Raw genomic sequence first — 56,661 nt, forward strand, 5'->3', positions numbered from 1 at the left:
TCGGGAATGGTTTCCATAGTCTATAGTGATTTTCAAGATTTGTCAAGTGTTTACGAAATTTTACGAATATGGTGGGGAGCGAAAGAACGTCGTAACCGCTTCTCCATCACCGATACTGGGTGGGAAGCGGATCGGGAGCATCTCCCTCGTACATTCATGAGAGTCGCGTGCTGTTGGATGATCGCGGTATTCGGTTATATCAAATCCGGTGCATGAGCGTTTATAACCCGTGGTCCGACAATCCCTTTGCCACCACGCCTGAGCGCGGACGCACAGAACCGGCGTTGTCGCTCAGCCCGCAGTAGTCTCCCGTGTTGGCGAGGATACTGTTGCCAGCTCGGGTTGTCCGTGGCGCAGCATTTGGCGTGCGGTAGCCACGCTGTCGCATGGCCGTGCCCGTGCTCAGGTTCGGGGTTCAGTGGCTTCCTCGTGGTTCACGGAGCCGACGGGCGTATAGAGCACCTCCAGCGTTGCCGCTCAGCCCGCAGCGGTCTCCCGTTTCGGTGAGGATACCGTTGCCAGCCAAGGTTGTCCGTGGCGCAGCATTTGGCGTGCGGTAGCCACGCCGTCGCATGGCCGTGCTCGTGCTCAGGTTCGGGTCGCAGTGGTTTCCCTGCCGGTTACTAAGGATGACATACGGCCAGATCACGTCTGTCAGACTTGACCATCTTCCGCGCTCATCCCGCGAACGCGGTACAGGTAATGGACGATTGCAGGCGGGAAGCCCATCCCTCAGAACGCGACAATCGTCATCACCGCACTGATAAACAGCAACGAGTCCAGTAGTCGTGATGCACCGTATCAGATGTGATGTTACCCTACACAAACCACGTCGCACCGGTTCTGCGCTTTCCTCCCCGACCGGTCGCGAACAGCGAACACGTTCGCAAAGCCAGACGCTCTACCGCAACACCCTGCGCAGGGTTGTGATGTGAGGGAACAGGACAGGCTTGCCCAGGTGTCATCCGCTTGCAACAGCATCGACTCGTCAGGATCGTGGCATTAGCGTTCACCCTTGCCCTTGATGTAAAAACCGGCATCCAGAATCATCGGCATATCAGAGGTCATTTCATCTGCCAAAAGACCACTTCGACGTGTACAATATGACACATGCATAAACCGATGTCTTACAGCGGATTTTCATTCGGCTGATCACACCACATTCCTTCTCAGACAACTGTCTGTTGTCACGTAGGTAGGAAGGAATTAGCAGGAACATTCAGCACGACTGCTGATCCCTTGTGTGCTTCTAGCTGGTATTTCTGGTGGGGGGAATTGCCTTTGCTTACATGATTTGACCATCACTTTGGAAACGGGAACTTGAGCATGTTTGACCAGTATGGAGCCGAGACATGAGTAATGTGAATGTGCAACCTTGTCAGGTAGAACACTTGTTCATCCTCGTAGGCGCTAACCCATTGCCAAACTACGTAGCGGCCAAGCTACTACTCAAGTCTGGTGGGCATCTCTACCCGGTTCACACCCGTGAGACTAAGGAGATTGCTGATCGCTTGATCGCGACGCTGGTGTCGGCAGCAAACGCGACCATGATTCAAGTTGACGAAGCGAATACCGAAGATGTTTTCAAGCAAGTAAAAGGATATGTCGGAGGGAAGCAAGATGTAGGTTTAAACTACACTGGTGGCACCAAAACAATGGCCGTCCACGCTTATCGGGCAGTGAAGGAGGCTTGTCCAGGGGCGGTATTTAGTTATCTGGATGCAAAGACGCTCTCACTCTTCATCGAGAAGAATGGACAAAATATAAATATATCTGTAGCCCGTGCGCTTCGCCTCTCGCTATCAGATATGCTGTCTCTGCACGGTTACAGCCTTCACAAGGTACGCCGAACTCCGGTTCAATCTGAAATCTGTACGGCGCTGGCAAATGTACATAGCAGTGCGAATGCCCTCAACGAGTGGAGAAGTTGGTGTAGCCAAAAACCACTGAATAATCTTCCCGATCCTTCGCAATACACGCTGCTTGGAGGTGTAATTCAAGCCTTTCATCGTCTGGGAAATGGCAGCGCTACACCAGCGCTTGTTGCCCGGGCATTGAATCCGAAATGGACATGTTTGGAACAGTGTCGCAAATGGTTCTTAGGCGATTGGTTGGAAGAATATGCCCTGTGGGCTTGCATTCAAGCTAAGTCTAAAGACGAGAATCTATTTGACGATTTTGGCATTGATCTGCAACCACAGGGTCCAAAGAAGCGAGCCTTCCAGTTTGATGTGGCAATCGTGCGTGGATACCAGTTATTTGCTATCTCCTGTATCGCTTCTGAAAAGAAGGAAAAGTGCAAGGAACACTTGTTTGAAGCCTATGTCCGCGCCCGGCAGATGGGTGGGGAAGAGGCACGGGTAGGACTGGTTTGCTGTGCACCTGAAAACAATCCTGATAGCAGTCCCTCCGTGATTCAGACTGAAATCGAGGAATCCTGGGATGCACAGGGCAAAGTGCGTGTTTTTGGTGCTGAACACCTGCCAGATTTGCCAAGCCATTTGCAAGATTGGTTCAACTCTCAGCCGTGATAATAAGGGGAGAATCAATGCCTAGATTGATCGTTACTGCTGTAGACACTACCGGCATTCAGAACTACATTTTCGGCAGCAACGTGCTTAAGCACAACGTAGGTGCCTCCTATCTGATAAGCTGTGCCACACAGGACTGGGTTTATGAAGAATTAGTAGCTCTGGGTCCTACCAATATAGACCAGAAAGGCCATTTCAACTCACAGACTATTGAAGAAGATAAACATAGACTTACGTCCGAACTAGTTTACGCTGGCGGCGGCAACACCGTTATTCTCTTCCAATCGCAGGACACAGCCCTCGAATTCACCCGCCGTCTGACTCGCCGTGTATTAACCCAGGCTCCCGGTTTACAACTGGTGGTTTGCCATACCGAGTTCAATTGGGAGTCTGAAGCGCTATCTCAGGTGGTGCAAGTCGTTCTGGAAAAAGTAAGCCAGAAGAAGCGTAATCTTACGGTCTCTACACCGCTCCTGGGTCTGAGCGTAACAGCAGATTGCCAGTACACCGGTCTGCCGGCTGTGGGAAAAAATAAAGATGATAAGCGAATCTCCGCCGAGATCCAGGCTAAAGAGATCGCTTTTGAAACTGCCCACAGTACTCTGACCCAGTTATTACCTCTGAATGGTTATGAAATACCCAAAGATTTTGATGATTTTGGCCGTACCAGGGGAGAGTCTAGTTACATTGGCGTGATCCATACCGATGGCAACGGAATGGGCAAGCGAGTTGCGGCTATTGCCAATAGATACCCCCGTCCTGAAGATAACCGGTCGTATATCCAGGCCATCCGTGACTTTTCGCAATCGGTCAAACAGGCGGCTCAGGACGCCCTGGTTGCCACATACAACCAGCTTATCCAGAGTATAGATCCGAATAACAAGATCGGCGGTGTCGTTCCAATTCGTGATCGGAAACTTCCCCTACGCCCGATAGTGATGGGTGGCGACGATGTGACCTTCGTCTGTGATGGACGACTGGCCCTGACCCTGACCGAGTTTTATCTGCGACAGGTCACTGCCAAACCTCTGTCTGATGACAGGTCACTCTCGGTTCGGGCTGGGATTGCCGTCGTTAAGTCTCATTTTCCCTTCGCCCGGGCCTATACATTGGCTGAGGATCTGACCCGTTCTGCAAAGGAATATATCAAGGAACGAGCCGCCCCTCCATTCAATGAACAGGACCTTTCGGCAATGGACTGGCACTTTGCCGTTAGCGGAGTGACGCTGAATTTGCAGCAAATTCGTCAGCAGGAATACACCGTTCCCGGTGGCCAGTTAACGATGCGTCCATTACGTTTGGTTTCATCGAGCAACGATTGGCGTTCCTGGGAAACCTTTACAAACATCATCAACGATTTCCGCTCAGACAAATGGATCGAACGGCGCAACAAGATCATAGCCCTACGGGATGCCCTGCGCAAAGGAGAAGAGGCAGTTAGAGCATTCTTGCAAGTCCATGCACTTCCAGACCTCCCGGTCATTCCTGGAAACCCTGATTCGGCCAAGATCGGTTGGGTTGGAAAGCGTTGTGTCTGCTTTGATGCGATTGAAGCTCTGGAGTTCTTTGTACCGTTATAAGGTGGTCAATAATGAGGACGTATTGGCTAAAATTTACCCTGAAAAGTGATGCTACTTTTGGGCGCGGTGATGGCGTTGCTGGTGTGGTAGATAGCGAAGTTCAGCATGACAGGTACGGCTTGCCTTACCTGAGTGGACGCACACTCAAGGGCTTGCTTGGTGAAGAGTGTGCTGGTATTCTCTTCGCCCTCGAACAACAGGGTAAGGCAAAACCCTGGTATGAAGCGGCGCAAAGGCTGTTCGGTTCCCCAGGCAGTGGAGCGGCTGAACAATCGCTGATGCATGTAGGAGACGCTCGTATTCCAAAGGAACTGTATCAGGCCGTTGAGCGTGGGATTGCACGCGGTGAATTGACCCGCGAGCAGGTCTTGCACTCACTCACGGCCATCCGGCGCCAAACGGTGATGAATGTCGAGACGGGTGCACCACAGCAGGAAACCCTACGCTCAATGCGTGTTATTCTGCGCGAAACGCCCTTTGAGGCAGAACTTTCTTTTTGGGTTGAACCTCCGTCTGATGATCTCGCGTTACTGGCGGCATGTATCAAAGCATGGCGAAGAGCTGGAACGGGACGTAACCGGGGACGCGGAGAACTGGTCGCCCGACTGTACGATGCTCAGGGCAAAGATATCACAGACTGCTATTTTGCCCACTTTAAAGAAGTGGTCCAGCAGGAGATAAGCCAATGAAAGCCTTGACCTTTGAACTTCATCTGGTAGAGCCGTTGCTGGCGACCCGTCTGGGTGGTGGCGATCCCAACAGTGCGGTGGGATTTGAGTTTATTCCCGGCAGCATGATCCGGGGCATGCTCATTGCCCGGTACACGAAGCAGCATTCGGCAGATGCCGCCAACCCTGATTTTCGTCGTCTTTTCATAGATGGCAGCACGCTATTCCTGAATGCCTACCCCAGGATATGGGGAAAGCGCACTTTACCCACGCCATTCTCCTGGTGCAGGGATAAGGATACGGAAGCGCCACTGTATGATTTTGCTGTGTCCCCCCCGAATGATAACCGACAGTGGAAAAGAGTAAATGAACCCTTCTGTTACTTGTGGCAGAGCAAGGAGGATGGAGTCTCGACCAGTAAGGTCGAACTGTATAGTCCTGATCGTCAGCTCAACATCCATACAGCGCGAAAAGAACGACAGCGTCTTGTCAAAGGTGAAAGCACGGTGTTTCGCTATGACGCTCTTGCGCCAGGACAGGTCTTTTGTGGTGTCATCCTGTCCAATCAGGACAAAGACCTGGAAATCCTGAAGCAGTGGTTATTGGAGGGCGAGAGTGTCAGTTTGGGTGGTTCGCATCTGGCTGGCTATGGACGAGCACGGCTTGAGCATGTGCAGATCCAGGACGGTTGGCAGGAATATAACCCCATAGGCGAGGACTCGAATGATATTGTGGTTACTCTTTTGAGCGACGCCCTGATCCGCGATCCACAGACTGGAGCATATGTCTCCAGTCTGCAACCAATTTTGGGCGCGACGAAAGCGGCCTTTGTGGGAAGGCGCATAGTAGGTGGCTTCAACCGCAAATGGAATTTACCCCTGCCCCAAACGCTGGCGATTCAAGCCGGCAGCGTGTTTGTCTATCCGAATAATCCCGACTTGTTGCAAAGGTTGAAAGCACTGGAGATAACCGGTATCGGTGAGCGGCGTGCTGAAGGGTTTGGTCGGATCGCCGTCAATTGGCACGGGGCAGCAGAAATCCGAGTAGTTGAGGCACCTCTACCCTCAAAGCCATTGCCTGCCGCTCTGCAAGACGATACAAGTGTCTCCCTGGCACGGCGAATGGCTGAGCGGATGCTACGAGAGCGACTGGATCAGGATTTGATCAGCGCTATTAACCAACACACCCTATCGAATCCACCAAGCAATGCCCAGCTCTCGCGGATACGTATTGTCGCACGGCAGGCTCTTGCCCAGAGTAATCCGCAGATTATCATCGAGTATCTGAAAAAGATGAAGAAGACCGCCAGCGATCAATTTCAGCGCGCCCGCATTAACAATCAAAGCCTCGATAAGTGGCTGCAAGAGCTGGCGAGTGAGCCTAAAAAGATGTGGCAAAACGTGGGACGCATCAATATAGGCGGCATTCAACCCGAATTGACCAACGCGCTAGCGCTAGAGTATACCATCCGTTTGATAGATCAGGTTTTGCGTAAGGCCCAGAAGGAGGCTCACCATGACTGAGGCACACTGGCAGGAGAGCCGCCAAATCGTTGAACGGATCGTTGTAAGCGGAGATCTGGTACTGGAAACACCAGCCTGCTTCAGTAGTGGCGAAGGTGGCAGCCTTACTGACATTCCTCTGATGCTGGATCCACTGGAGGGCCGTGGTCTGTTAACCGGATCATCCATCGTCGGAGCTTTGCGCACATATCTGCGGCAAAGGGAATGCGGTTACTGGAACGGGGGTAAGCCTGAAGCTTTGCATAACCTGCTCTTCGGCTATCAGCGCGATGCTGAAGGGGAGCAGAGCTGGCTTATCACTTATGACGTTCTCAGTGAACGGCCTCAAGTGGAGTTGCGGAATGGTGTGACCCTTGATCCCAAAACACGTGCTGCGGAAGCCAGGAAACTGTACGATATTGAATTGCTGGAAGCCGGAACCCGCTTTCCCGTGAGGATTGAGTTGCTAATCCCAGAAGGAAATCACAAGCCCCTGCTTCAGGGACTGGCCATTGCTCTGCAAGGACTAGAACAGGGTGAAATTGCTCTAGGTGTGCGCAAACGGCGCGGTTTTGGACAATGCCGCGTAACCGAGTGGCGAGTGGTACGCTACGATCTGACAACGACGGAAGGATTGCTGGCCTGGCTTGAGCAAAGCGGTGAACCACAGATTGGAACACACATTGCCGACTTGCTACAAGTACAGGCTGATTTAGACCAGCGAGAGGTTTTCATCATAGATGCTATTTTTGGCCTGGATAGCTCACTACTTATTCGCTCCGGTCAGGGTGAAGCTGACGAACCAGATATGGTACATCTGCGCTCCAGGCGTAATGGCCAACTCAAACCGATTCTGAGCGGTACAAGCCTGGCAGGTGCCTTGCGCACACGTGCATTGCGCATTGCTCAGACGTTAGGAGAAAAGTCTCAAGCCGAGAAACTCGTCAATGAGCTGTTTGGTGTACGTATTCATTCCTCACGAGATAAGCCCACTGCCAGTCGTCTGGTTACAGCCGAAACTGAAATCGTTTCACCGCTAAACCTGGTTCAGACGAGAGTCAAGATTGATCGTTTCACAGGCGGTTCGTATCCCACTGCGCTATTTAACGAACAGCCGGTTTGGGGAAAAGGAGACACCGCAATTACTGTCAGGATAACTATTCAGCGACCTACCCCGGCACAGATCGGGCTGGTCTTGCTGTTGCTTAAGGATCTGTGGACTGGCGATTTGCCGTTGGGCGGCGAGATCGGCGTGGGACGTGGACGGCTCACCGGCAAGAGGGTAACCCTGACCTACAAACCGGTCGGGGAGAGTGAAATGCAGCACTGGACTATTACCCAAGATGGTAATGGTCTGCAAGTTGAGGGAGATCAGGACTGCCTGGAAGGGTTCGTCACCGCTTTTGTAAAGCAGGTGGAGCAATGAAATACGAAATCAAAACCGGACAGTATCAGTTTCAATACTTGCCTGTTTCAATGAACCTGGAAACAGAACTGCAATCCTGGTTGGACGCTCAGGCAAGAATTTATCAACTGAACTGGTTATTAGCCCACGCTGACGACGGCGTTATCTGGGGGGAGCTACGCAACGATGGTCTGCATCTATCCAGGGATATTTTTCCTAAAATCTCTCCTCCATTACGGGCGGTGACGTTGCAACAGGTGCGTTTGTTTGGTTAAGCCGCTGAACTTTTGCTGTGGCGGGATGGATCAATATGGCAGGCGCGAGTGATTCAGGATGGAGCTGGGGAACCGTGCGAGTATTACGACGAAAGTCATTTGCTGTGGGGAGATCGGGCAGAGGGACAAAAAGATGGCTTCTTGTTGTTGCGCCAGGGCAGTGAGGGACTATGCCATACGCCGCCATTGCCCCAGACTGCTCAACTTCCTGCGCAACTCCTGGTGCGTCACTATCTGGCCTATGATGCAGACGGGCAGGCGTATGTTGCCTTTAGCCGATTGATTGCTCTCCAATAGGGAGGTTTAGAATGAACCCCAAACATCACAATCCGACGATGAAGCGCCGTGATAAAGATGGAAACGAATTTTGGGCCCATGCGCCGTACAACTTTGTGCCTCTACCGGAGAAGGTCGTCACGGTGGATGCCGAGGCAATTCCCAGTCACGACGTTTACACCGAGTACACCGGCTACATTGACTGTATCCTGGAAACCCGTTCGCCGTTGTACACCCGCTGCGCGATGAGTCCGGACTTCTTCAAAGAATGGGCCGAGCGAATCCAAAAAATGATGCGTGACGATACAGCACGGAACAAATATGCCCAATTCTTTCACCTGGACGACGCTCAGACCCCAGTCATCCCAGGCAGTAGTCTACGCGGGATGGTGCGAACCCTGGTTGAGATTGTTGGGTATGGCAAGATGCAGTGGGTAACGGGTGAACCGCTAGTCTTTCGGGCTGTAGGAGACACTACCAGTCTGGGTAACTATTACCGTGGTCGTTTATTGAGCGACGATGGCAACAAACACTTCACTCCATTGATGCGAGCAGGGTATCTGGAAGGGCAGGGAGGTCGCTGGTTTATCAGGCCCGCTCAAGCTAGAGGTGGGACTACATTCGCACGCATTAGTATGAAGCAAATTCCAGAGGGGGAATTGGAAAGGTGGCATGACTGCGGGAATGCTTACCGCCTGTGGGTCAAGTTGGGAACGTATGCCTATCAGCCAGTGCGCGGCGGGTTTCTGTATTTGAAGTACACACCGGTATTGGAAGCACGTGCACAAAGCGATCCCGAATTCCAGGAAGTCGTTTTAGCCTGTAGCGGTCGAATGAATAGCAAGCAGAGAGAGGTGGTGGTTTTCCCGCCCGATCCTTCTGCAAAGTTGATAGAGATTAGTGATGATCTTGTTCGCGCATATAGAGACCAAATTACACAAGGACAACGGAATTTGCTGGGCACTGATGGAGCACTGAATCCTTATCAGCCTATCTTCTACTTGCTTGACGACGAAGACAAACTGGTTTTCTTCGGACACGTAATGTTGTTCCGATTACCGTACAACCGGTCTCCTCTTGACCTAGTACCCAAATGGTTGCGTTCGGCAGATTCGATAGATTTGCCGGAGGCAATCTTTGGATTTGTGCCACAAGGAAAAGAGGATCTCCGACAGGCTCGCGCAGGGCGAGTATTCTTCACGGAAGCCCGCTTGGAGCCACAACAAGCTAGTGTGTGGGAGGCGCAGGTCACGCCTAAAATCCTGAGTGGACCAAAGCCAACAACCTTTCAGCATTACCTCACCCAACAAGAGCCAGATGAAGTAGATTCTGGTAAACGCTATAAGAACGGCAATCCTAAAATGGAGTTACGGCTTGATCACTACGCCAGTCCACCACCTCACGAAACAGTTATTCGTGGTCATAAACTTTACTGGCATCGAGATGCGGCCACCCTTTGTCAAGTGCAGGAAACAAGTCCAGTAGATTGGCCAACCGATACCCAACATACCTCGATCAGACCAGTCAAAGCTGACGTGCGTTTCCGCTTTCGCATCTACTTTGAAAACTTGCGTGATTTTGAACTGGGTGCACTACTCTGGGCGCTCGTTTTGCCCGGAGAAGATGGTAAGGATTATTGCCACAGTCTGGGGATGGGCAAACCGCTGGGAATGGGCGCGGTTAAGATCACGCCAACGCTTTACCTGAGTGACCGAAAGAGTCGCTATCGCCGGCTATTTGGCGAGACCGATTGGCATAGCGACGAAAGAGAAGAAAAGAACATTGAGCAGTTTATCCGCGCCTTTGAAAACTTCATCCTCCAGAGAATGGATACTCAGGAGCGCGGCCAGGCGCAATCCCTCAAAGAGGTGGAACGCATCAAGATGCTGCTCAAGATGCTGGAATGGCCTGGGCCAGATCGTCAACTGACAGAGTATATGACCATCGAGCCGATTAATGAGTACAAAGAGCGGCCGGTCTTGCCTGATCCGCTACATATTGGGGAACCTCTTGGAAATACCTTTCCTTCGACTGTCAGGCAGGTGGTAAAGCCAAGAGCCAAAGGTAAACGAAAGAAACGGAATAGAAGATGATTTTCCTGAAACCAGATATAGAGTAGGACATACTGAAGGCAAGCTATGTAATTAGCTATAATCCAGGCCAGGGAGGATAGTGTCAGACCAACTATTCCCACCTCATAGCTTGTCCCGTACAACCAACAACCCCTCATTACACCCAGACAATACCTTAATGCTCTGGTCGTCAGTAACTATGGCTGAAGAAGACAGCAGTATCATTGTGAGTAGGTGAAAGCATTGCCATCGCCTACTCACCCCCCGGCACCTCCTCATTCATATCGTTCCCGGCAAGTCGCTGAAAGGGATGAAGGCGTCGTCTCGTTTGACGTGTAAAAGCCGTGCTTCCACTTCAAACATTTCCTACCATACCACACCCTGAACAGCCACATCATGCCGTATCAGGCCATACAATGTGCAACAGCATCGGGGGTGAGCCACACCTCACACACCTGTCGCTAAAGCAGTTGACCGTACCGACACGTGGATATTGCCTCACCCCCCCCACCTGCCCACTACCAGTTGTTGAGACAGTTTCTCTGTGTTTGTCAAAAAATCATTGACATCTGCCACAACCTGTAATACCATGGAGATTACCCTTCTGCCGGGAAGGGGTGTTTTATCTTTCTCTTAGAAAGCGCATGGTTTTGAGCGATGAGCCACCGTTACCGCTGGTTGCTCCTGGCAGGTGTGGTTGTCGCATTGTTAAGTGGTTGTCTTTCGACATTGCCAACGAATATTGATGTGAACGGACCATTACCAGCTACACTGCCACCACTGGCACAAACGCTGCGCGCTTCAGCGGTGCCGATGCTGTTGCCGTCGGCGTCGGTTACTGTTGCCCCGGTTGTGACGCAGACCGCAACTGCTGCGCTTATTGTGGCGACGCCGCAACCTCCTACTGTTGTACCGCCAACGCCAACTATTCCTCCAGCACCAACCCTCGTGCTGCCGACATTACCCTCGCTCTCGCCGGAAGAACGCTGGCGCGCCCAGCAGTTGGACCGGCAAATTTTTGATCCTCCTCGTTTATACAATACGAAACGAAGTGAACTTTACTGGTATGATCCAGTAAACCAACAAAAAGTTCTCCTTGGTATTTTAAGTGGTGATTTTATGGTCCAGGCAACGTTCACATTTCGTGAAGATGGCCAGCCTGCGCTTGAAGTGCCGTATGAAGTGAATCGTGGTTATGGTATTACCGCGCTTTCACCCGCTGTACTCGAACGGATTCGGGCTGCCGGATACTCCGACTGGATTGAGACGTTCGTTTTTTTGACTCCTGATGTGCAAACTAATAAGTAGCTAAATGGCAGGTTGCAAAACCGTTACTGTGTGGTAGTATAATGGGTTTCGCCTTTGTCGGCATTGTTGGCAATCGTTATTTTTAGTAGTAAGGAAACCGCCGTGAGCAGTCGCTATCTGGAAATGGTGCGCGGACAACGTCGCCGGGGTGGATGGCAGTTCACCTCAAAGTCGCTGCTGGCTATTCTTGCGTTCATTGCCATGATAGGCTCTGCCGTCTACTGGTGGGGGGTTCAGAGCCAGTTGACCGGTAATTGGATTATCGCTGCTGCCTATACCGCTATTCTGGTATTGGCACCACCAAGCCTGATGTCGTTCCTGATCCCGTGGTCACCTGGTGGCATGCTCCTCCAGAAGATTAATGCGCGGACCTGGGGATACGTTGCGGTGATGATTGCCGCCCTTTACCTTGTCTATTACTCGTTTGAGATTCAGTGGACCTGGTGGGCTTCGCAACCGGTTGTGCAAAGTACCGGTCTGGTTATTCAACAGGTGCTGATTGGTATTATTGGCTTCATTATCATCCCTGCCCTGCTCTGGACGCCGGTCACTTCGGAAGAGCTGGTTGAGCAGGTGCGTCAGGCACATCTTGTACGTCGGTATGAATTGCAAACCCAGGCCGATATTGCCATTCTCCGTGCCACCCTGCTCCGTGCTCAAGAGAAGGCACTCATCGGTTTTGCCAATCTGACAGTGCAGGAACGGGAAGAATTGGCGGCAGTGATGCGCGGTCTGGTCAAAGGCATTGATGCGACCCTCCGTGATATTGGTGAGAGTGTGAAAACGGTGAGTGGGGCAACCATTCCGTTTAACAGTCTCGAAGATAACGAGGATATTAGACAGTATCTCGATTTTGTCGCCGAGACGTTGACCGAGAATTCGCTCTTGCCACGTCGTGCATCTGCCACCGGGCAACACGAAGCGGTAACGCGCCAGATTTCACAACGCGACCAGGAAGAGTATTATGAGGATGATCGGCGAACCCGTGCGCTCAGGCAACGGTAAGGTGGTCTGGTATGCGCGGCTACCGTTTTACAACCGATGACCGGCTTCCTGAACGCGATCTTGCTGAGCTTGCCGATGAGCTGGCGATTCAGTTGCATTATGCGCTCGGAGAGCGGGTTTGTCTTTTGCCGCGAAGTGATGTGGCCGAGCTGATCTGGCCGTATATCGATGATCTCCATCCCGCTGATCAGAACGATTTGGTCTGGCTCGTCTGGCACCTTTTTCAGGAAGCACGCGAGCTAAGTGAAGAATAAGCTGCACAAGCCATGACCACCGTTCGCCGCCTGGGGATTTATGGAGGTACGTTCGACCCAATCCATTTCGGTCATCTCGCCATTGCCGAAGAAGTGCGCTGGGTCTGTGACCTTGATCAGGTTCTCCTGATTCCGGCTGCTGCCCAGCCTCTGAAGCCGGCCCACGGCGCTGCCCCCCATCACCGGTTGGCGATGGTGCGTCTGGCGTGTGCCGGAAATGCTGCGCTGGTTCCCTCGGCGCTTGAATTGGAGCGCCCACCACCCTCGTATACTATCGATACGCTCCGCATCTGTCGGGAGCGCTACGGTGTTGAAGTGCATCTCACCCTTATCGTTGGTGCCGATGCTGCCGGTGACTTACCCCACTGGCGCGATCCGGATCAGATTGCCCGTATCGCCCATCTGGCAGTTGTTGAACGGCCCGGACATCTCTTTGATCCGGCAACCCTGCTGGCTGCCGTGCCCGCTTTTACTGATCGGATAACGGTAATTAAGGGGCCTCAACTCGCTATCTCAAGCACCGATCTGCGCCACCGCCTTGCCACCGGTCGTCCGGTACGCTACCAGTTGCCAGACGCCGTTCTTGATTACATTACTCGCCATCGCCTGTATCAAGCCGAGGAAGCATGACCGATAGCACTGCCCATCTGCTTAGAAGAACCACCGCTGATTGGGGTCTATCGCTGAACGATCACCAACTGGCGCAGTTTGAACGCTATCTGGACGAGCTGATGACCTGGAACGAACGCTTTAACCTGACTGCCGTTCGTGACCGGGCTGCGATGGTTCGCCGGCATCTACTTGACTCGCTCTGGTTGGCCCGACTCTGGGAAACGCCACCGGATAGTTTGATCGATATTGGGAGTGGTGCCGGCTTTCCAGCGCTACCGCTCAAAATCCTCTATCCTGCACTGCCGGTTACTCTGGTAGAGGCTACCGGCAAAAAGGCCACGTTTTTGCGTCACGTCATTGATTGCCTTCAGTTGAGCAATATTCGGGTGTTAAACGAGCGCATTGAAACCGTCGGCCAAAACCCGACCGAACGCGAACATTATCAGGTGGTGACTGCTCGTGCCGTCGCCGAATTACGGGTGTTACTCGAATACGCCTTGCCACTCTTGCGCCTCGGTGGGCACCTGCTTGCCCCCAAGGGGCGGTATCCAGAAGCAGAAATTGCTGCTGCCCAAACGGCCCTTGCCCTGCTTGGTGGCGAAGTCAGCGCCTGCCTGCCGGTCGAGATTCCTGATGAAGAGCCGCGTAGTCTGGTGATTGTAACCAAAACTGCTCCTACTCCCAACCGCTTCCCCCGCGCCGTTGGCATCCCGGCGCGTCGGCCTTTGTAGAGAGTAATACCCGCCGGCATGAGCGTATGTCGTGCGTCACTCAAACCCCAACGTCACCCCGACGCTCCACCTGATCACCGTCGTGAACAAGACCAGCACTCCCTGGGAATGTGCGCCTCCGGCTCACTCCTCGCCCTGCACAGCATCCTCCCGCCCCCAGCGGGGGCGGGCTAGGGTGGGGGCGCGCCTCCGGCTCGCTCCTCGCCCTGCACAGCATCCTCCCGCCCCCAGCGGGGGCGGGCTGGGGTGGGGGCGTGCTGCATCGCTGAGCGCAGCGCCGGCGTGATCCGCTTGCTCCCCATCACCCTGGCGCTGCATTTGCGTGCGGATGGCTCGAACCGGTCTAGCAAATCTGTTTTAATCGAAGCCATCGCTCGTGATGGAGGCTGTCTGTTAGGCTGAACGCCACGACGTTACATGCAACACCGGATGGCGTAACCGCATGAACGATGTGGGGAGCAGCCAGTTCCTGTAGACGGGCTACGTTACGTCTCACAGGAGCAACCCGGGTTATATCCCTCCTCTGTGTCCTCCGTGTCTCTGTGGTGATAAAGGTGGCAACTTGGGTTATCGATCAAACTTTGCCCTCTGCCGCCGGCTTGGCGTGCGGAAGCTGTGTTGTATCTCTCTCTCACGACCTCTGGCCAACCGTGAGTACGTTGCAACTTATCTGCCTTTTGACTCGTACAGATCAAGGGTTGTAGAAGCGGGATCGGCGTGCTACAATGCAGGCAGCGTCTTATCTCCGGGCACGTATCTCTACAGCCAGCGTCTGTTTCATATCGCAACCAAAGGAGGAGCGTCCATGTCCATTCTCGGTCGAATTAAAGATTTGATCAGTGCCAACATTAACGCCATGCTCGACAAAGCGGAGGATCCGGAGAAGATGGCGAACGAGTACCTGCGCCAGTTGACGAACGAGCTATATGAGGCTCGAACGGGGGTTGCCCAGGCAATGGCTGATGAAACCCGCCTCGAACAGCGCCGTATTGCTGCCGAGGGTGAAGCCGAGCAGTGGCAAATTAAGGCCGAGCGTGCGTTGCGTGCCGGTGACGAAGCATTGGCCAAAGCAGCACTGGCGCGTAAGGTGCAGGCACAGAAACTGGCCGAGCAATACCGTGCCCAGGAAAAGGCTCAGGAAGAACAGGTGGAAGCTCTCCAGCAGGCGTTAATTGACCTCGAAACCCGGATCGCTGAGGTTAAGGCACGCAAAGAGCTGATTATCGCTAAAAAGAACCGTGCGCAGACCCAAGAGGCACTTCAGCGCACAGCGGCTTCGATTGGCCGGGTCAGTGCCCTGGATAAGCTCGATCAGCTTGAAGAAAAGGTAGATGATCGCTTGGCCCGCGCTGAAGCAATGGCGAAACTGGAAGGGGACTCGCTCGAAGCACGTTTCCGTAATCTGGAGAAGGAGACCGAGGTGGATAGCGAGCTGGCTGAGCTGAAGCGTAAACTCGGCCTGAGCTGATTGATATACATTTCCAATGCACCTGGTGATGGGGCGGGCTGATGCTCGCCCCATTGCTACAGCTTACACCGCCGGCTCGTAACAGGTTCGGCAACGTGCTTCATACATGTCAAGCCCACCTACCACAATGGTGGGTGCATCGGCGGGAGCCGGTTTGCCGTCAATTAATCGTTGTGACCGGGTTGCGTAGGCACCGCACTTCACACAAATGGCGTATAGCTTGTCTACCTGCTCGGCGAGCGCTAGCAGATGCATCATGGCCGGAAATGGCTCGGCGCGATAATTCAGATCAAGGCCGGCTACAATCACTCGCACACCGCGATTGGCCAGCCATTGACACCCACGTACCATTTCGGCCGGATCGTCATCAAAGAGGTGCAATTCATCAATGGCCACAACCTGGACATCCTGGGCATGGGCCAGAATGTCCTTCATGGTCGCCACTGTAATTGCCTCGAGCCGGCTCCCGCTATGGCTTGCCACCTGCCCCTCGGCATAGCGCGTATCCATCCGCGGTGTGAAGATGCGGTACGACTGGCGGGCAATCCGTACCTGACGCATTCGTCGAATGAGTTCCTCGGTCTTCCCGCTATACATACAGCCGCAAATCACCTCGATGCGGCCACCATCGCTTGGGCGCGTCATCACTCCTCCTGAAATTGTAGTATCCTATGGGCAGTGTTGCCCATCAATTTGCGGAGTATACCATACCATGTCACGACAGACAGAAGACGAACGATTGTTACACACCGATCCCTACCGGCAGGTTCACGATTTTACCCATACAGATACCTGGCGGGTCTTGCGTATTATGGGTGAATTTGTCGAGGGTTTCGAGAATATGGCCGGCCTGGGGCCTGCCGTCTCGATCTTTGGTTCGGCCCGCATTCCACCGGCATCACCAATCTACGCTGCGGCTACCGAGACGGCCCGCCTGCTTGCCCAGGCCGGGTTTACGATCATCACCGGTGGTGGCCCCGGTCTGATGGAAGCGGCGAATAAGGGTGCGCGTGCTGGTGGTGGCCGCTCGGTTGGGTGTACGATTGAATTGCCATTTGAAACCGGAGCCAATCCTTTTGTTGATCTGGAAGTGCGTTTTCGCTATTTCTTCATTCGCAAAATTATGTTTGTTAAGTATGCCCAGGCATTTGTGATCTTTCCCGGTGGTTTTGGTACCCTTGACGAGTTGTTTGAAGCGTTAACGCTTATTCAAACCGGAAAAATTCACGACTTTCCGGTTATTCTGTACGGCTCCGATTTCTGGCAGGGGATGCTTGATTGGGTGCGCAATACGCTGCTCGCCCATGGCACGATTACCCAAACTGATATTGATCGGTTACTGATCTGCGATGACCCCCAACAGATTTGTGCGCATGTTGTGCAATCGTACCAGCATCGACACGGCAAGCGAGGAACTGAACCGTGGACACACTAACCTGGCCGGCCAGTGCGGAGCTTTGTGCGCTGTTGTTCCGCTACTATCGGGGTGAAGCGGGGCTGTGGGGCGAGATTATGGCCTGTGTTGATCAAGAACTGGCCCGCCGGCAATTGCCGCCGGCGCCGCGCCATGTTCGTTTCCGACGCATCGCCGACGGCTATCTGGTAGAGGTGAGATCGGCTGACGGATTCCAGGTTTGATACACATCTGCTCAATAATGCAGGGGCGGCCAATCGGTCGCCCCTGGGATTGGCTGTAATCTCACCGCCGGTACGCTACCCCCGTTCGACATACTGGCGGCGGTAGTATTCCAGATACTCCCCCGATTTAATCGGTCGCCACCAGGCTTCGTTCTCAACGAACCAGCGCACCGTCTTTTCAAGCGCTTCGTCGAAGGTATGGCGTGAACGCCAGCCTAACGCTCGTAATTTGGAGCAATCGAGCGCATAGCGCCGATCATGACCAGCCCGGTCGGTGACGTGCTGGATAAGACTGTATGGCTTGCCGAGAATATCGAGAATCTTGTGCGCCATTTCGATATTGGGCGTTTCGACCTCGGTGCCCACATTGTACACTTCCCCAATCTGACCTTTGTGCAGCACGAGATCAATCGCCTCGCAATGGTCGAGGACGTATTGATAATCGCGCACTTGCAGGCCATCGCCATAGATTGGCAGGGGCAGATTGTCAATCGCGTTGGTGGTGAAGAGTGGTACCGCCTTTTCCGGGTAGTGGTACGGCCCGATGTTGTTCGAGCCGCGTGTTATCGTCATTGGTACACCATAGGTGATGTAGTAGGCGTACACCAGATGCTCGGCCCCGGCCTTGCTGGCCGAGTAGGGGCTGCGCGGTTCGAGTGGATCACCCTCGCGTGACCGGCGTGGTGCCGGAATAGCGCCGTACACCTCATCGGTGCTAATCTGGTGAAATCGCTCAAGCTGGAACTCACGGGCTACTTCGAGTAGGGCCCAGGTGCCATTGACGTTGGTGCGCACGACGGCATCGGGTGCCATAATCGATCGATCAACGTGCGTTTCAGCGGCAAAATTAACGATGGTGTCGATGTTGTACGCACGTACAGTCTGTCGTACTGCATCAATATCACAAATATCGCCCTGCACAAAGGCAAAGCGTGGATCATTGGCAACCGGAGCCAGGTTAGCCAGATTACCGGCATACGTCAGCTTGTCGTACACCACAATCCGGTAATCATCGTATTTGCCAAGCATATAGTGGACAAAGTTACTGCCAATGAAACCGGCTCCACCGGTAATAAGCAGATTCCGCATAGGACGGCCTGTTCCTTTCATGTACCAGAATGATGACCTGCAACACCCTGCGTGCATTCGGTATACCCGCAATTGGGTTATAGCATACCGGATGCGCAGCACGATGACAACAACAGGTCATCATATTACACTTCAGTAAAAATGCGGTTCTTGGCCCGCGACTCGGCGGCCATACGCTCTTTGTACGCCTGTACACGCGCTAAGAGTTCTGGATCGGCACTCGCCAGAATCTGGACGGCCAGTAAACCGGCGTTGCGCCCGTTCCCGATCGCGACTGTGGCTACCGGCACTCCCGCTGGCATCTGCACAATCGAGAGTAACGAGTCGAGACCGTTGAGGGCCTTGCTGGGGACAGGCACCCCGATCACGGGCAAAGGTGAGTGCGCCGCAATCATGCCAGGTAAATGGGCTGCTCCGCCGGCCCCGGCAATGATCACCCGAATGCCGCGTTGGTGGGCTGTCATACCATATTCGGCCATATCGAGCGGGGTGCGATGGGCCGAGACAACCCGTGCTTCGTAGGGAATGGTGAATTCGCGACAGACATCAATTGCCCCCTGCATGGTTGGCAGATCACTGTCGCTGCCCATAATAATGCCTACTAATGGATGATCTGTCATCGCTCGTTCCTTATCCGCGAGAAATGCTGTATCTGGCCCAGAACGATTAATCATTGATGCCCGTCAGGCATCGTCACCAGCGCCGCCGCCTGACGGGCAATGGCTTCCGCTTCGGCCAGTGTTGACCCAAGCGCGGTGACGTGCCCCATCTTACGTCCAATGCGCTCCTCGCGCTTTCCATAAAAGTGCATATGGGCACCGGGTACTGCCAATGCTGCGGTAATCGCCGTTGGGGTAATCGGCCCATTGCGACGGCCAAGCAGGTTGACCATCACCGCTGCCGGTGAGCGGAGTGTAGTCGCACCCAACGGCCATCCGGCAACAGTGCGCAGGTGGTTCTCAAATTGCGAGGTTACGCACGCTTCAATCGTGTAGTGACCAGAGTTGTGGGGACGTGGCGCTAATTCATTGATCAGCACCTGACCATCGGCCAGGGCAAACAACTCAACCCCAAAAATACCCACCCCATCCACCGCCTGAATAGCCGCTACAGCCAGATCGGTCGCCAGTGCGGCCAGCTTTGCTTCAATCGGGGCCGGCGCTCGCACGATATGGCAAATGTGGTTTTGCTGTACCGTCTCTACCACGGGATAGGATGCAATGGCACCATCACGCCCACGTGCCACCATCACTGCCAGTTCACACGTAAAAGGTACCCACGCCTCCACCAGCAACGGACTACCACCGCGGGTAAGCCGTTCCCAGGCCGGCAGGGTATCTTCGGCGGTACGGAGTGTCGCATTGCCATAGCCATCATACCCGTTACGACGTGTCTTGAGCACGAGTGGCCAGCCGAACTCCCGTGCTACAGTGAGAACGTCATCCGGGGTCGCAACAGATCGAAACGGTGGTACGGCCAGGCCGGCAGCGGCCAGCCGTTCTTTCTGCCACAATTTATCCTGCACCACTGCCACCGTTGCCGGTGATGGCCAGACCGGTACTCCCTGAGCGACGACTCGTTCGAGCAGGCCGGCATCGATAAACTCGTTTTCCAGCGTCACAATATCGCACTGATGGGCAAACGTGGTTAGTACCGTCTCATCCTCCCAGGGGCCAACGATGGTGTGTTGGGTATAGCGCGCAGCTGGACTATCCGCAACCCGTTCGCAGATCACAATCTCAATCCCCAGCGAAATTGCCGCCTGGGTCAACATCTGGGCCAGTTGTCCACCACCAAAGATTCCAATACGCATATAGGTATTGAGCAATAAAGCCTCGTTTTAGTCTGAGTTGTCATGAATCTACGTCGGGTATAGTACCCTTAGAAGAGCGGATGTGCAAGCTGCCGGTAACAGCACAACTTCCGTTATAATACGAGAGGAATACTAAACCAGATCAAGGAGCTTTGTCGTATGTCGATCTCTTCGCGTAGCAATCGTCGTCGCTCAAATCAGCGTCCTGGCCCGGTACGACGCCCGGTTGCGCGTTCGATTGAGCCGCCTGATTACAGCCGTGAGTATGCCGATGTACGCCGTGATCTGTTCTGGATCACCGTGTGGGGTGGACTACTCACCATTGGGATGATCGTTGCTTCGTTTGTATTGTAGATATGTCCGAGACCAATGATCGTGTGCGGAGCAAAGCTGCTCGTCTCCGCCGCATTGAACACCAGCTCTACAACGCCCCCGATGGGCTGAGTGTGGTTGACCTGGCTCGACTATGTGGTGTCAATCGGCGCACCATCTATCGCGATCTCGACATCCTGAGCGAGAGTGGTGCGCCGATCTGGCAACACAACGGCAAATACGGGATCGACCGCAACGCCTATCTGGCAACAATCCGCCTGAACCTCAATGAAGCCGTTGCCCTGTTCTTTGCTGCTCGCCTCCTGAGCCATCACAGCGACGAACATAATCCCCATATCGTCTCGGCCCTCGATCAACTGGCCGCCGGTCTCCCTGATCAGACGATTGCCGGCCATATCGCCCGCCTCGCCAATCTCGTTCGCGAACGGCCACCCAGTCCGCATTACGTCGAAATCCTCGAACGACTGACCCGAGCGTGGGCAGATCGGCGTATGGTGCGGATTCGCTATCGAGCGCCTAACCGACCGGCAACCGAACGCGATATTGCCCCTTATTTTCTTGAAGTTGTGCGCATGACACCGGGCCTGTACGTCATAGGCTATGATCGTCTCCGTGATGATGTGCGCACCTTCAAGGTTGAGCGCATCGAACACGCCGAGTTACTCGACGAGCATTACCACATTCCTGATGGCTTCGATCCATACGACTATTTGGCGCGGGCATGGGCTGTTATGAGCGAAGCCGAGGTCTCGATCCATCTGCGTTTCACCCCCCAGGTTGCCCCCCGCATTCGCGAAAATCGCTGGCACCATAGCCAGCAGCTCATCGACAATGCTGATGGCGGTTGCGATCTTCACCTCACTGTTGGCGGTATTCGTGAGATTCTGAGTTGGGTCTTGAGTTGGGGCGCTGACGTTGAGGTATTGGCGCCAGAAGAATTGCGCAACGAAGTGATCAACCACGCCCGTCAGATGTTGGCGCACTATGTGTGATCAGGCTGTCCAGGCCAAAGAACACCGGCGCTAATGCTGCTTCCCCTCTGCGAGCGAACTGTGCGGGCATAGAAGCTGTGTCGTACATCCACGGAACAATGACCGGATGGCTTGAACGTGTTTCATAAAGCTGTACTGTCGTGCTACCGGATTGTCGGACAGGCTCATGAACGCTTGCCAATCATCAAAGCATATCCTGCTCCCAGCCCGCCGGTATGGAAGAGAGCAGCGCTGGCGACCATATAATGGTGGGAAGGTTGGACCAAACGAACGACTCAAATCGGCGACGGTGACGGTGCTTATGCACCATTCTTCTGGAAGTACATGTCATCGTGAACGAAAACGAAAAAGGTCGGCGAAAAGCCGACCTTACCGAACGCAAGCGAACCGATAGCCTACTCGGCATCTTCACCATAAATCTCTTTAAGCAGGCTCTTCTTTTCCGGCTGAGTACGAGCTGCCCGCCGGCTCTCGCGCTCATTCTGGCGCTCTTGCGCCACATTCAAGCGCCGCATAAAGCGGTCAACCTGGCCAGCAGTATCGACAATCCGCTGCTCGCCGGTGTAGAACGGATGGCAATTGGCGCAAATCTCGACCCGCAGATTGGGGCGAGTGGAACCAATCTTCCAGACCGTCCCACATGTTCCGCACACAATGCCATCAGTGTAATACTTGGGATGAATACCCTGTTTCACGACACGTCCTCTCTAATGAGCCGTTTCTGCGGCAGTAACTGGGATCACGCTCACCATCTTCTGGGTGCGTGAATAGTGGCCGAACTGCACGACGCCATCAACAAGCGCGTACAGAGTCCAGTCACGACCTACCCCAACATTCTCACCCGGCTTAATTTTGGTGCCACACTGGCGGACGATAATGTTTCCGGCGCGAACATGCTCGCCGCCAAAGCGCTTGACACCGCGCATTTTTGGATTGCTATCGCGTCCGTTACGCGAGCTACCTACACCTTTTTTGTGGGCCATCGTTCAAGCTCCTCTCAGGCGACGATCTCGCTAATCCGAATTTTAGTGTAGCGCTGGCGATGACCGGTGCGCCGGCGATAGCGGGTCTTGTTGCGGTAGCGGAAGACAACAATCTTGTCGCCCTTTTGCTCTCCCAATACTTCTGCCCGCACCACAGCACCTTCGACCAGCGGCGAGCCGACCTTGACCTGTTCCGCGTCGCCCACCAAAAGCACCTCTCCTAGCTCGATCTGGCTACCCGGTTCGGCGCTGATCAGGTCGATGGTCAGGACTTGGCCCGGCTCGACACGGTATTGCATGCCTCGGTCACGAATAATTGCATACACGGTCTTCTTCTCCTTGGGGCGACGCTATCGTAGCGTCGAGACAACATGAAAACAGAGCGGTTGCACCGCCCTTTGCCTTGCGTAGTATAGCAAAGGGTGTGCTCAGTGTCAAACAGCGCAGTCGTGCTATGCACTGTGTGCGATACGTGCCATCTCTTCACAGGCACGCAGAGCGGCAATCCGCGCCCAACCGAGTGAAGCGTTGGCACCAATGGCCAGCAGCAGAATCAAATCATCAACAGAAGCCATAATGATATTTTGATCCTGCCCTTCGTGGATCACCAGATGACCAGGCCGCTGTTGACCCAGATGGCGGCCAATCTCGGCCAGGGCCAGCGTGTTACCGGCTGCCAGTGCAGCAACAACCGTCACGTTAATATCACGTCGGCGGCTCCAGTGGCTGAGGACCAGCCCGCTCATATCGGCCAGAATCGCACACTGGACATCCGGCGCCAGGGCCAGATCCTTCAACGATTGACGCATACGCTCAAGTTGCGCTTCGGAATAACTCCGTCCGCTATGGCCACTCTGGTGCGGCGTGAGCCGCATGGCGACGCTCGATGATCCGGTTGATGCTGACTGCGCCGGCTGCCGGGAACGGAGCATCGCCAGTCGTTGACTGAATCGACTGCTGCCGGAAGTCTCTCCTGCCGGGGCTTCAGAACGGCTTGCTGCAGCCGGCTTGATCGGATCGAGAAGGGTCGTTGCCGCCAGCCGTAATTGTTCGGCAGTAGCCGGTTTTGTCAAGACATAGTCAATTTGCAACTCTGTTTTCAATTGTGGTGACAAGTTATCCGGGCTAATGGTAAAGACAACGACCGCCGTACCCGGATCAAGTTGACGTACCCGCTGAATGAGTTCGATCCCGCTCATTCCCGGCATCCGCACGTCGGTAAACAACAGATCGACCGGTTGCCGGGAGATGTGGAGGAGAGCCGCTTCTGCCGAGGATACATCACTTACTTCATATGGTGTATCCTCAGTGAGAGCGAGTGATACCAGTCGGCGAATATTCGGATCATCATCAACAACTAAAATGCGCTTAGGCATAACCGCTCCGGCGAACGCAACGCCGCGCCTCGAGGCGCGGCGGCGGCATGGACGTCGTGCATCCTATAGTATAGCCGGTTTATGGTGATTTTGTCGTCAGGTCAAAGGTACTAATTTGATGAAGAATTTGTTATGTGCAGCTTCCCTTTGGATGCAACCCTATTCTGGCATCACGATCCTGATATGCAGCTCTTTCAACTGCCGCTCATCCACCGGCGACGGCGCATTCGTCATCAAATCAACCGCTTGCTGGGTCTTGGGGAAGGCCATCACCTCGCGAATGGTCGGTTCATCGGCCAGAATCATCACCAGGCGATCAATGCCGGGGGCAATGCCACCGTGGGGAGGTGCACCATATTCAAAGGCTTCAAGCATGTGCCCAAACTGCGTCTGGGCCTGCTCTTCGCTAATCCCCAGCAGCGAGAAGATCTGTTGCTGAACATCGCGGCGATGAATACGGATGCTGCCGCCACCAGCTTCATAGCCGTTGAGGATGAGATCGTAAGCCTTTGCCCGTACTTTGCCGGGATCGGTTGCCAGCAGGTGCATGTCTTCATCTTTGGGTGCGGTAAATGGATGGTGAACAGCATCCCAACGTTGCTCGTCTTCGTTCCATTCCACCAGCGGGAAATCCACGATCCAGGCAAAGCAGAGCGTATTCGGATCGGCCAGTTGCAGCCGTTCGGCCAGGTTGCGACGCAGTTTGTCGAGTGAAGCGGCGACGATTGCCGGTTGATCGGCGACGATTAAGAGCAGATCGCCGGCTTCAGCCTGCATCCGTTCGACGATAGCAGCAAACTCGCCGGGTGCCAGGTTTTTGGCAAAGCTCGACCGTACCTCGCCACCATCTGCCGGTAATACCGCCCAGGCCAACCCTTTAGCGCCACCAGTGCGCACCACGTCGGTCAACTCATCAATCTGCTTACGCGAGAAGTGGGCACAGCCCGGTGCCAGGATACCTTTGACCTGTCCACCACTGTTTAACACATTGCGAAAGACCTGGAATGGTGTCTCGATTAGCAGATCGCTCAGGTTGACCAGCTCCAAACCGTAGCGCAGGTCTGGTTTATCCGAGCCGTAGCGTTCCATCGCTTCCGCATACGACAGCCGCCGAAAGGGAGTAGGCAGATGTTTGTGGGGAACGACGGTACGACAGAGGGCGGTGAACATGCGCTCAATCAGATCAAGCACATCGTCTTGATCGACGAAGCTCATCTCCATATCGAGCTGCGTAAATTCAGGCTGCCGGTCAGCACGCTGGTCTTCGTCACGAAAACAACGGGCAATTTGAAAATATTTGTCGTAACCGGCAACCATCAACAGTTGCTTCAGTTGCTGTGGGCTTTGCGGCAGGGCGTAGAACTTGCCCGGATGCAACCGCGATGGCACCAGGTAGTCACGCGCACCTTCCGGTGTCGATTTGATCAAGATTGGCGTCTCAATTTCAAGAAAACCTTCTGCATCGAGAAAGTCACGAATGAACTTGACGACGCGATGGCGTAAGATCAGGTTGCGCTGCATCCGTTCGCGCCGTAGATCGAGATACCGGTATTTCAATCGCACCGACTCGTCTTCACCACCCTCTTTAGCAATATAAATGGGTGGTGTACGAGCTGGATTCAGTACCTGTGCTTCCAATGCTTCCAGCTCAATCTCACCGGTGGCCAGGTCAGGATTCACCGCCTCTGGAGGGCGAATCCGTACCTTCCCGTGTACCTGAAGCACATATTCCGAGCGAACAGTTTCGGCAACCTCGTGGGCGGTTGGATGGGCGCTGTTGAAAACAACCTGCGTGATCCCATAGCGATCACGCAGGTCGATGAAGATGAGATCGCCGTGGTCGCGCCGACGATGAACCCAGCCGGCCAGCGTCACCTCCTGACCGGCGTGTGCCGGACGTAACTCACCACAGGTATGTGAACGGTACATAGACTCTCCTGCCGAATTGAAAGCAGCATTGCTTGCTTAACCGTCGCATTATAACACAGCCATTCAGGTCTCTTATGCGCCAGTCTCATCAATTAATTGGTTCAACCAGGCCGTTGTGCTGCCGGTAGGTAACTGTTGGAGTGCCTGCCGGGCTGCGTGTTGCTGTTCAATCAGCGCTGCACGCGCCTTTGGCAGACCGTGCTGGCGAATCAGCGGTAAGACGGCGGTAGTCGTTGCTGGAGTGGGATGATCAAATACGGCTTGTACTTCTGGGGGCGGCGGTTCGGTGACTGCAAACAGGAGTGCAAGCGGAATATTTCCCGCCTGTAACAGGGCGCCCTCCGCTTCCAGATCGCGAATTTCGCTCGCCAGACGCCGCGCCAGCCCTAGATGCATGCCAAAACGTGCCGCCGGTTCAAGCAAGGTGTCCGGGAGATCGCCACACAGTATTCCGGCCTGGGCTGCTGCTGCCAGTAGCGCACCGGATAGAGCCTCCGTTCGTTGCCAGTAGGTTGCCAGCGCCGTTTCCTGCGGTGTGGGGCTGGTAATTGTAATGAGTTGCCCTTCACAAATCCGCATCACTGCCTGTGAGTAGAGGCTGATGATCCGGGGATCAGGGCTGCGGGCCATTTCGCCGGCAGCCAGCGCAAAGAGGTAGTCACCTATCATCAGAACGACACCATGATCCCACGATCCGTTCGCTCTGTGACCTGTCCGTCGGGCGTGTTCATCAATCAAGGTGTCATGCGCACGGGTTGCTGCTTCAATCAATTCAACCGCGGCAGCTGCATGGACTACCTGGGCATCGGTGTAGTAGCCTAACCGGGCAACCGCCAGCACAACAAGTGCCCGCAGCCGATCTGTTGCATCAGTAACTACGTGTGGATTAACCATTGCAATAACGCTATAGCGTGCTTGCATCCGCTCTTGAAGAATCTGCTCAACCCGCAACAGGTCGTGCTGTAATTCTGATGGGATAGCGAAGGTCATGGTCTGTCACTTTAGCTATGGTTTATCGCTCATTACTAGGAAAGATACGCTATCCCTGTACCACTGTCAACCGCGCCTGGCACAGGGCCGATCCACGTCTGCCAGATGAGAAAATCGCCCTAATGACAGGTATCTCATATTCCGCTCACGACAGTATCTCTTGCTCTCAGTCTGACGGTATGGCGGCGAGGAGTGCTGACGACCATCTCCAGTACCATCACTCGTTTGCTTGGTTGCCTGGCCCGCTCATCATGCACGTGTCGCGGCGTTTGGAGTGTGGCAGCCATGCTGCCGCACCAGCCGTACTCACGATCCGGCGTGTGTCATGCCGTTCACCCGGCTGGCCACAGGGAAGCTGTGTGTGATCGTCCCGATCATGGAGTCTGTCAGTAGCGAATGTGATAACTTCCCGGTGTGCGGAAGCCATTGTTCTGTATACCCCGTACCAGACGTGTGTCGCACCCCTCTCCCCAGCGGCCATTGTTGATCCAGCATCATCGTATAGCTTTTCACAGATGCACACGATCTGCTCAATGTGCTGCTCTGTACCATCTGGCGGCCACGTCGTCACATGTGATATGATGGCGTAGCATCTACAACTATTAGCAACATCCGTATCCATCTCAGATAAGTAATATTGCATAACCCAAATACGTGTGGAATTCACAACAGTAACGGAGATAGACACTTTTTCGTCTGAAACGGAGGTCAATCGTGACGCTCAACCCCACCCGTATCGGAAAGGCTATCGGTATTACCGCCGGCGCACTTGCGGCGTTGGCCGGTATTGGTGCAATCACAGCATTACGCCGGCCTCTCCCCCGTACCGGCGGTCGCATCAGGCTACCCGGCCTGCGCACAGCGGTTGAAGTACGTCGTGACCGCTGGGGTATTCCTCATATCTATGCCGAATACAACGAAGACCTCTTCTGTGCACTTGGCTATGTTCACGCCCAGGATCGTCTCTGGCAAATGGAGCTGCATCGCCGGATCGGACATGGTCGCCTGGCCGAGATTGTCGGGCCGGCAGCCCTCGATTCTGACCGGTTCATTCGCACCCTGGGCTTTAGCCGTCTGGTGCAGCGCGAAGTCTCGCTGCTCGATGACGAGACGGCGACCCTAATGACCGCCTATCTGCGCGGCGTGAATGCCTGTATCGATCAGACCACTCATCGCTTGCCACTCGAATTTACCATTCTCGGCATTCAGCCCCAACCGTGGGAACTGACCGATCTCCTGGTCTGGCCGAAAATGGTGGCGCTCACGCTGTCGAGTAACTGGATGCAAGAGTTGCTGCAAGCGCAGATTGTCGCTCTGGTTGGTGTAGAGCGGGCAATTGCATTGCGTCCTCGTTATCCAGAAGATGGCCCATTGACGGTGCCGGCTGATGCTCACTATACACCCGATCTTGGAGCGGCTGCGTTGCAGTTGGCCAGTGACGCGGCCCCCTTTGCCGGCGAAAATGAGACGCCGCAGGGTTCAAACGCCTGGGTTGTCTCGGGGCAACGCACAACAAGCGGTCGCCCGTTGTTAGCGAACGATCCCCATCTCAACCTTTCGCTACCCAACCTCTGGTATCAGGTTCACCTGGAGGGCGGTGATTTTCACGTGGCGGGGGCAACGATTCCGGCTACCTGTGGCGTGATTATCGGCCATAACCGCCGTATTGCCTGGGGGCTTACGAACGCTCGCACCGATAATCAAGATCTCTTCATCGAGCAGTTTGATGCCGCTGATCCACTGCGGTACCGCTGGCGCGACGAGTGGCTGATCGCCGAGGTGGTACGCGAGACGATTCACGTCAAGGGGCAGCCTGAACCTACGGACATTGATGTCCGTATCACGCATCACGGCCCGATCATCGATCCGGTGGCTGGTACGTTGCGCGGTGAACCGACCACAACTGATACTACGACGCAGGCATTGGCCCTGCGCTGGACAGCCCTTGATCCCTCGCCAACCCTTACGCGAGCGGTGATCAGACTCAACCGCGCTCAAAACTGGGATGAATTTCGGGCGGCCCTGCAAGACTGGGATGTCCCACCGCAGAATGTGGTCTATGCCGACATCGATGGCCATATTGGCTACTGCCTGGCCGGTCGCCTGCCGATTCGCCGGCAGAGCGACGGTTCGTTACCGGTACCCGGCTGGACTGGCGAGTACGAATGGGATGGCTACATTCCGTTCGTCGAATTGCCCAGCCAGTTCGATCCGCCGGGTGGTGCTCTGGTTACTGCCAATCACCGGATTATCGATGAGCGGTACCCGGCCAGCGTTCCGATCCGTGGCCTCTGGCTCAATCCCTATCGCGCCCAACGCATTCAAGCTTTACTTGATGAACACAAACAACACGACGTGCGCAGCTTGGCCCACATCCAGGGTGATGTGGTCTCGTTGCCCGGCAAAGTGCTGGTCGAACAGGTCGCTCGCTTACAGCTCGAACCCGGTATGGAGCAGCGCGTTCGCGATCTGTTTATCACCTGGGATGGATACCTGCACCCCGAAAGCGTGGGTGGTGCGATCTATGAGAGTCTGCGCTACCACTTACTGCGCATTGTGTACCAGGAAATCAGCGATCTATTCCGGGCACCGGCTGCGCTGGGGTCGTTCAGCGTTCTGCCGGCCAACATCTACCTGGAATGTGCTTTGCCAACCGTGCTGGTGCGCATGGCCAGCCAGCCACTCGACCAGCCTGATGAATGGCTGGGTCAGGGCCGCACTTGGGGCGGTGTCTTGCGGGCAGCACTGGGGCGGACTGTGGCTGAACTCAGCGAACGGCTCGGCGATGACCCCAACCGCTGGCAGTATGGCCGCTTGCATACTCTGACCCTCCGCCATCCCCTGGGCAGTGTGCAGGCGCTTACCCCGCTCTTCAATCGGGGGCCGTGGCCGATAGGTGGCGATCTCGATACCGTCAACCACTGCTACCTGCCGCGCGATAATGCCGGCATGAAAATCACCAATGGGGTGTCGGTACGCTTCATTTTTGATCTAAACGATTGGGATAATTCGCGTGCTATCCTTCCCGGTGGGCAAAGCGGCCATCCGGCCAGCCCGCACTACGCTGATATGATTGCAGCCTGGCGGGCCGGCGCGTATCATCCGCTCTTATGGAGCCGCCCGGCGGTTGAACGCCATTCGACACAGGTGCTGACCTTACTCGCCGACTAACTGTGGCGACGTGATACTGGTTTGTGTTATGGTGAATGACCAGCTTAACAACCTGCTCCAGCTTATTGCCGCTTGTACGTCGCGCCCGGTGTGGCTGGTCGGTGGTGCAGTACGAGAGCTTTTAACCGGGCATCAGCCGGTTGATCTCGATCTCGCGATTGACGGGAGTGGTCTGGCGCTGGCGCAGGCACTTGCCGATGCCGGTCAGGGCACTTTCGTGCTGCTTGACCGCGAACGTGATACCGGTCGCGTCGTGCTGCCTGATGGCATCGTGATCGACTGCGCCCGCCTGCGGGCAGCCGATATTGTGTCCGATCTGTACCTGCGCGACTTTACCGTGAATGCGCTGGCACTCCCACTGGAAGCGGTGCGCCAGAGCGATTGGAGTGCATTACTTGATCCTCTCGACGGGCAGGCCGATCTTGCCGCACGCCGCCTGCGCCCGTGTACCCCGACCAGCCTGCGCGATGACCCGCTGCGCGTAATTCGGGCCGGTCGCTTTCGCGCCACCCATCAGCTCATCCCTGTGCCCGACCTGGTAGCGTCTGCATGTGAGGTGGTGCCGTTGCTGTCGGCGATTGCCGTTGAACGCATCCGTGACGAATTACTGAAGCTCTGCGATGGGTTGGCTGCCGCTGCCGGTTTGCGTTTCCTGGATCAGGTCGGCGCACTCACTGCCATCTTCCCCGAACTGGAAGCAGCACGTACCTGCGATCAGCCGCACGTCCATTTTCTGCCGGTGCTGGCCCATGTATTGGAAACAGTTGCTGCTCTGGATTGGCTGATTGACAACGGCGAGCCACCTGTTGCCGTCCAGACCCATCCCCACCTGGAGCACCTGCTCCCGTTTGCCGATCAGTATCAGGCCCTTCTCCTCCAACGGCGCGGCAATGTAAGGCGGGCAGCCCTCTTAAAACTGGCGGCCCTGCTCCACGATAACGCCAAACCGCAGACGAAGGTCAGCCATCCCGATGGCACAGTAACCTTCTACGGCCATCAGGGGTTGGGTGCCGAGCGTGTTCTCATCATCGGCCAGCGCTTACGGCTCAGTCGGGCCGATACCGTATACCTGACCTGTATTGTTCGTGAACACATGCGTCCAGGTCAAATGCGGAGTGGTGGTCAGCTTACGGAACGGGGGATTGCCCGCTTCTTCCGTGATACCGGCGATGCCGGGCCTGACATTCTCTTGCATGAGTTGGCCGACCATCTGGCAACACGTGGCCCCTGGCTTGACCCAGCGGCGTGGCGGGAACATCGCCACTGGGTGGCAATGATGCTGGATCATTACTGGAACGCGCCGACCCCGCCGCCGCCGCCATTACTGCGTGGTGACACCTTAATGGCTGCGTTGGGGATCAAACCGGGGCCGGAAGTGGGGCGCCTGTTACGCTTAATCCACGAAGCGCAACTGGCGGGAGAGATTCATAGTCCAGAAGAGGCAATTGCGCTGGCTCGCATACTACAGACAACCGATCACGCATAACGCATCATCAGCGCGGTCGGCGCGGCAAACGGATCCGGTCGGTCTGCCGTCGTTCACCGGCGGCAGGACGATCATCGTCAAGGAGCGGTAACAGGATCAGAGTCAGCGCAATCATCCCGAACAACAACAGTGATGGCAGGAATGACAGCAAATCGTCCATGATGAGCCTCCGTCTGAAATGGTAACGCTTGAATGACAGGCGTCATCATCGTAACGAGGAGGCTACGCTGAGAGAATGACAACGATCTGATGTTTAGCTGACGTATGAGCGCAGCACATCACGCACGATCTGTTCGAGGCGATCCAGCGGAAAAGGCTTAGACAAATAGTAATCGATACGTTGCTCGCGAGCGCGTCGTTCTAGTTCTGGCGTTGCATAGGCTGTAATCATCACCACACAGGTATCGGGCGAAGTCTCCTTGATCGCGGCCGCAAGCTGCAAGCCATTCATACCTGGCATATTGTAATCGGTAATGACGAGCGGTACTTTCCTGAGCGCAATCTGGGCAAGCGCGTCAGCACCGCTGTTGACGGTGATAATATCGTATCCCCCGGTCAAATCTCGCATCAAGCGATGCAAGATGATGAGAATATCAGGCTCATCCTCAACTAGAATGATTGCCGGATTGCGACCGGAAAAATCGGACATAGGAGAAACTCCTTAACCTCCCACAAGCCCTGTTACCTGCACACCATCCACCCTGTATCTGGCGAATATGGCGGTATTGTATCACAGCCCTGCATGACGGGCAAGCACCGAAGAAATGGTATTATACGCATGACCAGGGAGACATGAACATGACAGTAGCACCTGAGAATCAGACACACCCGTAAAAGCTGTCCAAAGGGTAGGTTAAAGCTGATGAACGTTCACTGTCCTGCTGCAAGTTCTGGCAAAACGTCGGCTATTCTGAGAGAAACGTATCTCATAAAGCTGTGTCTCCGTCATGTTACGCTAGCACAGGCCGATGAACCTTTCCAACGTACCAGAGGCAGTCTCTCTTGCTTTCAATACACCTGAAACGAAAAGCTGTGTTGCCTGCCCACGGAGCAATCACGCGCTAGGTAGAACATCATTCACGCTCCATGATGCCCATGGTACGTGATCTGGCATGCAGAAGCTATGCTTCCGTCGCTACAGTACGTAAGGTCAGCCATAAGTCACCCCGGTCACAGGTATGAGGTGTGTTCTGGTTCCGATCATCTGGTCTGTCACCCTGTACTCGCGGTTAACATACTATCAAATCCAGGGTGATAAAAGTCATGACCTGCTATCTACTGTCGCCCTCACGTGGCGCTCGTGAACGCTCCATCGTGGTGTGCAAGCGTGGGTATCTCCTGGGAGCGCGAACCTCTGGCTCGTCCACCACCTGCCATACCCCACCGGGCCTTTATCCAGCGGGGTATGGCAATTCTGAACCAGGGCACGATAATGGGAGGTCATGCGGTACTGGTGATTCTCGCCTCCAGCAGGGGCGGATAACGATGGGGGCGGATCGCAGGACGTCGCAGAAAGTAACACTACTATCATCCGCTCGCCACCCATCCCACTGGCGCCTGACCTGCATGCAACTGCGCACGAACCAGTTCGCGTATCTGTGCTGACCCATCGGTGTCTTACCGGTGACACGCCCGGCAGCAAGCCAAAGCAGGACAACCTGAATGATGCACAGTGTCAGTCCAGAGTTGATATAAGGTATACCCACCTGATTTCGTCAGAGGATAGCGCGAGTGATAATCAATGGAAACAAGACTACATCGCCCGAAAATGTTGTCTCGCCGCCATCGTAACGTCACCCATGTGGGTCGTTTGTAAAGAAGAACACCAGTTATGAATCAACTACCCGGCATCTTCCTGAATGTGCTCGCTCCGGTTTTTCTGCTGGTTTTGCTCGGTTACATTACCGGCCCCCGGCTGCAACTCGAAGCCCGCACCCTCTCGCGATTCGCCTATTTTATTCTGACACCCGCCTTTGTCTTTTACGTCCTCAGCCAAACGCGCATCGAAGCTGGTCTGGCCGGGCGTATGATCGGCTTCATCACGGTGGTTTACCTTGGTTCAATAGCAATTGCCTTCCTGGTTGCCAGGTTACTGAGGCGCAGTGGCAAAATGACTGCGGCGTATGTGATGATTGCTGCCTTTGGTAATGTCGGTAATTTTGGGTTACCGATCATTCAGTTTGCCGAAGGTCAGGCAGCACTTGGTGTGGCCACCGTTTACTTTTTGGCCAATCTGGTACTGGCGTTTATCGTGTGCGTTGGTGCTGCTAATTTCAGCCGCGGTTTTAGCCTGGGAATGGCAGCACAGGTCTTCCGCACTCCTGCTCTCCTTGCCCTTCCACCAGCCTTATTGTTTAACTGGCTCAACATCAGCTTACCGCCAGTGGTTATGCGTCCGCTGGAACTCCTTTCCGGTGCGCTTATTCCGACCATGCTGATCGTATTAGGAGCGCAACTGGCGGCTGCCGGTATTCCACGAATCAACGCTGATCTCCTCATTGCCAGCGCCATTCGGCTGATTAGCGGGCCAGTGCTGGCATTTACTACAGTAGGCTGGTTTGCATTACCGCAATTAGAACGTAACGTTGGTATCTTACAGGCCAGTATGCCGACGGCTGTGCTGGTCAGCATTATTGCGATGGAGAACGAACTGCTACCTGAATTTGTTACGGCTACCGTGTTATTCTCGAATCTGGTCAGTATCATTTCACTGGCTATAGTTTTAGTCTTGCTGTGAGGTACTTTGACGGACAAATCACTGAATTAGCAAATGTTTTTCAATCAATAACGCCACTATTTGCGTAATTTCGTGATTCAGTGTATAATTAAAGTACCGAATATTTATATTCAGATTGCCCAGGAGCAAAACATGAAACGACGAGAGTTTCTGCGTGGCGCCGCAGCAGGCGTTCTCGGTGGCCTTGGTCTGACTCTGGCCGCATGTGGTCAACCTCCGGCAGTGACCAATCCGCCGACTTCAGCACCTGCTCAGCCGACGGCAGCAGGTGGTGAACAACCGACCGCAGCAGCAACCACGGCCCCAGCAACCCAAGCCCCCGCTCAGGGTTCGTCAATGCCGGCAGTTGAGTGGCGTATGGGTACAAGCTGGCCCATCGCGCTCGATACCATCTATGGTGGCGCGACAGTGCTGGCCGAGCGTGTTGCCGAACTGTCAAATGGCATGTTCAAAATCACCACCTTCCCCGCTGGTGAGCTGTTCCCTGGCCTTGAAGTACTTCAGAACGTCTCGCAGGGTACCGTCGAGGCGGGTCACACTGCCCTCTACTACTATGTCGGTCTTGATCCAGCGTGGGCGTTTGGAACTGCTTTGCCGTTTGGCTTGACTGCCCAACAGCAAAACTCGTGGCTCTATCACGGTGGTGGTGAACAGGCTATTAACAAGCTGGGTGAAAACTTTGGTGTGATCTGCTTCGCCGCCGGTAATACCGGCACCCAGATGGGCGGCTGGTTCCGCCGCGAGATCAACACCGTTGCCGACCTGCAGGGTCTCAAGATGCGTATTCCTGGTCTGGGGGCCCAGGTGTTGCAGCGGCTCGGCGTAGTTACCCAGACCCTACCCGGTGGTGAAATTTTCCAGGCGCTCTCGACCGGTGCTATCGATGCTGCCGAGTGGGTCGGTGCCTACGATGACGAGAAACTGGGTCTGCCTGATGCAGCCGATTTCTATTACTCACCGGGCTGGTGGGAGCCAGGCCCTAGCCTGCACACAGTTATCAGTCTTAATGCCTGGAACAAGCTGCCGAAGGAGTATCAGAACTTCCTGCGAGTTGCAGCATGGGAATCGAACATGAACATGCTCGCTAAGTACGATGCGTTGAACAACGACGCCCTTGAGCGAATTGTTGCCAAGGGCAAGCAGTTGCGTGTCTACAGCGACGAGATTCTCAATGCAGCGCAGAAGGCAGCATTCGAGTTATTTGCCGAGAATGAAGGAAAGTCGGCAGCCTTCAAAGAGATTTTTGCTGGCTGGAATACCTTCCGCCAGAAGATTCAGCGCTGGCATCAGACCAACGAGCTGCCGTTCAACACCTTTGTCAAGAATAACCCCATCTAATTTTGGGTACTGTAAGCAAAAAGTCGGGTGGAGCAGATGCTTCACCTGACTTTTTGTTTGTATGCAAATCTGGTAGGGATACGTCCAGGCATCTCTACTGACTGTTCAGTGACTCCGGCGTAATAGCAGTCATTGCAGATTGTCTAACCTCACCTGAGCGTCGCGCCTTCAGATGTCATACTGCGGTACCAAAGCCTGGTATTACCTGGGAGCGTGCGCCTCCGGTGTGCTCCCCACTGGAACCAGCTCGCGACAACGATAGCCATTCCGACGCCGCTGGTTCCCGCCTCCAGCGGGGGCGGGGTGAGGGTATGTCGCATACCACTGCTGGACGCAGCACTATTACCCCCGCTTGCCTCTTATCACACTGGCGCAGCTCCTGCGCATGACTGTCCGTGAACCGGTTAGCCCGTCTCCGATGAACCACCGGCAGCTCATTGGGTGGTAGTTCTGGCAGTCAGTACTGCCATGACAACCTGAAGGATGCTCAGAGACTGTCAAGATTTGACGTGAATAGTTTTACATAACCCAGCAGAGCGCATTGGTTGTGCACTCCTCTTTGTTGTCTTCTGCCCAGGCTTTCTGGGCATGCCTGTTTAGATAACCCAGCAGAGCGCATTGGTTATGCACTCTGCTGGGTTCATGTGGCACAGTATCAGCGAATAGTCAATTCCCTACTGACCGAAGGAGATCGCCGGCAGATAGAGGGCTAACTGTGGGAAGAAGATCAAAACAACGACAATCGTAAGCTGGATTGCAATGAATGGCACGACACCCCGATAAATATCGGCAGTTGTAACTCCAGGCGGTGCCACTCCTTTCAAATAGAAGAGGGCAAAACCAAACGGTGGGGTCAGGAACGAGGTCTGCAAATTGGCACCGAGCAGCACGCCAAACCAGATCAGATCAAATCCCAGTGCTTTCGCTACCGGTACAAACAGGGGAATAACGATAAAACAGATCTCGAAGAAATCGATGAAGAAGCCGAGGAAGAAAACAATTAGCATGCTAACGATCAGGAAGCCCCAGGCACCGCCGGGCAGGTTCGCCATCAGATCGAACACAAACTTATCGCCACTCAAGGCGCGGAACACCAGGGCAAATGCGGTTGAGCCGATCAGAATGAAGATCACCATTGTTGTGGCGCGCATCGTGGCATCGCACACCGCCAGGAAATTCTTCCAGGTCAATCGGCGATTAGCAACCGCCAGCAACGTTGCGCCAAGTGCGCCAACGGCACCCGCCTCGGTTGCCGTCGAGATACCGAAGAAGATGGAACCAAGTACGGCGACAATGAGCAGGAGTGGGGGAATCATCACCTGCACCACTCGTTTCGCCAGGGCTGCACCACTGATCGAACGCGCCGATAATGGAAGTGCTGGAGCCATTTCTGGCTTCAGTAAAGCAACTATCCAGCAGTAAAATGCCAGCGCTGTTGCCAACAAAAGACCCGGTATCAACGAGCCAAGAAAGAGTCTGCCAACTGAAACACCGATTTGGTCGCCGAGCACCACCAGCACGACCGACGGTGGAATAATCTGCCCCAGTGTACCGGCAGCGCAAATCACTCCACAGGCCAGTTCTTTGTTGTAGTTGTAGCGCAACATGATGGGCAGCGAAATCAATCCCATTGCCACCACTGTTGCTGCAACAACGCCGGTAGTCGCTGCTAGCAAAGCGCCCACAACGACAACCGCAATTGCCAGGCCACCCCGCACGGGACCAAAGAGAACCCCCATCGTATCGAGTAAGTCCTCTGCCAGACCAGACTTTTCCAGCATTGAGCCGAGGAAGATAAAGTAGGGGATTGCCAGCAGGGTGTAGTTTGACATCACGTTGAAGATACGTGATGGCATTGCCCGAATGATGATGGGGTCAAAGATGCCAAGTGAAACGCCGATGATACCGAAGACAATCGCTGTTGCCCCCAGCGAAAATGCAACCGGATAGCCGATCCCCAGAATGACCAGCGCTCCAAGGAACATCGTGGGTCCGAGCCAGTCGTACATGAATCCTCCACAAATTACAAGCGTGTCTCGTGTTCTTCCTCAACCTGTGATGGATCAAGGACACCTCGCCAGGCGGCAAAATATTTTATCGCTTCAGATATACCCTGAATAATCAGGAGAAGCGGGCTAACTATCAGGAATGTCTTGATGATATAGCGTGGCAGACCGCCGGGGTCAGGCGAATTTTCACGAATCCGCCATGATTGCTCGACATACGGCCAGCCGAAGTAGATAAGCAATCCACAGAAAGGAATGAGAAAGAAGAGAGTTCCTAAAAAATTGACCAGGGCTTTGCGTTTTGGTGAGTAGTTACTGTAAAACACGTCAACTCGCACGTGCTCGTTATGCTTTAAGGCATATGCAGCACCGAGTAAAAAGATTAAAGAAAAGATGTACCACTGGGCTTCAATATAGAAATTCGAACCAAGAGTGCGTCCAATTGCCCGTCCAACGTACCGATTCGCAACGTTCCATACCCCAACCGCAACAACGACGGGAACCAGGAAATAAGCTATACGTCCAACCCATTCAGTAAAGGTGTCAATAATTCGTGAAATGCGTAGCAGTACTGGCACACTAATCCTTCCTTTCCTGATCAAAGCGTTGTTTACGACGCAAGAATGAGCCATGATCAGTTAGCAACATAGTTGTTGCAATTTTCTTCCACGCAGGATGTGTAGTATACACTATGGGAATTTGCGAACGTATAGTTCAATAGTACACGGAATCGGTACTCTTGTCAAAGCAGCTTTCCGAAGCGACCCACACCCGCTTTCGGCTTCACTGCCTTCCGCCCGCTGGCTTACGGATACGTGTAACATCAGATCCGGTTTACTGGCAGTTATCACTTATGATTGCACTATCACGCAGGGGGCGATCTGAGCGCAGATACGGCGAACGGTGTTTCTGCTCCACACAGTATCACACACCAATGTGGATACGGTTCCCAGCCAGGTTGCCTGTGGTGCATCGTTTTGAGTGCAGAAGCCTCGCTTCCGCATTCACTATGCACACCGGCAGGTGCGCCTCGTAGCGCATACCAGTGCCGGCTTGTGACTCTGGTGACAGGTATGCTTGAGCGTGGTTGACAGCCAGTCCCACGGGACGTGGCATCGTGCCGCGCCACCAACTCAGCAGGATGCCGCGAGGCCCATGACCGTATAGTGTCCTCAACAGTAATGCACTGTATCCATCCAGATTGATATACAGGGGCGACGTACATGTAGCACACGTCGCCCCGCCGTATTTACATTCGGATTGTACGGGCGTTATTCGTGGGTCGCTCCCCATTTCTCAGGCATACGCCAGAGGCTCGAAAGGATCAAATCGCGTACCGATAGCAGTTCTTTCGGGAGACGGTCATATAGTTTGATGAACAGTTCTTCGTGCAGCAAAATTTCTTGCTGCCACTCACCGACGTTACACTCCATCACCTGTTCAAACTGCTCGGCGCTAAAGGTGAGACCACGCCAGTCGATGTCTTCATACCGTGGTACCCAGCCAATCGGTGTTTCGACACTGACGGCCTGGCCGTGGGCACGCTCGATAATCCACTTTAGCACTCGCAAATTCTCGCCAAAGCCCGGCCAGATAAACTTGCCGTTTTCATCTTTGCGGAACCAGTTGACGCTAAATATGCGCGGTGGGTTCTTCAACCGACGGCCAAAACTCAGCCAGTGGTTAAAGTAGTCGCCCATATGGTAGCCGGCGAATGGTAGCATCGCAAACGGATCGCGGCGGACTACTCCTTGTTGTCCCATTGCCGCTGCGGTTGTTTCTGATCCCATCGTGGCGGCCAGATACACGCCGTAGGTCCAGTTGAAGGCCTGGTAGACCAGCGGTACTATCCGACTGCGTCGGCCACCGAAAATGAAGGCTTCAATGGGAACACCATTGGGATTTTCCCACTCCGGATCAATGGCCGGGTTCTGCCGGGCCGGTGCCGTGAAGCGTGCATTTGGATGAGCTGCCAGACGGCCACATCCTGGTGTCCAATCACGCCCCTGCCAGTCGATCAGGTGTGCTGGCGGTTCATCGGTCATGCCTTCCCACCAGACGTCGCCGTCATCGGTTAGTGCAACATTGGTGAAGATGGTATTGGCGCGGCAGCTTTCCATCGCATTGGGATTGGTCTTATACGATGTGCCTGGCGCAACGCCAAAATACCCCGCTTCAGGATTGATCGCGTAGAGTTTGCCATCCGCACCGGGCTTGATCCAGGCGATGTCGTCGCCGACGGTGGTAACTTCCCATCCCTCACGTTTGAAGGTGTCAGGCGGGATGAGCATAGCAAAATTGGTTTTCCCACATGCCGAGGGGAACGCTGCCGCGACATAGGTCTTGCGTCCAGATGGTTCTTTTACTCCCAGGATCAGCATGTGTTCGGCCAGCCAGCCTTCTTGCCGTGCCATGACCGACGCAATCCGTAATGCAAAGCACTTTTTACCAAGCAGAGCATTACCGCCGTACCCCGATCCGAAACTCCAGATCGAGCGCTCTTCGGGGAAGTGAACAATATATTTGGTTGGATTGCAGGGCCATGGTACATCAGGTTGTCCCAATTCTAGCGGCATACCAACGCTGTGGAGACATGGGATGTATTCGCCGTTCTCACCCAATACGTCGTAAATTTTAGTTGAGACGCGGGTCATAATGTGCATGTTGACCACGACGTATGGCGAGTCGGTCAATTGAATACCAATATGCGCAATAGGTGATCCGATTGGTCCCATGCTAAAGGGAATGACGTACAGGACACGGCCCCGCATGCTCCCTTTAAACAATTTGAGCAGGATTTCCTTCATCTCTTTCGGTGGCATCCAGTTATTGGTGGGACCGGCATCGTCTTTCGAGATGCTACAGATGAAGGTGCGATCTTCGACGCGAGCAACATCTGAGGGGTCTGAGCGGGTGAGAAAGCTGTTGGGGCGTAGTTTGGGGTTGAGCCGAATAAACGTTCCGTTTTCTACCATCTGGTTGCAGAGCATGTCGTACTCTGCCTGTGTTCCGTCACAAAAATGGACTTGTGCCGGTTCGCAGAGTGCGACGATGTCTGAAATCCACTCGCGCAACCGGTGGTGTTTAATGTATGCCGGAAATTGCATACGAAACCTTCCTTTCGCTCACGGCACCATTGGCGGGCGATGACTGTGACATATTGAACAATGATAATCATAACATAGTGAGAAACAATGATTCGTTCAGAACCGAGTAATGTTTCGCATGAAACCAATAACTGTTGGTGTGTGGCACAGGTCTCTCGACTCTGGTTGGTCTGGTCGCTATGCCATTACCGTAGCGATTCGCGAACGTATCACAAGTGAATATGGTATACTATAGCGCCTGCCGATCCGGTGGCGTTGCATAAAGACTCTATTGAGGAGACGTCGAATGGAAACAGCCTTGTACATTGCGATCCTCGTGATCAGTGCGGTGATGAGTGTCCTGGTCATTTTGCAATCGCGTGGTGGTGGGATTAATCGTGATAGCAGTTCGATCTATCGCACCCGCCGCGGTATTGAGAAGACACTGTATCAGGCCACGATTGCTCTTGGGGTTACCTTTCTGCTGTTGGCCTTGATCACAAGCCTGCCAATTTTCAATTAGGGTATGGCGCGTCGTATTCGCTGGCAAATCGCGATTGCCCTCTTCGGCATTGCACTGATAGTCGTATTGTTTGGTCGCCTCGCCGCCCTCAGTGCATCGACCGATAATCCGGCAACTGGTGGTGTGTATAGTGAGGCTGTGGTCGGCTCGCCAATCATGCCTATTCCGCTGCTCAATGATCCGGTTGCCGATCCGGTTGGGCGCACGTTGATCAGCCTCCTCTTTGAAGGGCTGACCCGTATTGGGAGTGATGGCTTGATCGAACCGGCCCTGGCTGAAGGCTATACTGTTGATGCCACCAGCGAAATTTACACGTTCACTCTGCGACCGGGGCTGCGCTGGCACGATGGCATCCCTATCACCGCTGACGATGTTGTGTTTACCTTTCGGACGTTGCAGACATTGGAGGCGGCAGGTGAACCTGCGCTCGCCGGCTTCTGGCGTACTGCTTTAATTGAGCGTGTCGATACTCGCACAGTACGGGTGACGTTATCAGGGCCATTTGCTCCCTTTCCAAGCCTTGCCCGTGTGCCGATCCTCCCCGCTCATCTGCTCCGTGGTCTTTCCCCTGCTGAATGGCCGGCCAGTGAGTTTGCCCGTCGTCTGGTGGGCAGTGGGCCGTTTCGGCTGGCTGAATTACGCTCCGATGCAGTTGTTTTGACCGCCAACCCGACATACTACAATGGTCGGCCCTTTCTCGATCAAATAGAGTTGCGGTTTGTAAGTACCGCCGAAGCAGCAATTGCGGCTCTGTCACGTGGTGAAGTGACCGGCTTTGCAGAACGCTGGGGAACTAATCTTGCAACTGTCGATCTTCCTGGGGAAGAGCAGCGGCTTGCTTTGCCGATAGATGAATATACCCTGCTCACATTCAATCTGCGTTTGCCGTTATTTCAGGATATTCCCCTGCGCCGGGCATTGGCACTTGCCCTTGATCGTGATGCCTTGATTGAGACGGTTATTAATGGTATGGCGCAGCCGATAGATACTCCTCTCCTGCCGGGTACCTGGGCCGATAATCCCGCTCTTCGTCGTATGCCGGCTGATCCATCCGCAGCCGCCGAACGTCTGGCTGAAATTGATTTCGAGCCGGGTACCGACGGTATTCGCCAGCGTGGCCGACAGCGTCTGAGCTTTACATTGCTGGTTGACCGCGATGAGCGGCGTGTGGCGGTGGCGGAGGCTATCGCTACCCAGTGGCGATCTATCGGCGTGGAAGTGTTTGTTGAGTCAGTTGACGGTACAACTTTGACCGAGCGCTTACGCCAGGGCGATTTTATGGCTGCCATCCATACCTGGACGCGGATTGGGCCTGACCCCGATCCCTATAGTCTCTGGCACTCCAGTCAGGCTGATGGCGGTCTTAATTATGCCGGATTAGAAGATAGTCGCATTGACACTTTACTCGAACAGGCGCGGGCTGAGCCTGAACTGATCGCCAGGGCCGAGTTTTACCACGCCTTTCAACAGCGCTGGCTGGAACTATCGCCGGCAATTACCCTCTATCAGCCGATGTACGTGATGGTAACAACGGCAAACCTGCAAGGGCGCACCTTCGCTAATCCCGATCTCGGTCCCCATACGCTCTTCGGGATCGAGGATCGTTTTCGTGACGTGCAGCGTTGGTTTGTGAATAGTTTCCGCCGTATCGAAGGTGATTTGCCGTAAAGAGTCTGTTTGCCTGTCATCGCTACGTGTTTACACACCCGCTCTTGTCAATTGGTGTATTGCCTGTCTCACAGCGACGGGCGAAGATCGTATAGGTCAAACACCGGCCCCTCTACACAACGTCGCTGCCAGCCACGACGGGTTTCGATCTGACAGGCCCGACAGACCCCTATCCCACATGGTAGTGATCCGGCCACCACAACCTGGGCCAGTCCTGGTTGCCAGCGCAGGCGGGTGGATCGAATGACGTTTGCCGCTGGTGCCAACATCGTGGACGGTAATGCCAGTCCGATCTGATCGGCCCACCGGAGCGGACTCTGTGGCGATGAGGTGAGTAGGTCGAATAGCGTTGCCTCGCCGGCCAGGCTGAATTGGATTTCTACCGTCGGTGGTAGGAGAAAAGGCGGGGGGACAAAACCGGCATCTCCGGCCATAAATAGTGCAATATTCTGTCTGCTGGCCTGCTGGCGTGCCAGGAAAAGCAATGCCGGTAGTGCTGAGCCGGTGCCTGCCAGCAACAGGGTCTGGGTTGTTGGCTTGAGAGAGAAGTGTTTCCCACCCGGCACGCAGAGATCGAGCGTGGTTCCTGGCGATAGCTCGGACAACCAGATTACCGTCGGATCGCGAGGATCGATGAGAAACTCAACTGTGCCGGTGCCTGGATCGGCACCGGCCAGAAAGAGCGTTGTCCACAGCAGCGGGTCAAGTCCCGGTTGGGAGTGGCGCACCAGGGCAATCTGGCCGGGCTGGGCATGGTGAGCCAGTGATGCTGTCTTTACGCTCAACCAGATCAATTGCTCAAACCGACGGTACGTGTGGATCGCTGCTGTGTGGTACAGGTGCATATCGTGATTCCGAAGATATAGAAGCCATCTCTTTCATTTGTGTGGAGTGCAATTCGCTCGATAAGGAATAACTGTCTAAAGCGGAGCGTGATCATCCGAACAGATTGGGCAGCAGCTATTATCAGTTTAGTGGCTTTACATAATTCACCTGCCGATTATCGAGCCGGTAATTACTGTCGGTGCATACTCCAGTATATACGTGTTACGGTGTTAACGCACACGTCATGCTTTGTACCGAACTGGCGTTATAAGGTGTTACAATACGACACACAAACTTTCTGATGGCACACAGGCAACATCACAATAGTTCAGCTATGGCGAATCTTCTCTTGCCCGCGACTGAGATAGAGACACCTGCCGGCCAGCCCTGGTGGCAAACACCACTAGCCGGTACCGGTTGGCTTTCACACCTGACGATTGGTGACCTGTTGCTTCTGGCCGGTAGCCTGCTCCTCTACTTCTACACCCGCCTGACCGATCTGACCAGCTTCCCGATCTATTTCTTCTGTGACGAGGCCATCCACAGTGTGCTGGCGCGTGATCTTATCGCCAACGGTTTTCGCGATGGTGAGGGTACCTTATTTCCGACCTACTTTCGTAATGCCGAAAAGTGGAGTCTGAGCCTCAGTGTCTATCTCCATGCCCTTAGTATCATCCTGTTCGGGTTTGCGCCATCGGTCTGGATGACTCGTGCCACCTCCGTTGTCGCGAGTGTTCTGGCACCGGTGGGCATTGCGGTGCTGTTGCGTTTCGGCTACCACAGCCGACACTGGTGGCTGGGAGTCCTGGTGTTGTGTACATTGCCGGCCTGGTTTCTCCACTCCCGTACCGCCTTTGAAACCGTGCTGATGGTCGCCTGTTATGCGACGTTTCTGGCGACGTATGTGCTCTACCGTTTCTACGATGATCGCTGGCTGGTTGTCGTGATCCTGTTCGGTGCCGCCACCTTCTACAGCTATGCCAATGGGCAGGGGGTAATGCTGGTGAGTGGCGTGATCTTGCTGATCAGCGATCTTCGCTATCATCTCAGCCGTTCACCGCGACGAATTGGGATTGCTTCCATCGCGATCCTGCTTGCTGCCATCCCGTGGTTGCGTTTTCGCTGGACGCATCCTGAAGCGTTGTTTGAGCATTTCCGTTCCCTCAACTCCTATTGGATACAGTCCATTCCGCTTACCGAGAAGCTGCAACGCTTTGGCAGTCTGTACCTGCAGGCCCTCGATCCGCGTTACTGGTTTTGGCCTAACGCGGTAGACCTTGATCGGCATCGGTTTCCTGACGCCGGTCATCTCCCGCTCTTCCTGCTTCCCTTCATCGGTATTGGCCTGGTCGTTTGTCTGTGGCGTTGGCGGGATGCGCACTACAGAATACCTCTCATTGCTCTGCTTGCCGCACCGTTCAGCAGTGCGCTGGTTGGGCCGGCCATCACCCGCATGCTGGCGATGGTCATTCCGGCAACCCTGCTGGCTGTCATTGGGCTGGATATGCTCCTTGCCTTCCTGAGCCATTCGCGACAACGCTTCGTGACCGTCATCCTCGGCGTGATCCTTGCCATCAACAGTCTGACGATGACCCGCTATGCCATCCTGGGTGGTCCGCTCTGGTTTCGCGATTACGGCCTCAATGGGATGCAGTACGGGGCGCAGCAGCTTTTTGGCGAGACGATTCCTACGCTGCTTGATCGTGATCCGCACATTATCCTCCGCGTGTCACCGACATGGGCAAACAATCCAAACAGTTTTGCCAGCTTTTTTCTCACACCTGCCCAACAGCGCCGGGTCGAACTTATCAATATCGATGCCTACCGCTACCAGCGCCGCGATCTTGATCGGCAACGCGACGTGTTCATTATGACTGCCGGTGAATACTGGCTGGCCCAACAGAGTGGAAAGTTTATCCTATCGCCGCCGGAACAGATTATTCCCTACCCCGATGGTCAGCCAGTTCTATGTGGTACGCCTAGAGTACGTTGCCAATATCGACGAGATTCTGGCCGCTGAACGAGCTGAGCGGCAGCGGTTGATTGAAATTCCGTACACGCTGGAAGGTCAGTCAGTGGTTGTTGCCCATTCCCCATTCGACATTGGCAGCGTCCCTAACCTCTTTGATGGTGAGCCGTTGACGCTGGCCCGTGGTTTTGAAGCCAACCCGCTTGTCATTGAGCTGCGATTTACCAACCCGCGTCCACTGCGCCAGGTGGGATTAACCCTCGGCAGTATGGATCTCGATCTGCGGGTCACCGTCACCACGCCTGATGGTGAGACCAAAACCTTCAATCAATCATACCGTGGGCTGCCGCCTGATCCGACGGTGTACCTTGATCTACCAGAGCTGCTCATCGCACAGCAGGTGCGCCTGGAGATTTTACAGGTGGGAGTTGGTGAACCGGCCCATGTCCATGTCCGGGAAGTGATGCTGAAATGAGGTCAGGTGTAGTGCAGGTGAACAACAGATCTGACAGCATTTGGTAATTAGCTGGTAATTCCGCATTTGTATACTCTCGCGTGGCAAGATCGCGGCACAACCTATGGATGCACCAGCACAATCTTGGGAGATCGAGCATGTCAGATCCACTCGCGCCGTATTATTTCCCATGGCCATTTGGGCAGCAAGGCTTCGCTGAACTGATCTCACAACCAGACATCTTTGCCAGGGCATTCAAAGAAGCCATCCTCGCAAATCTCAACTACCGTTTAATGGGTTCCGGCCTGGTTCAATCGGGTAACATCCTGATCCAGTCGGTTGTGCTGAACCAGAACGTGCTGACCGTCACCTTTTCGCCGGAAGGCACCCGGCTGTTAGGTCTCGGACAACTTTCAGTAATGGGGAATGGTTCCCGTCCGATCCTGGTTGATGCAACGGGGCGTATTGTCGAACACGCCCGTCTGACCTCGAACGCGATCCAGACGGTGGCAGCCATCAGTAGTGCCGTCGTCAGCGTCGCACACGTGATCTCAGCGGCTGATCTGGCACATCGTATGCAGCAGATGGAGACAAAACTTGATCTGCTGATTGCGTATCGGCGGATTGATCAGGAGGCTAAGCTCGAAGGAGTCTTCTACGCCGCTCGTGAACTGTGTGCCGGGCCAATCTCGTCAGATGACCGTCGGCAATTACGGCAGTTGCGGCAGGAACTCCGTGAGCTACGGATTGTGCTACGCAAAGAATGGCAACGTGAGCTGGAACAGATTGCGCAACAGCAGGTGACGGGGTTTGATGTATTCGTTGAGCTGTTCGTGCGAAACTGGAATGGTGCGATGAACATCATCGGCAATGCGTTTCAGGGACGTGGAGAACAGAAAGGTGCTGATCTGCCTCAATTGGTCAATCAAGTACAGCAGCAGGCGCAGCAAAACGAATGTGAGCTGTATCAACAGCGATGGCGTGCGAAATTTGATCCAACCCTGAGCTATCCGTTTCTCATCGAGTTTATACTGCGGCTCGAGGTGGTGCTGGCAATGGCGAGTCGCGATGAAGTCGCGTACAGCCAATCGCTGCGTGATGAATTAGCCGCAATCGAACAGGTCGTCAATTATCTGGACGAGCAGAATCAAAACCTCGCTCTTGACTATCGGTTTATTGCCGATTATCGCACATTGCTTGGCGGTTATCGGCAGTTTGGTCAGGCGTTGGGTGGTTTCTCTACAGACATAGTGCCTGTGCGTTAGGTAGAGAACGTGTCCGGGTCGAACCGATCTGCTTCTCCCCGCAAACTACCGGCAATCGCCTGCCCACGCCGCAGATCGGTAACCAGCGCACTGGCCAGGGCCACGGCCCGTGCTCCGGCGCGTAGCATTGCCTGGGCATGGGCTGGCGTTGTCACGCCACCCATACCGATCACCGGTACCTGTACCGTCGTGGCAACACTGGCGATAATCCGTAGGGCGATTGGAAAGATGGCTGGTCCACCCAATCGCCCGTACACCAGTTCGCCGGATGGTTGGGATATACACCCCGGCATACCACCGATCAGCGCAAGCGCATCGGCACCAGCCGCAGCGCAGGCTGTGGTTACGGCAACCGGATCGGGCAATTCTCCAGGTAGTCGTACAAGTAACGGCAGTACTGTTGCCTGTCGTACCGCGCTGACACGCTGGGCCGCTTCAACCGCAGTGAGCGCAGGTAGGGCCAATTCAAAACCGGCGATGCCCGGCGTATCGTTCAGCTCACTGGCAACGGCTGCTGCATCTGGGCCGGCCAGACTCACCAGGATCGGAACGTGGTACGTTGCCCAACGTGGCGCGAGCCGTTCACGTACCTGTCTTACGCTAAGGCTAAAACTGCCGTGATGGTAGAGTGTACCCGCAGGTGTAGCCAGCAACTGCGGCTTGCCGCGTCGTCCGCTCATCGTCACCGTTGAACTGATGATTGCGCCCAGACCGTGATCTGCGTCTGATCGCTGTAACCCTAACCAGCGCGCTACACCGACTACATCACCCAGGCTGCCGGCAGCTGCAATGACCGGTGAAGCAATCGTCAGGCCATACGGATTGTGTGGTGCCAGTTCAATCATGCGACCGATGGTATCCTAACTCGGCCAGTGCCTGCCGGGCTTCGCGCTCTTCGTTCCACGGCAGTGAAAAGTCGGCGTAGATAATGCTACCCTCATGCCCTTTGCCCAGCAACAACACCAGGTCACCGGGTTGTGCTGCGGCCAGGGCAGTCCGAATAGCCTGTGCCCGATCAGGAATGCAGAGGTACCCACTACCGGGTCGTTTGCCGGCCCGTTCGGCACCGGCAGCGATCTGGGCAATGATCGCCTCGCGGTCCTCGCCACGCGGATCTTCATCGGTCAGCACCAGCAAGTCACACATCCGACCGGCAATTTCCCCCTGAATAGCCCGTTTGGCAACATCACGCTCGCCGGCACTGCCGAACACTGCAATCATCCGCCCCTGCACCTGGGGCCGCAGCATGGTAAAGATCTGCTCGAACGAATCGGGATTGTGAGCATAGTCTACAATCACCGCGAATGGTTGCCCGGCATCAATCGGCACCATCCGGCCACGTGGTGCCCGCACGCCGGCCAGGGCGGCAGCGGCTGCCTCGATCGCAACGCCCTGACTGAGAGCGACCGTCAGCGCGGCCAGAGCATTACTGGCGTTGAAGCGTCCCGGTAATGGAACGGTCAGATCGGTGGTGCCCCAGGGTGATGTTACCCGCACCACACTGCTCATTGGCCCACTGTGGAGTATCTGGCCCTGGACATCTGCCGGCTTGTGCAAGCCATACCGTAACCGCACAGTATCGGCAGGCGCGGCATCAAGGAAATACGCATGATGTGGATCGTCAGCATTGACAATTGCCCAGCGCGAACCACTTCGTTCGCCAAGTAGCGCAAAGAGCTGGGCTTTGTCGGCTCGATATTGCTCGAATGTGCCGTGGTAATCGAGATGTTCGTGGCCGATATTGAGCATAACAGCCACAGCGAACGCGCAGCCAACCAGCCGCCCCCAGCGTGGCGAGAGAGCGTGGGATGTCGCTTCAATAACGGCTGTATCGCAACCGGCAGTGACCATCTCGCGCAGCAATGCCTGTACCTCTGGTGCTTCCGGTGTGCTCTGACGGGTGTCGTTGGGCCAGCGGCGATTCCCAATTTGAAAATCGACGGTGCTGATCATGCCCACCATTCGTCCGGTAGCAGCGAGGAGCTGGGTCGTCAGATCGGTCGTTGTGCTTTTCCCTTTGGTACCGGTAATTCCGATTGTGGTCAATTCACGTCCGGGATAGTCGTAGAACGCAGCCGCCAGTGGTGCCAGGGCCACCCGGCTATCGGCGACCACCACTACCGGCACGGTAACTGGTCGTTCATCCCAATATCGTTGATCAACCACCACAGCTATGGCTCCCCGTGCGATAGCCTGGTCAATAAACTGGTGACCATCGCTATGCTGACCACGGATGGCAACAAACAGACTCCCCGGCTCGACACGCCGCGAGTCGTAGATGAGCGATTGCACAGGCACGAGTGGTTCGCCAATCAGCCGTTGGACTACCACATCGTTCAGGAGGCTGGCAAGTGTTTTTGCCATCATTGACGTTACCCTCCAATCTTTCGCCGCGCCAATGGATAGAGCAATGGTAACAGGACCAGATCGAAAGCTGGCATAAAACGAACGATTCGACCACCAAACCCTTTTTTGAAGCGGTAGACACCAATCAGCGGGTCTTGTTGCGCAGCCTGCTCAAGGGTTGTGCGCACAGCTTCATCAGCGACCGTCGCCGCTTGCCCAAGCGCATCGGGAATGCCCCACAGGTCGTAACCGATACACCCTTGCTCACGTGCCCAACGCATGGCGTACCACGCCAGCAGATGATTGGCACCACTGCGTAAACCCTCTGCTGTTGAACCACCGTACAGGTAGCGACCGTAGCGTGCATCGGCGAAGACCAGATGGGACGCGACCGGCATGCCATTCAATTCAGCAACCAAGAGGCAACTATGTGGCTGATGCAACTGCCAGGCGGTTGTATAGTAAGCAGCGCTATGAATCGCAAAGGCGGCCCGCTCACCGGTTGCGCGCATAATATCATAGAACGTTGCCAGATCGGCCTCGCCGCCGGTCCGCACCGTCACTCCGATGCGCTCGGCCCGCCGAATATCGGCCCGATGACCTTTCGAGCACGCGGTGAAAATGGTTTCTACAGGTGGTTGTAGATCAACGAGTATCGTACTGCGTGGTTGGATCGGTTCAGCCAGAACCAGCCGATGTTGGGTAAACCAGGTATGGAGATGGGGAGCCTGAGTGTCATCTTCGCTCACGTTTGGCTCAAGCCGGATCGCGATTGCCAGCATCTGGTGTCCGAGCCGACGCACGCCATCGATCAGGCGATCATCGAGCGCTGGATCGCCGGACAGGAGTGGACCACGCGGTGTGTAACCAAAGGCCAGGCCGGCGTAGCGGCGGAAGAGTACCTGGGCACCGGCGCGGATAGTGCCATTGTCGTCGTAAACTGCGATACGTCGGCAATGCCAGCCAAAGCGAGCTTTCAAAGCACCCCATGGACTGGCCTGCAACACATTTCCCTGGGGATGGGAAGCAACAAAGGCATCCCACTGTGCGGCAGATGGAACATCAACCCGCCACTGACCCTTCATAAGCTCACCCATTGCCGTTCGGCATAGCGCATTGTCGGTGAAGCGACACGCGCCGCGTATTCGGTTACCGCAGCCGGCATCGCTGCTGCATGGCCGAAGAGGACGCCCAACTGGCTGGAATAGGCGGAAATTGCCCTGATCTTCGCCTGGAGCAGGGTCTCATCAAGTGGAATATAGCGCGGCGCATACAACTCACGACCGATCATTGCCAGGCGTTGTTCAACTGCTGACGGCTGACGGGCATACGGAAAGTCTTCATAGTATGCGAAATGGACGGCGGCTGTGCGCAAACTGGCCGTTGCCGCGCTGAAGACCAGTTGATGATCGACGTGCATGCCCACAGCCAGGGGTACATAGAACATGGCTCGTGGATAGCGTTTGATCAGACTCGCGATCAGGGTTGCCACCACATCGGTAAGGGGATCATCGGCGACCGGTGTTGCGAAGAGACTCTGCTCATCGGCATACACATCAGGTCGGCGGTAGATGGCGTCCAGCGCCGGCAGTAATAGCGCATCAGCGCCGAGCACTCCCAATGCAGCAGCATCTTCGACGCGACGATGAGCCACCACTGCCGATGGCGGTAAGCCCCAGCGCTGATGGAGGGTCTGCGCAAAGGGGCTGAATTCCGTATGACTTGGTGGGGAGCCACTACAGATATTAACAACCAGCACCCGTTCGCCGGTCGCGGTCAGGCGGGCAATCAAGCCGCCACAGGAAAGCGCCGCATCATCAAGATGCGGCGACAACACAATATGGCGATAGCCATCAGGCAAGGCCAGGGCCTGATCGGTAACCAGGGGCATACATCCTCAGAGGGTATCAAGGTCGAGTTCAGCGAGCGCATCCTGGGCAACCTGGGCGCACACTTCGTCGCGTGAACGGGCGATCCGCTTTAGAATGCGGCGGGCATCGGGACCACCAACCTGCCCAAGCGCCCAGATCGCAGCCAGCGCAATCTCGGTATCCTCATCATCGACCAGCGGTAACAATGCAGGGAGCAACTCACGTCCATCTTCACCGATCTCGCCCACAGCGCGTGCTGCTTCGTAGCGCAGTGATGGCGATGGACTCTTCAACTCTCGCAAAATATACGGAAACCACTGTGGGCGCATCGATCGGCCCATTGCCAGGACGGCGCTCTCGCGCATGTAGATGTCGTCCATGCTATAGGCACGGGCAACCAATGCCTGTGCTTCTTGCGAATCGGCAAAATACCCCAATGCCTCAACTGCACGCCGGCGTACTTCTGATGGTTGTTCAGGATCAGAAGCGGTCTGGATCAATGCGCTAAGCAGTCGTTGAGCAGCACTAGATGGTAACTCACCGATTTCAGCCCGATAGGCAAAGCGGGCCAGACTGATCACTGCGGCAGCCCGCACTTCGCCGGCCGGATCGTGGATCATTTGGATCAGGCGATCCATCATCTGCTCGTGATCATCTTCCCACAGCCCTTCAATCGCCAGCACCCGAATCTCGGCATCGTGATCGGCCAGACAGGTGCGAAACACCGGTCGGTAATCAAGCTGAATCTGCTCTTCAGCCAGTTCGGCCAGCAAGTGCATAATATGGCGTCGGCGATCCAAACTAAACCGCTGCCACTGCTCCCAGAAGATGTACACACTCTCCGGTCCCAGGTTGGCCAGCAATTTCAGATCGACTCGGGTTGGTGCGGTCTCAGCAGTATCAAGTTGAGCGACACGCTCGGCAAAACTCAGCGTCATGGTAAACCTGAATACGGTGACAATCAGGCGGCGATCAACGATCCTGATCGCCGCCTGCCACATCTACTCATCGTCATCAATATAGCGTCCACTCCGGCGGCGCAACGTAGGTTGAGGGAGATCGATATCATCCGTCGTCTCCTCTTCCTCCGTATCATCCCGATCAACCTGTGGCATGGTGAAGAGATAATCACCAGAAGCAGTGGGATCTGCCGCAATTGACGTATGACTATCGAGCAGGGCTTGCAGGAACGAGCGCGAAGCCGGGCGCAGAACATTGTACGCGACATAAATATCGGCGAATGAAACCCGATACACCGGCCGCTCGCGGGTTCCACCTCGCTCGCCCATCGTCTCACAGACATGCTCAAGGATCATCTCGGCCTTCCGCCGTTCACTCATCGGGAAAGCCTTCAGATTGCGCAGCTTACCGAAACGGCTCTGGGTTGGGAGCAGATCTTCATCTACTGCGCAGTAGAAGGTCAGGTTTGCAAAAGCAAACCGGTTCTTCTTCTCATCGAAGGTCAGCAGGCGCTCGGTTGTCTCACCGGCCTCTTCGTAGGTGATGTTAAAGACATTGACAGCATCGGTGCGGCTAATTGTGATCAAGGCGCCGGGCACAAGATACTCGCGGAAGAAGTCCTCAAGCCCTTGCAACCAGCCACCACGATTGCCAGTGGGATAACGCACTTCAACCAGGTAGTTACTGTAATGTTGTGGTGACTCAAACCGAAGTACCGCAGTACGCTGGTCAGGCAAGAGGGGAGCGGGTAAGAGTGTTGCCAATGCCGCATCGAGCGGTAGCAACCCATACTCCCATTCAAAGAAGGTCAGCAGACGAGTGACACTGCCACTGGCGATGATCGACTCAGCACTTTGATCGGCCAGACTATCATCGAAGCCCTCGATGAGGTACGAGGTCAACTGGCCCATCTCAGCCGCTTTAACTCGCTTCGAGCCGATAGTCGGCAAGCCCTTCGTTGACCAGATATTTGCACCCTCAACACCGACAAACTCAAAATCCTTCTCGCGCGACAGACGATAATTCAGCGAGAAGCGAAATGTCTCATAATCCGACTGGCGCGGATTGTGATAGTAGAGATCGGCAATGATTTCGGTGTCGAGGAGCGGTTCGTTCCGTTCCAGAATATAGTCGCGAATCTTACGCAGATCGTTCTTCCCGAAGCCGATCAAACCCGACTCAGGGTAGTGTAGTCGGCCAAAGCTCACAATCCGACGCAGCGGATCTTGAGCCAGACGTTCCGCCAGAATCCGTTCGAGCGCCGGGCCATGTTCGGCCACGATCTCGGTGGGTGAATGACTGAGATCGATGGTCAAACCATCAACCGTCATAATAGTCGAGTGTTCATCAAGAGTCGGCTCAGCGGCTACGGTTGCCGGCTCTGCTGTGATGGCTTCTGTTTCGACCGGTTCGGCAGGTGTCGTCGGCGGTACATCAACCGTTGATGGTGCTTCGCTCTGCGGCTGCGCCATTACTGTGTCAGCAGCCGGTTGATCAGTCATTGCCGTCGTCTCGGCCACTTCTACTGATGGCTTTTCGGTTTGTAGCGAAGGCATCTGCGCAGCGGCCAGCAGCCGTGCCTGCTCGATCCAGTAATCGGAAATATAGACCGGTTTATTTGTGGTAATCGCTGGTGGCGATGTCGAAACAACGACGCTCAAATCATCAACCGGTAATGGATGCTCAGGCTCATAGAGCCGTTGCTTAAATGTATGCGGATCGGTTGTATCACGGGGAATATAACGCCCCTGCCGCGAGGTGACATAGATCACCTGACTCTGCACCTCTTCGCGGGTGAAGCGTTCATCAGCCGCCAGTGCTGCTTCCAGCTCGGCCTGCACCTGAGCAGGATCGCGTTGCAGGCGCGTCGCAAAAAACTCAACCAGATTACTCAGGGTCTGGCGAATAGGAGCATCAACGGCGAAGAGGACACCCTGCGCGGTCATCAGCCGCCATACTTCATCGGCCAGCGTTCCTGTCGTGGCAGTCATTCACTCTCCTCCGTTACCAGCTTGCAAAGAATTTCGAGATATTGCAGCAGCAGCTCGTGCACGTCTTTGGGTTCACCACTTGCCCGTAACCATTGGAGTAAGCGATCAATGGCCGTCTCACCAAACACAATCGTTTTCGCCTCCATCATTCCCCCGTAATACATCATAGACAACAGGAAACAGAGAGGCACAGCTTGCCTCCCTGCTATCCGTAGGATGTACGATATAGCTTATCTTATTGTAGCATTGCTCAGCGTGATATGCAAATGGGAGGCTCAATCCGACAGGCTGTCGAGTGCCATGGCGACTGCGCCAATTGCTACGCTATCGGGGCCAAGGATTGACGCTACAACCGGTACAGGACGGGTGAACTGTGGTGCGATGAAGTCATTCACTCTGGATGCAATTGCTTCGACGAAGCGATCACCTCCGATCCGCACAACGATGCCTCCCAGGACAACCATCTCTGGATCGAGTAGGGCAATCACTTGTGCAATCCGGGTAGCCATGAGATCAATGGTATGCTGTACTACTTTGCAGGCAATCGGATGATCGCTAAAAATATCTTCCAGCCGATCCGCTGCAAGCCCTTCAGCAGTTGCCCGGCGGATTAAGCCACCTATCGAAACCAGCTCTTCCAGGGTCTCTGGGCGACCATCGCCATCCCAACCGTGGGCGACCACCGCATGCCCGATCTCGCCAGCCATTGAATGGGCGCCATGGTACAGGCGACCGTTCAGCACTGCACCTCCGCCAACGCCACTGCTCAGGTGAAAGTAAAAGAGATGCTGGCAACCTTTGCCGACACCAAAGGTTGCTTCTCCCAGGGCGATTAGATTAGCATCGTTGTCGATGAGCGTCACGGCATCAAACGCCTGTTCGAAACGCTCTTGCAAGGGGTAATTTTCCCACCCCGGTCGCCGTGGGGCCAGTCGTACCGTGCCATGGCGGAGGTCAACCGGGCCGCTAAAGCCTACGCCAACCCGTACCAGGCGCTCGACGGTAACGCCTTCCTGCGCCATTAAATCTCGTGCCAGATCGATAACCCGGCGTACCGTTGTCTCTGGGTCTTCATGATCGATCGACTCGAGAGCGGCATTTTGGTAGGTGTGGTGCTGCAAGTCGACCAATGCAGCTCGTAATCCGTAGCTGCCCAGGTCGATCCCAAGGATGTAGCCTTGATTCCCAAGAACGCCCCAGAGGTTCTGCGTCAACCGTTCTCGAATAAGGGCAGGCAGATCGTTCATAGGGCTGTTCCTCTCTACATTTCAGCGAATGGTCGGCACCGGTGTTGTGAGATTATAGCACATCATGTTCTCTGCGTGCAGTCCGTTGTGGTGTGGGTTCAGCAACGAAGAGCAAGAAGGAGATAACTCCCAATATCGCTGCTGCGATCCGGGACCATGACCAGCTCACTTGGGTACAGGCTTGACAGGTATTCGTTTGCATAGTCGATGGTGTTGCAGTTGGCGAGGGAGCAGCAGTTACGCTCAGATAACCGGGTTGCGGTGAACGGAGTGCTAACGAAGCTGGTCGTCGTTCGGTTGGTCGTAATGCAGGCGTTATTATCATCAGTTGTGCGCTGTCGGTTGCGTCAGGCGCAACGACAGCAGGTGCGCCGGCACGTTCCCACTCCGTTGCTGTTGGTACCATCAGCGGTTCTCGCTCGATAACCTGATCAACCGCTGCTGCAATGTAGGTAAATGTATCAATTGGGGTTCCCGCCGGATCGTGCAATGTGACCGTGTCGCCACTGTTGTTGAGAAAGGCGCGAGTGATGGGAACGCGGAGTATTGCCCCCGCTTCCAGTTGTAATCCTGATAGCAATCGCCGCTGACTACTGCTATCGCTGAAGAACCATCCTTCCAGGTTGACCGGTAGGTGGTGCTGCGTGCTTAGCTCGATCCATTCGTTCTGCCCGATTGCGGGAGCCGGCAGCAGGGCACGAATCATGACCGCCCCAACCGGCCATGGGGTCGGTGTGGCCGTCGGGATTGCGGTTGGGGTGCGGGTGGCCGTCGGGGTGCGGGTGGCCGTCGGGGTACGGGTGGCCGTTGGGGTGCGGGTGGGCATAGGTCGAGGTGCCGGTGAGGTACAGCATCGGGTCCATGAGGAAGAGGGTCTTGTGCGCGCGG

Annotated in this window: 54 protein-coding genes; 29 read left to right on the forward strand and 25 right to left on the reverse strand. The window is 54.9% G+C overall.

The features are described from left to right. The 15 genes from VAE57_RS06920 to VAE57_RS06990 all read left to right on the forward strand — a co-directional run. On the forward strand, positions 1-216 hold a 216-nt coding region (locus tag VAE57_RS06920; protein ID WP_322821156.1), incomplete at its 5' end, for a hypothetical protein. Positions 217-1,352: 1,136 nt separating this feature from the next. After that, positions 1,353-2,531: a hypothetical protein gene (locus VAE57_RS06925; RefSeq protein ID WP_322821157.1), complete on the forward strand. Its 1,179-nt coding sequence runs from the start codon at positions 1,353-1,355 to the stop codon at positions 2,529-2,531. Positions 2,532-2,548: 17 nt separating this feature from the next. Then, positions 2,549-4,111 (forward strand): Cas10/Cmr2 second palm domain-containing protein, encoded by a 1,563-nt coding sequence (locus VAE57_RS06930; protein WP_322821158.1) that lies wholly within the window; start codon positions 2,549-2,551, stop codon positions 4,109-4,111. An 11-nt stretch (positions 4,112-4,122) separates the two neighbouring features. Beyond that, positions 4,123-4,800: an RAMP superfamily CRISPR-associated protein gene (locus tag VAE57_RS06935; RefSeq protein WP_322821159.1), complete on the forward strand. Its 678-nt coding sequence runs from the start codon at positions 4,123-4,125 to the stop codon at positions 4,798-4,800. Beyond that, the gene (locus tag VAE57_RS06940; RefSeq protein ID WP_322821160.1) at positions 4,797-6,302 is read left to right on the forward strand and encodes a hypothetical protein; all 1,506 of its coding nucleotides are present in this window, start codon (positions 4,797-4,799) and stop codon (positions 6,300-6,302) included. Before VAE57_RS06935 ends, VAE57_RS06940 begins: the two co-directional genes overlap by 4 nt. Beyond that, the gene (locus tag VAE57_RS06945; RefSeq protein WP_322821161.1) at positions 6,295-7,707 is read left to right on the forward strand and encodes an RAMP superfamily CRISPR-associated protein; all 1,413 of its coding nucleotides are present in this window, start codon (positions 6,295-6,297) and stop codon (positions 7,705-7,707) included. The genes VAE57_RS06940 and VAE57_RS06945 overlap by 8 nt, the downstream gene beginning before the upstream one ends. Further along, entirely contained in the window at positions 7,704-7,961 is a 258-nt protein-coding gene (locus VAE57_RS06950) for a hypothetical protein (protein ID WP_322821162.1), read from the forward strand. The genes VAE57_RS06945 and VAE57_RS06950 overlap by 4 nt, the downstream gene beginning before the upstream one ends. A gap of 12 nt (positions 7,962-7,973) precedes the next feature. Further along, positions 7,974-8,258, forward strand: a complete 285-nt coding sequence (gene csx19 / locus VAE57_RS06955) for a CRISPR-associated protein Csx19 (protein ID WP_322821163.1) — start codon at positions 7,974-7,976, stop codon at positions 8,256-8,258. An 11-nt stretch (positions 8,259-8,269) separates the two neighbouring features. Further along, positions 8,270-10,330, forward strand: coding sequence for a TIGR03986 family CRISPR-associated RAMP protein (locus tag VAE57_RS06960; RefSeq protein WP_322821164.1), 2,061 nt, complete (start codon positions 8,270-8,272; stop codon positions 10,328-10,330). A 636-nt stretch (positions 10,331-10,966) separates the two neighbouring features. Next, positions 10,967-11,617: a hypothetical protein gene (locus VAE57_RS06965; RefSeq protein ID WP_322821165.1), complete on the forward strand. Its 651-nt coding sequence runs from the start codon at positions 10,967-10,969 to the stop codon at positions 11,615-11,617. Positions 11,618-11,719: 102 nt separating this feature from the next. Continuing rightward, the gene (locus VAE57_RS06970; protein ID WP_287158279.1) at positions 11,720-12,622 is read left to right on the forward strand and encodes a hypothetical protein; all 903 of its coding nucleotides are present in this window, start codon (positions 11,720-11,722) and stop codon (positions 12,620-12,622) included. Positions 12,623-12,633: 11 nt separating this feature from the next. Further along, positions 12,634-12,876, forward strand: coding sequence for a hypothetical protein (locus VAE57_RS06975; RefSeq protein ID WP_322821166.1), 243 nt, complete (start codon positions 12,634-12,636; stop codon positions 12,874-12,876). Positions 12,877-12,888: 12 nt separating this feature from the next. Further along, positions 12,889-13,506, forward strand: coding sequence for a nicotinate-nucleotide adenylyltransferase (gene nadD, locus VAE57_RS06980; protein ID WP_322821167.1), 618 nt, complete (start codon positions 12,889-12,891; stop codon positions 13,504-13,506). After that, entirely contained in the window at positions 13,503-14,219 is a 717-nt protein-coding gene (gene rsmG, locus VAE57_RS06985) for a 16S rRNA (guanine(527)-N(7))-methyltransferase RsmG (RefSeq protein WP_322821168.1), read from the forward strand. The genes nadD and rsmG overlap by 4 nt, the downstream gene beginning before the upstream one ends. A gap of 805 nt (positions 14,220-15,024) precedes the next feature. After that, the gene (locus tag VAE57_RS06990) at positions 15,025-15,687 is read left to right on the forward strand and encodes a PspA/IM30 family protein (RefSeq protein ID WP_066784737.1); all 663 of its coding nucleotides are present in this window, start codon (positions 15,025-15,027) and stop codon (positions 15,685-15,687) included. A gap of 63 nt (positions 15,688-15,750) precedes the next feature. On the opposite strand, the gene VAE57_RS06995 is transcribed toward VAE57_RS06990, so the two are convergent. Then, positions 15,751-16,332, reverse strand: a complete 582-nt coding sequence (locus VAE57_RS06995; protein ID WP_322821169.1) for a thymidine kinase — start codon at positions 16,330-16,332, stop codon at positions 15,751-15,753. A 67-nt stretch (positions 16,333-16,399) separates the two neighbouring features. Between VAE57_RS06995 and VAE57_RS07000 the strand changes: the two genes are divergently transcribed. Together VAE57_RS07000 and VAE57_RS07005 are read left to right on the forward strand one after the other, a co-directional pair. Then, positions 16,400-17,122 (forward strand): TIGR00730 family Rossman fold protein, encoded by a 723-nt coding sequence (locus VAE57_RS07000; RefSeq protein ID WP_322821170.1) that lies wholly within the window; start codon positions 16,400-16,402, stop codon positions 17,120-17,122. Continuing rightward, a complete protein-coding gene (locus tag VAE57_RS07005; protein ID WP_322821171.1) occupies positions 17,110-17,325 on the forward strand; it encodes a hypothetical protein in 216 nt (71 codons plus the stop codon). The genes VAE57_RS07000 and VAE57_RS07005 overlap by 13 nt, the downstream gene beginning before the upstream one ends. 75 nt (positions 17,326-17,400) lie before the next feature. Here VAE57_RS07005 and rfbB read toward each other — a convergent pair whose 3' ends face one another. The 3 genes from rfbB to VAE57_RS07020 form a co-directional block, all read right to left on the reverse strand. Then, a complete protein-coding gene (rfbB, locus tag VAE57_RS07010; protein WP_322821172.1) occupies positions 17,401-18,414 on the reverse strand; it encodes a dTDP-glucose 4,6-dehydratase in 1,014 nt (337 codons plus the stop codon). Between the two features lie 125 nt (positions 18,415-18,539). Beyond that, on the reverse strand, positions 18,540-19,034 hold the full coding sequence (purE, locus tag VAE57_RS07015) for a 5-(carboxyamino)imidazole ribonucleotide mutase (RefSeq protein ID WP_322821173.1): 495 nt from the start codon (positions 19,032-19,034) through the stop codon (positions 18,540-18,542). 50 nt (positions 19,035-19,084) lie between these two features. Beyond that, entirely contained in the window at positions 19,085-20,227 is a 1,143-nt protein-coding gene (locus VAE57_RS07020; protein ID WP_322821174.1) for a 5-(carboxyamino)imidazole ribonucleotide synthase, read from the reverse strand. 159 nt (positions 20,228-20,386) lie between these two features. Here VAE57_RS07020 and VAE57_RS07025 point away from each other — a divergent pair, with 159 nt between their 5' ends. Beyond that, positions 20,387-20,581 (forward strand): hypothetical protein, encoded by a 195-nt coding sequence (locus tag VAE57_RS07025; RefSeq protein WP_322821175.1) that lies wholly within the window; start codon positions 20,387-20,389, stop codon positions 20,579-20,581. Between the two features lie 2 nt (positions 20,582-20,583). Continuing rightward, complete coding sequence (locus tag VAE57_RS07030) at positions 20,584-21,552, forward strand: helix-turn-helix transcriptional regulator (RefSeq protein WP_322821176.1); 969 nt, start codon at positions 20,584-20,586, stop codon at positions 21,550-21,552. Positions 21,553-21,947: 395 nt separating this feature from the next. Here VAE57_RS07030 and rpmE read toward each other — a convergent pair whose 3' ends face one another. From rpmE to VAE57_RS07060, 6 genes are all read right to left on the reverse strand, one after another. Further along, on the reverse strand, positions 21,948-22,247 hold the full coding sequence (gene rpmE, locus VAE57_RS07035) for a 50S ribosomal protein L31 (protein ID WP_012258179.1): 300 nt from the start codon (positions 22,245-22,247) through the stop codon (positions 21,948-21,950). Between the two features lie 12 nt (positions 22,248-22,259). Beyond that, positions 22,260-22,535 carry a 50S ribosomal protein L27 gene (rpmA, locus tag VAE57_RS07040; protein ID WP_012258180.1) on the reverse strand — a complete coding sequence of 92 codons (276 nt, stop codon included), beginning with the start codon at positions 22,533-22,535 and terminating at the stop codon, positions 22,260-22,262. 14 nt (positions 22,536-22,549) lie between these two features. Further along, the gene (gene rplU / locus VAE57_RS07045; RefSeq protein WP_012258181.1) at positions 22,550-22,861 is read right to left on the reverse strand and encodes a 50S ribosomal protein L21; all 312 of its coding nucleotides are present in this window, start codon (positions 22,859-22,861) and stop codon (positions 22,550-22,552) included. A 126-nt stretch (positions 22,862-22,987) separates the two neighbouring features. Further along, positions 22,988-23,911 (reverse strand): response regulator, encoded by a 924-nt coding sequence (locus VAE57_RS07050; protein WP_322821177.1) that lies wholly within the window; start codon positions 23,909-23,911, stop codon positions 22,988-22,990. Between the two features lie 159 nt (positions 23,912-24,070). After that, positions 24,071-25,840 (reverse strand): aspartate--tRNA ligase, encoded by a 1,770-nt coding sequence (aspS, locus tag VAE57_RS07055; RefSeq protein ID WP_322821178.1) that lies wholly within the window; start codon positions 25,838-25,840, stop codon positions 24,071-24,073. A 72-nt stretch (positions 25,841-25,912) separates the two neighbouring features. After that, a complete protein-coding gene (locus tag VAE57_RS07060) occupies positions 25,913-26,830 on the reverse strand; it encodes a polyprenyl synthetase family protein (RefSeq protein WP_322821179.1) in 918 nt (305 codons plus the stop codon). 714 nt (positions 26,831-27,544) lie between these two features. Here VAE57_RS07060 and VAE57_RS07065 point away from each other — a divergent pair. Beyond that, positions 27,545-30,001 (forward strand): penicillin acylase family protein, encoded by a 2,457-nt coding sequence (locus VAE57_RS07065; RefSeq protein ID WP_322821180.1) that lies wholly within the window; start codon positions 27,545-27,547, stop codon positions 29,999-30,001. 28 nt (positions 30,002-30,029) lie between these two features. Then, entirely contained in the window at positions 30,030-31,487 is a 1,458-nt protein-coding gene (locus VAE57_RS07070; RefSeq protein ID WP_322821181.1) for a polynucleotide adenylyltransferase, read from the forward strand. Between the two features lie 7 nt (positions 31,488-31,494). Here the strand turns inward: VAE57_RS07070 and VAE57_RS07075 are convergent, their stop codons facing one another. Then, positions 31,495-31,647: a hypothetical protein gene (locus tag VAE57_RS07075; RefSeq protein WP_322821182.1), complete on the reverse strand. Its 153-nt coding sequence runs from the start codon at positions 31,645-31,647 to the stop codon at positions 31,495-31,497. 93 nt (positions 31,648-31,740) lie between these two features. Continuing rightward, positions 31,741-32,136 carry a response regulator gene (locus VAE57_RS07080; protein WP_322821183.1) on the reverse strand — a complete coding sequence of 132 codons (396 nt, stop codon included), beginning with the start codon at positions 32,134-32,136 and terminating at the stop codon, positions 31,741-31,743. 1,182 nt (positions 32,137-33,318) lie between these two features. Between VAE57_RS07080 and VAE57_RS07085 the strand changes: the two genes are divergently transcribed. Then, positions 33,319-34,224 (forward strand): AEC family transporter, encoded by a 906-nt coding sequence (locus tag VAE57_RS07085; RefSeq protein WP_322821184.1) that lies wholly within the window; start codon positions 33,319-33,321, stop codon positions 34,222-34,224. 132 nt (positions 34,225-34,356) lie between these two features. Then, positions 34,357-35,562, forward strand: a complete 1,206-nt coding sequence (locus VAE57_RS07090; RefSeq protein WP_322821185.1) for a TRAP transporter substrate-binding protein — start codon at positions 34,357-34,359, stop codon at positions 35,560-35,562. A gap of 674 nt (positions 35,563-36,236) precedes the next feature. On the opposite strand, the gene VAE57_RS07095 is transcribed toward VAE57_RS07090, so the two are convergent. The 3 genes from VAE57_RS07095 to VAE57_RS07105 all read right to left on the reverse strand — a co-directional run bounded on the left by VAE57_RS07095 (position 36,237) and on the right by VAE57_RS07105 (position 40,675). Continuing rightward, a complete protein-coding gene (locus VAE57_RS07095) occupies positions 36,237-37,571 on the reverse strand; it encodes a TRAP transporter large permease subunit (protein ID WP_322821186.1) in 1,335 nt (444 codons plus the stop codon). A gap of 14 nt (positions 37,572-37,585) precedes the next feature. Further along, positions 37,586-38,146, reverse strand: coding sequence for a TRAP transporter small permease subunit (locus tag VAE57_RS07100; RefSeq protein WP_322821187.1), 561 nt, complete (start codon positions 38,144-38,146; stop codon positions 37,586-37,588). A 693-nt stretch (positions 38,147-38,839) separates the two neighbouring features. Next, on the reverse strand, positions 38,840-40,675 hold the full coding sequence (locus VAE57_RS07105; protein WP_322821188.1) for a phosphoenolpyruvate carboxykinase (GTP): 1,836 nt from the start codon (positions 40,673-40,675) through the stop codon (positions 38,840-38,842). Between the two features lie 286 nt (positions 40,676-40,961). Here VAE57_RS07105 and secG point away from each other — a divergent pair, with 286 nt between their 5' ends. Next, entirely contained in the window at positions 40,962-41,177 is a 216-nt protein-coding gene (secG, locus tag VAE57_RS07110; protein ID WP_322821189.1) for a preprotein translocase subunit SecG, read from the forward strand. Positions 41,178-41,180: 3 nt separating this feature from the next. Continuing rightward, positions 41,181-42,845: a peptide ABC transporter substrate-binding protein gene (locus tag VAE57_RS07115; RefSeq protein WP_322821190.1), complete on the forward strand. Its 1,665-nt coding sequence runs from the start codon at positions 41,181-41,183 to the stop codon at positions 42,843-42,845. 68 nt (positions 42,846-42,913) lie between these two features. On the opposite strand, the gene VAE57_RS07120 is transcribed toward VAE57_RS07115, so the two are convergent. Beyond that, positions 42,914-43,690 carry a hypothetical protein gene (locus VAE57_RS07120; protein ID WP_322821191.1) on the reverse strand — a complete coding sequence of 259 codons (777 nt, stop codon included), beginning with the start codon at positions 43,688-43,690 and terminating at the stop codon, positions 42,914-42,916. A 314-nt stretch (positions 43,691-44,004) separates the two neighbouring features. On the opposite strand from VAE57_RS07120, the gene VAE57_RS07125 reads away from it, so the two are divergent. The 3 genes from VAE57_RS07125 to VAE57_RS07135 all read left to right on the forward strand — a co-directional run bounded on the left by VAE57_RS07125 (position 44,005) and on the right by VAE57_RS07135 (position 47,358). Continuing rightward, positions 44,005-45,690 (forward strand): hypothetical protein, encoded by a 1,686-nt coding sequence (locus tag VAE57_RS07125; RefSeq protein ID WP_322821192.1) that lies wholly within the window; start codon positions 44,005-44,007, stop codon positions 45,688-45,690. After that, positions 45,641-46,114: a hypothetical protein gene (locus tag VAE57_RS07130; RefSeq protein ID WP_322821193.1), complete on the forward strand. Its 474-nt coding sequence runs from the start codon at positions 45,641-45,643 to the stop codon at positions 46,112-46,114. The genes VAE57_RS07125 and VAE57_RS07130 overlap by 50 nt, the downstream gene beginning before the upstream one ends. Positions 46,115-46,251: 137 nt before the next feature. After that, positions 46,252-47,358 carry a hypothetical protein gene (locus VAE57_RS07135; protein WP_322821194.1) on the forward strand — a complete coding sequence of 369 codons (1,107 nt, stop codon included), beginning with the start codon at positions 46,252-46,254 and terminating at the stop codon, positions 47,356-47,358. On the opposite strand, the gene VAE57_RS07140 is transcribed toward VAE57_RS07135, so the two are convergent. The 9 genes from VAE57_RS07140 to VAE57_RS07180 form a co-directional block, all read right to left on the reverse strand. After that, positions 47,355-48,203, reverse strand: coding sequence for a dihydroorotate dehydrogenase (locus tag VAE57_RS07140; protein WP_322821195.1), 849 nt, complete (start codon positions 48,201-48,203; stop codon positions 47,355-47,357). The two genes, VAE57_RS07135 and VAE57_RS07140, sit on opposite strands and share 4 nt — an antisense overlap. Next, positions 48,196-49,725 (reverse strand): UDP-N-acetylmuramoyl-L-alanyl-D-glutamate--2,6-diaminopimelate ligase, encoded by a 1,530-nt coding sequence (locus tag VAE57_RS07145; RefSeq protein ID WP_322821196.1) that lies wholly within the window; start codon positions 49,723-49,725, stop codon positions 48,196-48,198. The genes VAE57_RS07140 and VAE57_RS07145 overlap by 8 nt, the downstream gene beginning before the upstream one ends. Positions 49,726-49,730: 5 nt before the next feature. After that, positions 49,731-50,789, reverse strand: coding sequence for a lipid II:glycine glycyltransferase FemX (locus VAE57_RS07150; protein WP_322821197.1), 1,059 nt, complete (start codon positions 50,787-50,789; stop codon positions 49,731-49,733). Then, the gene (locus VAE57_RS07155) at positions 50,786-51,595 is read right to left on the reverse strand and encodes a PIG-L family deacetylase (RefSeq protein WP_322821198.1); all 810 of its coding nucleotides are present in this window, start codon (positions 51,593-51,595) and stop codon (positions 50,786-50,788) included. The genes VAE57_RS07150 and VAE57_RS07155 overlap by 4 nt, the downstream gene beginning before the upstream one ends. A 6-nt stretch (positions 51,596-51,601) precedes the next feature. Beyond that, the gene (locus VAE57_RS07160) at positions 51,602-52,576 is read right to left on the reverse strand and encodes a HEAT repeat domain-containing protein (protein WP_322821199.1); all 975 of its coding nucleotides are present in this window, start codon (positions 52,574-52,576) and stop codon (positions 51,602-51,604) included. After that, positions 52,577-54,526, reverse strand: coding sequence for a hypothetical protein (locus tag VAE57_RS07165; RefSeq protein ID WP_322821200.1), 1,950 nt, complete (start codon positions 54,524-54,526; stop codon positions 52,577-52,579). It abuts the gene before it with no gap. After that, positions 54,523-54,717 carry a hypothetical protein gene (locus VAE57_RS07170; protein ID WP_322821201.1) on the reverse strand — a complete coding sequence of 65 codons (195 nt, stop codon included), beginning with the start codon at positions 54,715-54,717 and terminating at the stop codon, positions 54,523-54,525. The genes VAE57_RS07165 and VAE57_RS07170 overlap by 4 nt, the downstream gene beginning before the upstream one ends. Before the next feature lie 84 nt (positions 54,718-54,801). Continuing rightward, positions 54,802-55,773 (reverse strand): ROK family protein, encoded by a 972-nt coding sequence (locus VAE57_RS07175; protein ID WP_322821202.1) that lies wholly within the window; start codon positions 55,771-55,773, stop codon positions 54,802-54,804. A gap of 52 nt (positions 55,774-55,825) precedes the next feature. Further along, a complete protein-coding gene (locus VAE57_RS07180; protein ID WP_322821203.1) occupies positions 55,826-56,479 on the reverse strand; it encodes a hypothetical protein in 654 nt (217 codons plus the stop codon). On the opposite strand from VAE57_RS07180, the gene VAE57_RS07185 reads away from it, so the two are divergent. After that, positions 56,478-56,661: hypothetical protein (locus VAE57_RS07185; protein WP_322821204.1), on the forward strand; the 184-nt coding region annotated here is incomplete at its 3' end. The two genes, VAE57_RS07180 and VAE57_RS07185, sit on opposite strands and share 2 nt — an antisense overlap.

This window comes from Chloroflexus sp. (assembly GCF_034434295.1).
Classification (GTDB): Bacteria; Chloroflexota; Chloroflexia; order Chloroflexales; family Chloroflexaceae; genus Chloroflexus.

Excerpts from the sequence above, each read along its gene's own strand:
- VAE57_RS07135 (WP_322821194.1), top strand. The coding sequence starts at position 46,252 with ATGTCAGATCCACTCGCGCCGTATTATTTCCCATGGCCATTTGGGCAG.
- VAE57_RS07050 (WP_322821177.1), bottom strand. The coding sequence starts at position 23,911 with ATGCCTAAGCGCATTTTAGTTGTTGATGATGATCCGAATATTCGCCGA.
- VAE57_RS07080 (WP_322821183.1), bottom strand. The coding sequence starts at position 32,136 with ATGTCCGATTTTTCCGGTCGCAATCCGGCAATCATTCTAGTTGAGGAT.
- VAE57_RS06930 (WP_322821158.1), top strand. The coding sequence starts at position 2,549 with ATGCCTAGATTGATCGTTACTGCTGTAGACACTACCGGCATTCAGAAC.
- VAE57_RS07115 (WP_322821190.1), top strand. The coding sequence starts at position 41,181 with ATGGCGCGTCGTATTCGCTGGCAAATCGCGATTGCCCTCTTCGGCATT.
- VAE57_RS07160 (WP_322821199.1), bottom strand. The coding sequence starts at position 52,576 with ATGTGGCAGGCGGCGATCAGGATCGTTGATCGCCGCCTGATTGTCACC.
- VAE57_RS07000 (WP_322821170.1), top strand. The coding sequence starts at position 16,400 with ATGTCACGACAGACAGAAGACGAACGATTGTTACACACCGATCCCTAC.
- nadD (WP_322821167.1), top strand. The coding sequence starts at position 12,889 with ATGACCACCGTTCGCCGCCTGGGGATTTATGGAGGTACGTTCGACCCA.
- VAE57_RS07105 (WP_322821188.1), bottom strand. The coding sequence starts at position 40,675 with ATGCAATTTCCGGCATACATTAAACACCACCGGTTGCGCGAGTGGATT.
- VAE57_RS07030 (WP_322821176.1), top strand. The coding sequence starts at position 20,584 with ATGTCCGAGACCAATGATCGTGTGCGGAGCAAAGCTGCTCGTCTCCGC.
- secG (WP_322821189.1), top strand. The coding sequence starts at position 40,962 with ATGGAAACAGCCTTGTACATTGCGATCCTCGTGATCAGTGCGGTGATG.
- VAE57_RS07020 (WP_322821174.1), bottom strand. The coding sequence starts at position 20,227 with ATGCGTATTGGAATCTTTGGTGGTGGACAACTGGCCCAGATGTTGACC.
- rpmA (WP_012258180.1), bottom strand. The coding sequence starts at position 22,535 with ATGGCCCACAAAAAAGGTGTAGGTAGCTCGCGTAACGGACGCGATAGC.
- VAE57_RS07120 (WP_322821191.1), bottom strand. The coding sequence starts at position 43,690 with ATGCACCTGTACCACACAGCAGCGATCCACACGTACCGTCGGTTTGAG.
- VAE57_RS07175 (WP_322821202.1), bottom strand. The coding sequence starts at position 55,773 with ATGAACGATCTGCCTGCCCTTATTCGAGAACGGTTGACGCAGAACCTC.
- VAE57_RS06975 (WP_322821166.1), top strand. The coding sequence starts at position 12,634 with ATGCGCGGCTACCGTTTTACAACCGATGACCGGCTTCCTGAACGCGAT.
- VAE57_RS06950 (WP_322821162.1), top strand. The coding sequence starts at position 7,704 with ATGAAATACGAAATCAAAACCGGACAGTATCAGTTTCAATACTTGCCT.
- VAE57_RS06935 (WP_322821159.1), top strand. The coding sequence starts at position 4,123 with ATGAGGACGTATTGGCTAAAATTTACCCTGAAAAGTGATGCTACTTTT.
- rsmG (WP_322821168.1), top strand. The coding sequence starts at position 13,503 with ATGACCGATAGCACTGCCCATCTGCTTAGAAGAACCACCGCTGATTGG.
- VAE57_RS07095 (WP_322821186.1), bottom strand. The coding sequence starts at position 37,571 with ATGTACGACTGGCTCGGACCCACGATGTTCCTTGGAGCGCTGGTCATT.
- VAE57_RS07060 (WP_322821179.1), bottom strand. The coding sequence starts at position 26,830 with ATGACCTTCGCTATCCCATCAGAATTACAGCACGACCTGTTGCGGGTT.
- VAE57_RS07165 (WP_322821200.1), bottom strand. The coding sequence starts at position 54,526 with ATGACTGCCACGACAGGAACGCTGGCCGATGAAGTATGGCGGCTGATG.
- VAE57_RS07155 (WP_322821198.1), bottom strand. The coding sequence starts at position 51,595 with ATGCCCCTGGTTACCGATCAGGCCCTGGCCTTGCCTGATGGCTATCGC.
- VAE57_RS06940 (WP_322821160.1), top strand. The coding sequence starts at position 4,797 with ATGAAAGCCTTGACCTTTGAACTTCATCTGGTAGAGCCGTTGCTGGCG.
- VAE57_RS06925 (WP_322821157.1), top strand. The coding sequence starts at position 1,353 with ATGAGTAATGTGAATGTGCAACCTTGTCAGGTAGAACACTTGTTCATC.
- VAE57_RS06995 (WP_322821169.1), bottom strand. The coding sequence starts at position 16,332 with ATGACGCGCCCAAGCGATGGTGGCCGCATCGAGGTGATTTGCGGCTGT.
- VAE57_RS07075 (WP_322821182.1), bottom strand. The coding sequence starts at position 31,647 with ATGGACGATTTGCTGTCATTCCTGCCATCACTGTTGTTGTTCGGGATG.
- VAE57_RS07180 (WP_322821203.1), bottom strand. The coding sequence starts at position 56,479 with ATGATTCGTGCCCTGCTGCCGGCTCCCGCAATCGGGCAGAACGAATGG.
- VAE57_RS06945 (WP_322821161.1), top strand. The coding sequence starts at position 6,295 with ATGACTGAGGCACACTGGCAGGAGAGCCGCCAAATCGTTGAACGGATC.
- purE (WP_322821173.1), bottom strand. The coding sequence starts at position 19,034 with ATGACAGATCATCCATTAGTAGGCATTATTATGGGCAGCGACAGTGAT.
- VAE57_RS06960 (WP_322821164.1), top strand. The coding sequence starts at position 8,270 with ATGAACCCCAAACATCACAATCCGACGATGAAGCGCCGTGATAAAGAT.
- VAE57_RS07085 (WP_322821184.1), top strand. The coding sequence starts at position 33,319 with ATGAATCAACTACCCGGCATCTTCCTGAATGTGCTCGCTCCGGTTTTT.
- VAE57_RS07025 (WP_322821175.1), top strand. The coding sequence starts at position 20,387 with ATGTCGATCTCTTCGCGTAGCAATCGTCGTCGCTCAAATCAGCGTCCT.
- VAE57_RS06990 (WP_066784737.1), top strand. The coding sequence starts at position 15,025 with ATGTCCATTCTCGGTCGAATTAAAGATTTGATCAGTGCCAACATTAAC.
- VAE57_RS07070 (WP_322821181.1), top strand. The coding sequence starts at position 30,030 with ATGGTGAATGACCAGCTTAACAACCTGCTCCAGCTTATTGCCGCTTGT.
- VAE57_RS07090 (WP_322821185.1), top strand. The coding sequence starts at position 34,357 with ATGAAACGACGAGAGTTTCTGCGTGGCGCCGCAGCAGGCGTTCTCGGT.
- VAE57_RS07150 (WP_322821197.1), bottom strand. The coding sequence starts at position 50,789 with ATGAAGGGTCAGTGGCGGGTTGATGTTCCATCTGCCGCACAGTGGGAT.
- rfbB (WP_322821172.1), bottom strand. The coding sequence starts at position 18,414 with ATGCGGAATCTGCTTATTACCGGTGGAGCCGGTTTCATTGGCAGTAAC.
- VAE57_RS06965 (WP_322821165.1), top strand. The coding sequence starts at position 10,967 with ATGAGCCACCGTTACCGCTGGTTGCTCCTGGCAGGTGTGGTTGTCGCA.
- VAE57_RS07140 (WP_322821195.1), bottom strand. The coding sequence starts at position 48,203 with ATGATTGAACTGGCACCACACAATCCGTATGGCCTGACGATTGCTTCA.
- VAE57_RS07125 (WP_322821192.1), top strand. The coding sequence starts at position 44,005 with ATGGCGAATCTTCTCTTGCCCGCGACTGAGATAGAGACACCTGCCGGC.
- aspS (WP_322821178.1), bottom strand. The coding sequence starts at position 25,840 with ATGTACCGTTCACATACCTGTGGTGAGTTACGTCCGGCACACGCCGGT.
- VAE57_RS07145 (WP_322821196.1), bottom strand. The coding sequence starts at position 49,725 with ATGATGGCAAAAACACTTGCCAGCCTCCTGAACGATGTGGTAGTCCAA.